The organism is Azospirillum sp. UENF 112521 (genome assembly GCF_058780665.1).
The window spans coordinates 925,172-982,842 of sequence record NZ_JBSNCI010000004.1; the positions used below are offsets into that span (position 1 = coordinate 925,172).

40 protein-coding genes (2 of these 40 running past the window's edge) are annotated in these 57,671 nt (G+C 68.7%); 17 read left to right on the forward strand and 23 right to left on the reverse strand.

The features are described from left to right. On the forward strand, nucleotides 1-170 hold the 3' portion of the coding sequence (locus tag ACWPN8_RS24615) for a hypothetical protein (protein ID WP_492242611.1). 49 nt of this gene lie to the left of the window's left edge; the window shows 170 of its 219 coding nt (coding positions 50-219); its start codon lies beyond the left edge, outside the window; it ends in the stop codon at nucleotides 168-170. A 24-nt stretch (nucleotides 171-194) separates the two neighbouring features. Here the strand turns inward: ACWPN8_RS24615 and ACWPN8_RS24620 are convergent, their stop codons facing one another. Next, on the reverse strand, nucleotides 195-599 hold the full coding sequence (locus tag ACWPN8_RS24620) for a flagellar basal body rod protein FlgC (protein ID WP_492242612.1): 405 nt from the start codon (nucleotides 597-599) through the stop codon (nucleotides 195-197). Between the two features lie 291 nt (nucleotides 600-890). On the opposite strand from ACWPN8_RS24620, the gene ACWPN8_RS24625 reads away from it, so the two are divergent. Next, nucleotides 891-1,706, forward strand: a complete 816-nt coding sequence (locus ACWPN8_RS24625) for a PP2C family protein-serine/threonine phosphatase (protein ID WP_109450175.1) — start codon at nucleotides 891-893, stop codon at nucleotides 1,704-1,706. 203 nt (nucleotides 1,707-1,909) lie between these two features. Here the strand turns inward: ACWPN8_RS24625 and ACWPN8_RS24630 are convergent, their stop codons facing one another. Beyond that, entirely contained in the window at nucleotides 1,910-3,352 is a 1,443-nt protein-coding gene (locus ACWPN8_RS24630) for a protein kinase family protein (RefSeq protein ID WP_492242613.1), read from the reverse strand. Between the two features lie 275 nt (nucleotides 3,353-3,627). Here ACWPN8_RS24630 and ACWPN8_RS24635 point away from each other — a divergent pair, with 275 nt between their 5' ends. After that, the gene (locus ACWPN8_RS24635; protein ID WP_492242614.1) at nucleotides 3,628-5,304 is read left to right on the forward strand and encodes an alpha-amylase family glycosyl hydrolase; all 1,677 of its coding nucleotides are present in this window, start codon (nucleotides 3,628-3,630) and stop codon (nucleotides 5,302-5,304) included. A gap of 187 nt (nucleotides 5,305-5,491) precedes the next feature. Beyond that, nucleotides 5,492-6,592 (forward strand): TRAP transporter substrate-binding protein, encoded by a 1,101-nt coding sequence (locus ACWPN8_RS24640; protein WP_109450171.1) that lies wholly within the window; start codon nucleotides 5,492-5,494, stop codon nucleotides 6,590-6,592. Between the two features lie 75 nt (nucleotides 6,593-6,667). Here ACWPN8_RS24640 and ACWPN8_RS24645 read toward each other — a convergent pair whose 3' ends face one another. The 4 genes from ACWPN8_RS24645 to ACWPN8_RS24660 form a co-directional block, all read right to left on the reverse strand. Next, nucleotides 6,668-8,716: a flagellin gene (locus ACWPN8_RS24645; RefSeq protein WP_492242615.1), complete on the reverse strand. Its 2,049-nt coding sequence runs from the start codon at nucleotides 8,714-8,716 to the stop codon at nucleotides 6,668-6,670. Beyond that, entirely contained in the window at nucleotides 8,713-10,122 is a 1,410-nt protein-coding gene (flgK, locus tag ACWPN8_RS24650) for a flagellar hook-associated protein FlgK (RefSeq protein ID WP_492242616.1), read from the reverse strand. The genes ACWPN8_RS24645 and flgK overlap by 4 nt, the downstream gene beginning before the upstream one ends. Nucleotides 10,123-10,266: 144 nt before the next feature. Further along, entirely contained in the window at nucleotides 10,267-12,876 is a 2,610-nt protein-coding gene (locus tag ACWPN8_RS24655) for a flagellar hook-basal body complex protein (protein WP_492242617.1), read from the reverse strand. A 210-nt stretch (nucleotides 12,877-13,086) separates the two neighbouring features. Further along, nucleotides 13,087-14,568 carry a tetratricopeptide repeat protein gene (locus tag ACWPN8_RS24660; RefSeq protein WP_492242618.1) on the reverse strand — a complete coding sequence of 494 codons (1,482 nt, stop codon included), beginning with the start codon at nucleotides 14,566-14,568 and terminating at the stop codon, nucleotides 13,087-13,089. Nucleotides 14,569-14,667: 99 nt separating this feature from the next. Between ACWPN8_RS24660 and ACWPN8_RS24665 the strand changes: the two genes are divergently transcribed. Then, on the forward strand, nucleotides 14,668-15,006 hold the full coding sequence (locus ACWPN8_RS24665) for a DUF1491 family protein (RefSeq protein ID WP_109050458.1): 339 nt from the start codon (nucleotides 14,668-14,670) through the stop codon (nucleotides 15,004-15,006). 9 nt (nucleotides 15,007-15,015) lie between these two features. Here ACWPN8_RS24665 and ACWPN8_RS24670 read toward each other — a convergent pair whose 3' ends face one another. The 8 genes from ACWPN8_RS24670 to ACWPN8_RS24705 form a co-directional block, all read right to left on the reverse strand. Beyond that, on the reverse strand, nucleotides 15,016-15,429 hold the full coding sequence (locus ACWPN8_RS24670) for a hypothetical protein (RefSeq protein ID WP_492242619.1): 414 nt from the start codon (nucleotides 15,427-15,429) through the stop codon (nucleotides 15,016-15,018). A 22-nt stretch (nucleotides 15,430-15,451) separates the two neighbouring features. Then, nucleotides 15,452-16,912: a tyrosinase family protein gene (locus tag ACWPN8_RS24675; protein WP_492242620.1), complete on the reverse strand. Its 1,461-nt coding sequence runs from the start codon at nucleotides 16,910-16,912 to the stop codon at nucleotides 15,452-15,454. Between the two features lie 324 nt (nucleotides 16,913-17,236). Then, entirely contained in the window at nucleotides 17,237-19,750 is a 2,514-nt protein-coding gene (locus ACWPN8_RS24680; RefSeq protein ID WP_492242621.1) for an ATP-binding protein, read from the reverse strand. Beyond that, complete coding sequence (locus ACWPN8_RS24685; RefSeq protein ID WP_492242622.1) at nucleotides 19,750-21,384, reverse strand: bifunctional metallophosphatase/5'-nucleotidase; 1,635 nt, start codon at nucleotides 21,382-21,384, stop codon at nucleotides 19,750-19,752. Before ACWPN8_RS24685 ends, ACWPN8_RS24680 begins: the two co-directional genes overlap by 1 nt. Before the next feature lie 81 nt (nucleotides 21,385-21,465). Beyond that, the gene (locus tag ACWPN8_RS24690) at nucleotides 21,466-22,299 is read right to left on the reverse strand and encodes a metallophosphoesterase family protein (protein WP_492242623.1); all 834 of its coding nucleotides are present in this window, start codon (nucleotides 22,297-22,299) and stop codon (nucleotides 21,466-21,468) included. 13 nt (nucleotides 22,300-22,312) lie between these two features. Continuing rightward, nucleotides 22,313-23,503 carry a carboxylate--amine ligase gene (locus tag ACWPN8_RS24695; RefSeq protein ID WP_492242624.1) on the reverse strand — a complete coding sequence of 397 codons (1,191 nt, stop codon included), beginning with the start codon at nucleotides 23,501-23,503 and terminating at the stop codon, nucleotides 22,313-22,315. Nucleotides 23,504-23,530: 27 nt separating this feature from the next. After that, nucleotides 23,531-24,787, reverse strand: a complete 1,257-nt coding sequence (locus ACWPN8_RS24700) for a GNAT family N-acetyltransferase (RefSeq protein WP_492242625.1) — start codon at nucleotides 24,785-24,787, stop codon at nucleotides 23,531-23,533. Nucleotides 24,788-24,975: 188 nt separating this feature from the next. Continuing rightward, on the reverse strand, nucleotides 24,976-25,683 hold the full coding sequence (locus tag ACWPN8_RS24705) for a glutathione binding-like protein (protein WP_377810772.1): 708 nt from the start codon (nucleotides 25,681-25,683) through the stop codon (nucleotides 24,976-24,978). A gap of 342 nt (nucleotides 25,684-26,025) precedes the next feature. On the opposite strand from ACWPN8_RS24705, the gene ACWPN8_RS24710 reads away from it, so the two are divergent. Further along, the gene (locus tag ACWPN8_RS24710) at nucleotides 26,026-26,472 is read left to right on the forward strand and encodes a PaaI family thioesterase (protein WP_492242626.1); all 447 of its coding nucleotides are present in this window, start codon (nucleotides 26,026-26,028) and stop codon (nucleotides 26,470-26,472) included. Then, nucleotides 26,469-27,251: an oxepin-CoA hydrolase, alternative type gene (locus ACWPN8_RS24715; RefSeq protein ID WP_492242679.1), complete on the forward strand. Its 783-nt coding sequence runs from the start codon at nucleotides 26,469-26,471 to the stop codon at nucleotides 27,249-27,251. The genes ACWPN8_RS24710 and ACWPN8_RS24715 overlap by 4 nt, the downstream gene beginning before the upstream one ends. 8 nt (nucleotides 27,252-27,259) lie before the next feature. On the opposite strand, the gene ACWPN8_RS24720 is transcribed toward ACWPN8_RS24715, so the two are convergent. Then, the gene (locus ACWPN8_RS24720; protein WP_109450142.1) at nucleotides 27,260-27,478 is read right to left on the reverse strand and encodes a hypothetical protein; all 219 of its coding nucleotides are present in this window, start codon (nucleotides 27,476-27,478) and stop codon (nucleotides 27,260-27,262) included. 234 nt (nucleotides 27,479-27,712) lie between these two features. Here ACWPN8_RS24720 and ACWPN8_RS24725 point away from each other — a divergent pair, with 234 nt between their 5' ends. Together ACWPN8_RS24725 and ACWPN8_RS24730 are read left to right on the forward strand one after the other, a co-directional pair. Further along, a complete protein-coding gene (locus ACWPN8_RS24725; protein WP_244592578.1) occupies nucleotides 27,713-28,153 on the forward strand; it encodes a response regulator in 441 nt (146 codons plus the stop codon). A 192-nt stretch (nucleotides 28,154-28,345) separates the two neighbouring features. Further along, complete coding sequence (locus ACWPN8_RS24730) at nucleotides 28,346-28,771, forward strand: hypothetical protein (RefSeq protein WP_492242627.1); 426 nt, start codon at nucleotides 28,346-28,348, stop codon at nucleotides 28,769-28,771. Between the two features lie 85 nt (nucleotides 28,772-28,856). On the opposite strand, the gene treY is transcribed toward ACWPN8_RS24730, so the two are convergent. The 6 genes from treY to ACWPN8_RS24760 all read right to left on the reverse strand — a co-directional run bounded on the left by treY (nucleotide 28,857) and on the right by ACWPN8_RS24760 (nucleotide 42,992). Beyond that, complete coding sequence (treY, locus tag ACWPN8_RS24735; RefSeq protein WP_492242628.1) at nucleotides 28,857-31,637, reverse strand: malto-oligosyltrehalose synthase; 2,781 nt, start codon at nucleotides 31,635-31,637, stop codon at nucleotides 28,857-28,859. A 51-nt stretch (nucleotides 31,638-31,688) separates the two neighbouring features. Next, complete coding sequence (gene treZ / locus ACWPN8_RS24740) at nucleotides 31,689-37,274, reverse strand: malto-oligosyltrehalose trehalohydrolase (protein WP_492242629.1); 5,586 nt, start codon at nucleotides 37,272-37,274, stop codon at nucleotides 31,689-31,691. Between the two features lie 155 nt (nucleotides 37,275-37,429). Continuing rightward, entirely contained in the window at nucleotides 37,430-37,738 is a 309-nt protein-coding gene (locus tag ACWPN8_RS24745) for a hypothetical protein (protein ID WP_109450133.1), read from the reverse strand. 241 nt (nucleotides 37,739-37,979) lie between these two features. Further along, complete coding sequence (locus ACWPN8_RS24750; protein WP_492242630.1) at nucleotides 37,980-39,665, reverse strand: hypothetical protein; 1,686 nt, start codon at nucleotides 39,663-39,665, stop codon at nucleotides 37,980-37,982. Between the two features lie 109 nt (nucleotides 39,666-39,774). Next, nucleotides 39,775-41,145 (reverse strand): sigma-54-dependent transcriptional regulator, encoded by a 1,371-nt coding sequence (locus ACWPN8_RS24755; protein ID WP_492242631.1) that lies wholly within the window; start codon nucleotides 41,143-41,145, stop codon nucleotides 39,775-39,777. Continuing rightward, a complete protein-coding gene (locus ACWPN8_RS24760; RefSeq protein ID WP_492242632.1) occupies nucleotides 41,142-42,992 on the reverse strand; it encodes an ATP-binding protein in 1,851 nt (616 codons plus the stop codon). Before ACWPN8_RS24760 ends, ACWPN8_RS24755 begins: the two co-directional genes overlap by 4 nt. A gap of 274 nt (nucleotides 42,993-43,266) precedes the next feature. Between ACWPN8_RS24760 and ACWPN8_RS24765 the strand changes: the two genes are divergently transcribed. From ACWPN8_RS24765 to ACWPN8_RS24775, 3 genes are all read left to right on the forward strand, one after another. Continuing rightward, nucleotides 43,267-44,598 (forward strand): dicarboxylate/amino acid:cation symporter, encoded by a 1,332-nt coding sequence (locus ACWPN8_RS24765; RefSeq protein ID WP_376959885.1) that lies wholly within the window; start codon nucleotides 43,267-43,269, stop codon nucleotides 44,596-44,598. A gap of 238 nt (nucleotides 44,599-44,836) precedes the next feature. Further along, complete coding sequence (locus ACWPN8_RS24770; protein ID WP_492242633.1) at nucleotides 44,837-47,149, forward strand: NADP-dependent malic enzyme; 2,313 nt, start codon at nucleotides 44,837-44,839, stop codon at nucleotides 47,147-47,149. A gap of 100 nt (nucleotides 47,150-47,249) precedes the next feature. Next, complete coding sequence (locus ACWPN8_RS24775; protein ID WP_492242634.1) at nucleotides 47,250-49,268, forward strand: tetratricopeptide repeat protein; 2,019 nt, start codon at nucleotides 47,250-47,252, stop codon at nucleotides 49,266-49,268. Here the strand turns inward: ACWPN8_RS24775 and ACWPN8_RS24780 are convergent. Next, nucleotides 49,232-49,429 carry a hypothetical protein gene (locus tag ACWPN8_RS24780; protein ID WP_492242681.1) on the reverse strand — a complete coding sequence of 66 codons (198 nt, stop codon included), beginning with the start codon at nucleotides 49,427-49,429 and terminating at the stop codon, nucleotides 49,232-49,234. The genes ACWPN8_RS24775 and ACWPN8_RS24780 overlap by 37 nt on opposite strands. Between ACWPN8_RS24780 and ACWPN8_RS24785 the strand changes: the two genes are divergently transcribed. The 4 genes from ACWPN8_RS24785 (at nucleotide 49,337) to pseG (ending at nucleotide 55,500) form a co-directional block, all read left to right on the forward strand. Next, on the forward strand, nucleotides 49,337-51,826 hold the full coding sequence (locus ACWPN8_RS24785) for a tetratricopeptide repeat protein (RefSeq protein WP_492242680.1): 2,490 nt from the start codon (nucleotides 49,337-49,339) through the stop codon (nucleotides 51,824-51,826). The genes ACWPN8_RS24780 and ACWPN8_RS24785 overlap by 93 nt on opposite strands. Beyond that, nucleotides 51,760-53,379 (forward strand): tetratricopeptide repeat protein, encoded by a 1,620-nt coding sequence (locus ACWPN8_RS24790; RefSeq protein WP_492242635.1) that lies wholly within the window; start codon nucleotides 51,760-51,762, stop codon nucleotides 53,377-53,379. Before ACWPN8_RS24785 ends, ACWPN8_RS24790 begins: the two co-directional genes overlap by 67 nt. Before the next feature lie 154 nt (nucleotides 53,380-53,533). Then, the gene (locus tag ACWPN8_RS24795) at nucleotides 53,534-54,259 is read left to right on the forward strand and encodes a nucleotidyltransferase family protein (RefSeq protein WP_109450123.1); all 726 of its coding nucleotides are present in this window, start codon (nucleotides 53,534-53,536) and stop codon (nucleotides 54,257-54,259) included. Between the two features lie 158 nt (nucleotides 54,260-54,417). Next, nucleotides 54,418-55,500, forward strand: coding sequence for a UDP-2,4-diacetamido-2,4,6-trideoxy-beta-L-altropyranose hydrolase (pseG, locus tag ACWPN8_RS24800; protein ID WP_492242636.1), 1,083 nt, complete (start codon nucleotides 54,418-54,420; stop codon nucleotides 55,498-55,500). A 16-nt stretch (nucleotides 55,501-55,516) separates the two neighbouring features. Here the strand turns inward: pseG and ACWPN8_RS24805 are convergent, their stop codons facing one another. Further along, a complete protein-coding gene (locus tag ACWPN8_RS24805; protein WP_109450119.1) occupies nucleotides 55,517-56,026 on the reverse strand; it encodes an RT0821/Lpp0805 family surface protein in 510 nt (169 codons plus the stop codon). 180 nt (nucleotides 56,027-56,206) lie between these two features. Between ACWPN8_RS24805 and ACWPN8_RS24810 the strand changes: the two genes are divergently transcribed. After that, nucleotides 56,207-57,671 carry the 5' portion of an acyl-CoA synthetase gene (locus tag ACWPN8_RS24810; RefSeq protein WP_492242637.1) on the forward strand. 152 nt of this gene lie beyond the right edge of the window, so the window shows 1,465 of its 1,617 coding nt (coding positions 1-1,465); it begins with the start codon at nucleotides 56,207-56,209; its stop codon lies off the right edge, out of view.

Genomic DNA, 57,671 nt, shown 5'->3' on the forward strand with positions numbered 1-57,671 from the left:
TGCAGGCACAGGGGCAGATGGCTTTCGGCGTCAAGGCGCTGAACCAGAATTCCGAACAGCAGCAAGCGACGGTCGAAACCCTGATTCAGTCGGGCAATGGCTCCGGTGGCGGCTCCGGTGGCGGCAATGTTACGCCGACCCGTGGGCAGAACCTGAACATCACGGTCTGACCTGTAGCCGGCTGACCTCGACAATCAGACTTTTGAATCGAGCAGGGACGTCTGCATCTCGTCCTGGGTACGCACGACCGCGGCATTGGCGCCATAGGCCCGGCTGGCCGCCATCTGATTGATGCGCTCGGTCGCCAGATCGACATTCGGCGCCGCGACCATGCCGTCACCGTTCGCCGCGCTGTCGTCGGGCGCATACTCCTGCAGATAGGCCGGCGTGATCGGCGTGAAGGTGGCGCGCGTGCCGGGGTTGGCATCGCTCTGCGCGACCGCGACGGGCTGATAGGCCGCACGCTTACCGTCGGCGCTACCGTCCGTGGTCGGAACGGCCCCGGTGGAGCGGACATTCGCGACGTTGGCGGCCGAGGCGTCGAGCCGCCGGGTCTGGGCGGTCAAGCCGCTGAGAGCGATGCCGATACTGCCGACCATGGCGGTCCATTCCTCGTCCGACGGCCTATCGGGAAACCTTAGCACATCGGATGCCCGACACCAGCGGAGCATCGCCGGGGCAGCGACCGCTGCAACCTCCCGGCACTTTCAATCTCCGGCCTGTACCCCCCAGTGCAATCGCCGCTGTATCTTTCACGGGGCATGCGCCATTATCGGGCAAACGGCCGCCGCTCCTTTCCATTGCCGCCGGTATCCCGCCGGTGGTTTCGGCCCTGATGGGACCGGTTCCGATCGAGCCGGCCCAGATGCGAGACGGGAGCCGCCGCCTGAATGCCGAACGCCGCCTTTGCCCTGACCGTCGCCGGCCTGACCGACGTAGGCCGCGCCCGGTCCCGCAACGAGGACGATTTCCAGGTAGGCATTGCCGGGGAATTTGCGGTCGTCTGCGATGGCATGGGCGGTCACGCCGGCGGCGACATCGCCAGCCGCAAGGCGGTCGAGGTGATATCCGGCATCCTGCGGGACCAAGCCCCGTCCGATCCGATCGCCTTGGCGAAGCGTGACGATGCCGACCGCACCCAGACCGACCCGGCGGCGACCGAACCGGCGGTACGCCATGCGCTGTCGGTTGCACGGTCCGCGGTGCTGCAGGCCAACCGGGCGATCCACGAGCTGAATCAAGCCCGCGGATTCTCGTCGGGGCGCGGCATGGGCACCACCGTTGCCGGGGTCTGGCGGATTCCCGGAACCGCCTGCATGGCGGTGTTCCATGCCGGCGACAGCCGGGTCTACCGCCTGCGCGACGGGGAGCTGCGCACCCTGACCCGCGACCACAGCCTCTATCAGATATGGCTGGACAATGGCGCGCGCGGAACCGCACCGCAACGGAACATCATCGTCCGCGCTCTCGGCACGGCGGAGGATGTGGAGCCGGAGGTCAGCGTGCAGTCGCTGATGCCGGACGATGTCGTCATGCTCTGTTCGGACGGGCTGAACGGCATGCTGCCGGACGGCGTCATCGCCCGCATCCTGCGCCAGGAATCCGATCCCGCCCTGGCCGCCGCCGCGCTGGTGGATGCCGCCAACGCGGCTGGAGGAATGGACAATGTGACGGTGGTGGTCGGACGCTTCGCCGCGACCGCCTGACCGTCCCGGCAGGATCGATCTATCGAGCCTTCCCGGTCACCCTGCCGGTCAAGGCCCGGTGGCGATGAAACGCGCATCCGCTAGCGCCGCCGGGGCATCCTCCGGCAGCGCGGCCAGCGCGTCGGCCAATGCGGCCAGATAGTCGGCTGCCGGCTCCTGCTCCGGCCGCGGGGCGGCGAAGAGAGGCTCCGCCGTAGCGATGGTCAGCAGCAGTTCGGTTCCATAGGGCGGGCCGATGGTCCAGGAACGCCCGTTCGCCGGCTTCCCGTCCTCCCCCTCTCGCCCAGCCGGCGCGATGCGCCTGCGGCAAGGGCGATGGCACTGTCCGACGGGTTGGGGAGCAGATGCACGACGACGCCGTCGATGGTGAAGTAATCGACCTGCAACCGGACCGGACGGGCCGGCGCCCGGATCTCCAGCATCAACGGATCGTCGGCATTCAGCGCCGGCCCCTCCAGCAGGCTCACCGTCAACGGCTCGGCCAAGGCCCGGTTGGTATCCAGCGCCGTGGCGACGCTGCCCAGAGGGGCACAGAACTGCGCATCCGCAGTGGCGAGGTCGAAGCCATGGTCCCAGCCGGCGGCAAGCCTCTCGACCGTTTCGCGCACCGCCGTCTCCGCCCGCTCCCCGGCGACCGTTCCCGAAACCAGCAGCTTCCCCCCGGTCGTTTCCACGCCGACCAGCACACAGGGAATGGAGCGCAGCGCCTCCGCCACCGCCGCGACCGGCGGCTGCCGGGGGGCTGCCGGAGGAGGGGCCGGGGGCAATGAAGGGGGGAGCGCAGAGGGCGGTGCCGAGGGCGGTGCAGGCGGCTGGGATGCCGGTTCGGGTTCGGGTGCTGCGTCTCCGGCCATAGCCATAGGTGGCGGCACGGACGGGGCAGGCCGGTTCAGGACCGCTGCCGCAGCCAAACCGCCCAGTACGGCAACGCCGCCGAGCAACCGGGGCCAGCGGCGGGCACGCGCCGGTGCCGCGCCGGCCGACGAAACGGACGCTCCCGTCAACGCGGTGACGGACCGGAGCAGCGCACCTGCATCCGGAAACGCTCCAGCCCCATCGTCGCGCAATGTCGCCAGCAGGGCCGACACCCCCGGCCGCTGGTCGTGCCCGGCCAAAAGCCGTTCGGTCAGCCCCACGGCGGCCGCCAGATCGCTGCGCCGGTCCACCGCCGCCGCGGCCAAGGCCGCACGGCCGAACCCGGCGACCACCGACGCCGGTCCGGCGTGCAGCACGGTGTCGACACCGAGCGCGCCATGGATCACGCCGGCCCGATGGGCTGCGGCAAGCGCATCCAGCACGCGGTCCAGAGTGGCGACGGTGTCCTCCCACTCCAGCGGTCCGTCGGCCAGCCTCGTGGCGAGCGTCGGCCCATCGGCCGGTGCGGTGGCGACGAAGGCGGTGCCGGCAAGCTCGCCGGAGGCCAGGATTGCCGGAATGGCCGGGTGGGACAGCCGCGCCGCGGCGCCCGCCATCCGCCGGAACCGCTCCAGCCCGGCGGCATCGGCGCACAGGCGGGCCAGCGGCACGGTCCACAGCGCCACCGCCTGCCCCTTGGCGTCCAGGGCGCGGTGCAGCTGCAGGTCGCCGTCCTGACGGATCAGGTCGAGCAGCCGATAACGGCCCAGCCGCTTTTCGCCTTTCGCCATGGCCATTTCAACCGCCGTCCCGTCCCGCCGCATTTCCGCCTCTCGGCCAGACCCGCCATGACCGCGCCGCTGGTATAGCCGCAGCGCCTCAATGCGGCCAAGTCCCAGGGCACCCACCCGCAAGTTTCTGCCCCGATGGCCGGTCCTGTCGAACGTCCTAGTCCTGTGACGACGAACGGTCGGTAACCTTTCGTTAGCCATGAGGCAGGAAGCTGATACCGCGAGCCGCACCTCTGCGACCCGCATGTGCACCACCCGGCGCGGAGCCTGCTGCCTTGCCCCACACTCCCTCCCTTTCCCAATCGTCCGGCCCGAACCTGTCCTGGCTGAACGGGGCGGCGCTCTACCAGATCTATCCGCTCAGCTTCCGCGACCACGGCGGCGACGGCTGGGGCGACCTCGACGGCGTGATCGAGGGGTTGGACCATGTGGCCTCGCTGGGTGTCGACGGGGTGTGGATCAGCCCCTTCTACCCGTCGCCACGCACCGACTTCGGCTATGACGTCGCCGACCACCGGGCGGTGGATCCGCGCATGGGCAATCTCGCCGTCTTCGACCGGTTGATCGAGCGCGCCCACGGGCTGGGCCTGAAGGTGCTGGTCGATCTGGTCTGCGGCCACACCTCCAACGCCCATCCCTGGTTCGTCGAAAGCCGCCGGTCGCGCGACAACGACAAGTCCGACTGGTATGTCTGGGCCGACGCCAAGCCCGACGGCACCGCGCCGAACAACTGGCTGTCGGTGTTCGGCGGCGCCGCCTGGAGTTGGGAGCCGCGGCGGCGGCAATATTACCTGCACCATTTCCTGTCCAGCCAGCCGGCGCTGAACCTGCACCACCCCGCGGCGATGGATGCACTGTGCGAGACGGCCGAATTCTGGATGGAGCGCGGGGTCGACGGCTTCCGCATCGACGCCGTCGACTTCTTCGCCCATGACCCGCAGCTGCGCTCCAACCCCGCCGCCGTCTGGCGCGGGTCCGAACCGCCGCTGAAGCCCTTCGCCTTGCAGCAGCACATCTACGACATGATGCACCCGGCCATCGGCAGCATCCTGTCCCGCCTGCGCGAGACCGTTGAGCGCTATCCCGGCCGCGTCCTTCTGGGCGAGCTGTCCAGCCAGCCCGGCGCCGGCCAGCGCATCGCCGCCTACTGCACGCCGCAGGGACTGCACGCCGCCTACACCCTGTCGCTGGCCAAGCAGCCTTTCAGCGCCAAGGGGTTCGCCCAGGCCCTGAGCGCCGCCGGACGGCCGGACTCGATCTGCTGGAGCCTGTCCAACCACGATGTGGAGCGGGCCGCCAGCCGCTGGCTGCCGGCCGGTGCCGATCCACAGGCCTTCAACGCCCTGCTGGCGATGCTGGCCGCCTCGCTGCCCGGCACCGTCTGCCTCTATCAGGGGGAGGAACTGGCCCTGCCCAACGCGGTGCTGGAGCAGCACCAGCTGCGCGACCCGTTCGGCATCACCTACTGGCCCGATTTCCAGGGACGCGACGGCAGCCGCACGCCGATGCCCTGGCGGGCCGGCGAGCCCCATGCCGGCTTCACCGTCGCCGACCCCTGGCTGCCGGTGCCCGACATCCATCGCGGCCTCGCCGTCGACCGGCAGGAACGGACGGCGGGCAGCCCGCTGGCGGTGTGGCGGGCCGCTCTCTCGCTGCGCCGCGACCTGGAGGCGCTGCGCAGTGGCGGCGTTTCCGCGGTCGAGGAGCATGGCGACCTGCTGTCCTTCGAACGCTGCATGGGCGAGCGCAGCACTGGCGACGACCGCCTGCTCGCCGTCTTCAACATGGCCGACCGGCCGGCCGAATTCGCCTTGCGCGGCCGTGGCGAGCCGGAAGCCCTGCTGGTTCCCCGCGCGCCCGGCGCCCCGGTGCCCGAGCTGACCGCCGACGGACGGACGCTGGTGATGCCGCCGCTGTCGGTCTTCCTGGGACGCTTGCGCAACCCGGCCTGAGCCTCCCCCGCATAAGCTCTTCGAGGGTGCCGGCTACACCCTCGAAAGGCAGGCATGCACATTTATGCGATGCAGGGCGCCGCATCGGATGCTTTGTTACGCTCTCGCCTAAGTCGCTGAAATTCCCTGATTCATCGCGGGTCGTGGAAATTGTCGGCAATAGCAATAATCTTGCGGAGTAGCGGGAGTGGAAAGAAGAGCGTTTCTCACCAAGGCCGGTGTCGGTGCCGTTTCGACCGTTGCCGCCTCGACCCTCGCGGCCCCGGCCATCGCGCAGAGCCAGCCGACCATCCAGTGGCGTCTGGCGTCGAGCTTCCCGAAGAGCACCGACATCCTCGTCGGCACGTCCGAGCTGATCGCCAAGCGCGTGTCGGAGGCGACCGACGGCAAGTTCCAGATCCGCGTGCATGCCGCCGGTGAGATCGTCCCCGGTCTTCAGGTGCTGGACGCCGTGCAGAACGGCACCGTCCAGTGCGGCCACACCTGCGGCTACTATTATGTCGGCAAGGATCCGACCTTCGCCTTCGACACCGCGATCCCCTTCGGCCCGAACGCCCGCCAGCAGAATGCCTGGTTCCAGTATGGCGGCGGCCAGGAGGTGATGCGCACCTTCTTCGCCAAGCACGGCATCGTGCAGTTCCCGGCCGGCAACACCGGCGCCCAGATGGGCGGCTGGTACCGCAAGGAAATCAAGTCGCTGGCCGACTTCAACGGCCTGAAGATCCGCATCGCCGGCATCACCGGCCAGATCATGGCCAAGCTGGGCGCCGCCCCGACCCAGATCGCCGGCAGCGACATCTACCCTGCGCTGGAAAAGGGCACCATCGACGCGGTCGAGTTCGTCGGCCCCTATGACGACGAGAAGCTGGGCTTCGTCCAGGTTGCCAAATACTACTATTATCCGGGCTGGTGGGAAGGCGGGCCGCAGGTCTCGCTCTACATCAACCAGAAGGAATGGGAAGCCCTGCCCAAGTCCTATCAGGCGATCATGACCGCGGCCTGCGCCGAGGCGAACGGCGCGATGACCGCCCGCTACGACGCCGAGAATGCCAAGGCGCTGAAGCGTCTGGTCGCCAAGGGCGCCTTGCTGCGCCCCTATCCGCGCGACCTGATGGAGGCCGCCCACAAGATCGCCTTCGAGCTGTACGACGACATCGCGAAGACCAACCCGGACTTCAAGGCCGTCTACGACAGCTGGAAGCCCTTCCTGGAGGAGGTGCAGCTGTGGTTCCGCGTGGCCGAGCTGCCCTACGACAACTTCACCCAGTCGGCCGGCCGCTCCAAGTGATTGGCTGCGGACTCTGACGGAAAGCAAGGGGGGTGGCCGGTCCGGCCGCCCCTTTCTTTTTCAGGCTAGTCTTTTTCAGGCCAGATAATTCAGCAGCGACAGCTTCTGGGTCTGGCCGGCAACGGTGTAGGTCGCCTGCTGGACATTCATCGCACTGCTCAGCCGGGCCGCGACCTCGGTCTGGTCGATGCCCTCGATGTTGGCGAGACGGTCGGTCAGGGTGGCGACCGAGTCCGTGTGGGCGTCCTTGTTGGTCTCCAGCGTGGCGGCGTCGGACGCGACCTTGGCGTGGACCGAGCGGATCTGGTCCGATGCCTGGGTCAGCATCTCGCGCGCCTGGGTGCTGTATTCGGTCCATTTGCCGGGGTTGGCCGCCGCCGTCCGCACCAGCTGCATCGCCTTCACCAGCGTCTGGAACGCCTGATCGTCGGCGCTGACCCCATAGGTCAGGTTCAAATTGTCGTCGATCGTCACCTGCGACTTGCGGTACGCGTCGGCATTCTTGCCCTTTGTCAGATATTCTGAATCGTAGAAGGGCAGGTCCGGCGGCTCGGCATTGGGCACGGCGGTCTGGCTGTCCTGCTCCGGCGGCAGCGTTCCGACCGAGATGGTGTTCTGCAGCGACCCGTTCGTCACCTTGGCGCTGGTCGAGAACAGCGACGAGCGGCCGGGGTGGTTGGGATCGGCATTGGCTGTGCTGGTCAGCGCGATGCCCGGACCGTTGCCGAGCGCGTCGATGGTGACCGGCGGGGCAGGGTTCAGATTGCCGAACTGCTGGCGCAGCTTGTCGGCCACCTGCCCGACATTGGTGACGCCGGCGGCATAGTCGGTGTCGCTGACCGTGTAGCTGACCTTGTAGGACTGATAGGGCGGCAGGTCGTGCGGCTCGGTCGGATTCTTCAGATAATAGTTCTGGTTATAGGGATCGTCGGGATCGCCGACCGCGACCGTGAACTCGAAGGTATCGCCGATGTCCACCGCCGCGCCGTTCAGGGTGAAGCGGTCGATCTGCGGCAGGGTGGCCGTCGGCGCCTGGGTGGTCGACGGCGCAGTCGCGGTGTTCTCCACCGTGGCGGAGTTGACGACGCGGGCGGACAGGTCGAACTTCTGCCCAGGCTGCTGGCCGACCAGGGAGATGATGCCGTTGGAGGTCGACACCGTCATCGGCAGCGGCGGGGTGGCCGCGTTGATCTGGGTGGTCAGCGTCTGGGCGACGAAGGTCAGTGTCTTCGGGTCGGACGCCTGGATCTGATAGCCGAAGGTCTTGCCGGAGACGGTCACCTCGAAATAATCGTCGGTGTTCACCACCGCGCCGTTCAGGGTGATCTTGCTGGTCTGCGTCGTCGCCGTCAGGTCGGTGACCGGCTCCGTCCCGAAGCGCGAGCCGGCGAACAGGTAGCGGTCGCCGAAGCGCTGGTTCAGCAGGGCCTGGATGTCGCGCATGGCGCCTTCGGCGCGGTCCTTGACCTGGTCGGCCTGCGGGAAGCTGACCGAGAAGCTGCTGCTCGACGCCGCCTTCAGGCTGTCGAAGGTCAGGTTCAGGATCGCGCCCTCGCCGGGGCCGCCGGAGATGTTGAAGTTGTAGCCCTTGCCGTCGTTGGGCGGGGTGGTCCCCAGGTTGATGGCGCGGGTGGTCTTGCCGCCCAGACCGTCGGTCACGGTGACGTCGAAGGTGCCGTTGGTGCCCTGCTGCGACGGGACCGCGGTGACCGTGTATTTGGCGCCGACCGTCAGCGTCGACTTGGACGCGTCGATCGACAGCTTCATCCCGTCGGGATTGGTGTTGGTCGGGGTGGTGACGCTGGCCGGGCCGGGCTGGAAGGGGAAGGTCGTGCTGGAGGTCCAGCTCGACACGATGGATTCCATCGAGGTCAGCACCTTGTCCGTCGCGGCGACGCGCGGTGCGGCGGTGTTGATGCTCTGGATGTAGTTGGTCTTCTTCGCCATCTCCGCCCTGAGGTCCAGAAGCTTCTGCACCTCCGGACCATAGGCGTTCAGATCGACCGACTTCTTCCCCGTGGTCAGCTGTTCGGACAGCTTGTTGATGTCGTTCTGGCCCCCGGACAGGTTCCGGACAAGGCTCAGATATTTCGAGTAGCTGCTGACTCCCGTTATCGAGCTCATCGGACCACCGCCTCCAGCGCATCAAACATTGCATTGGCCACTTGCATGACCCGTGCCGAAGCCTGGTAGGAGGTCTGGAGCTGCTGGAGCTGGGCGATTTCCTCGTCGATGTTCACGCCGGTCTGCGACTGGTAGCGCTCGCTGAGGAGCTGCATGGACTCCTTGTTGGAGGTGGCCGCGGTGCTGGCGGTCTTGGCCGCGGCCATCCAGGTGCCGGTGATGGCGCTGCCCATGGCGCTGTAGGTGGTGTCCTTCATCTGCAGGCCGTCTGCATTGAAGCTGCGGCCGGCGGCATTGACCGCCTTGACGATGTCGTCGATGGCGGACTGCTTGATTTTGCTGGTGTTGTCCAGGAGCTTGGCGTTGATGGTGATGGTGAAACGGTCGGTTCCAGTGAAGAACTGGTTGGCCTGTTCGCCGGCGGCGGCCGGGCTGGCATTGTCGTAGGCGTCGGCGAAGCTGGTGGGCTCGCCCGGCTTGGTCGGACCGGTGAAGGCCTTGGCGAACTCGTCCAGCTGCGAGCGCAGCTTGCGGATGATCTCCGTCGTCGGGTCGCCGCTGGCCGGGGTTGGCGGCTCGGTGGTCGAGCCGTCCTTGCGCATCTGGATCAGCGAGCCCAGCTTGCCGGTGGTCAGGTGGTTGTTGATCGAGGTGACTTGATTGCCGACCTGTAGGTTGATGTTGCCGCCGTCATAGGAAAGATTTGCCGGCTGCGCATCGACCAGCGCCAGACCCGACGGGGTGAAGATCGCCAGCCGGCCGTCCGGCCGCTCCACCGTGCGGATGCCCATATAGGTGCTCAGTTCGCGGACCAGCCCGTCGCGCTTGTCGGCGACGGTGTTGGCGGCGGCCCCCTGGCCCTGTAGCGACACCATGTCGTTGTTGATCGAATTGATCTGCTTCAGCAGGTCGTTGACCGTATCGACCGACTTGGTGATGTCGGTCTTCATGTCGCGGTCGATCTGCTCCACCCCCTCCGACACGCGGCGGATTTCGCGCGAAAAGTTTTCGGCCGCCTGGACCAGCTGGTACTGGGCGGTCTCGTCCTCCGGCGAGGTGGACAGCGTCTTGATCGCGGCCTGGAACTTGTCCGAATAGTCGTTCAGCAGCGGCGTCCCGTTGGTGGTCCGCATCAGGTCGCCCAATTGCTGCATATAGGTGGTCGTCACCTGCGATCCGCCATCGCGCGAGGTCAGGTCCATGACCTGGGCCATCAGCGCCTTGTCGACCTCCCGGCGATAGGTCGTGCTGACGACCTGGCCGCTGGCGTCCACCGACTGCTGGGCGGTATGGCGCGTGCGGTTCGGGTCGTTGGCCTGCGCGATGTTGTCCGAAACCAGCTTGACGCTGGACTGGACCGTGCGCAGCCCGGCCGTGGCACTGTTCAAGGCTGCGAAGAGGGACATGGCGGGAGACCTTTCACGGATCGGGATGGTCGGGGCGGTGCCGGGACGGCTGCCGCCCCCCATTCAAACGATCAGGGAACCGGCGATCGGAAAGCTGGCGATCGGTAGGGAAGCGATCAGGACATCAAAAGGTCAGGGCCGCGCTTAGCGCTTCAGCCCCAGCACTTCCTGAAGCATTTCGTCCGAGGTGGTGACGATCTTCGCGTTGGCGGAATAGCTCCGCTGGGTGACGATCATCTTGGTGAACTCGTCGGCGATGTCGACGTTGGAGCTTTCGACGCTGTTCGCCACCACGGCACCGGCGCCGTTCGTCTCCGGATCGTTGAAGTTCGGCTTGCCGGCCTCTTCGCTCTCGATGAAGACGCCGCCGGATTCGCGCTGCAGGGCGTTGGGGTTGTTGAAGGTGATGATCGGCACCTTCGCCACCATCTTCGACCGTCCGTTGTCGTAGTTGACCATGACGGTGCCGTTGTCGCCGAACACCACGTCCTTGAACTGCCCGCGTGGCGCGCCGTTCTGGACCAGCTGGGTGACGTTGATCTCCTCGCCGGCATATTGGGTCAGGCCGCCCGGCTTCTGGTACTTGCCGAGGTTCAGCGTGATCTGCTGCGGGCCGAAGCCGTAATCGACGGTGAAGGTGACGTTGGCGTCGGACCCGGCGGACTGGTTGGCGGCGCTGACGGCCGAGCCGGTGCCGACCAGGGCCGTGGAGATGTTGGTCAGCGTGCCGACCGTCTCCGGCGTCTTGCCGAAGGTCAGGCCGATATGGGCCGGCGTCTGGCCGGCGACGGCGCTCTGGTCCAGGGTGAACTGGGCGGCGGGGGCGTCGACGACCGTGCCGGTCGCACCGGCCGCCGTCAGCGTGTTGCCGCTGGCTGTAGCACCTGGGACGACCGAGGCGAAATACTGCATGACCTTGGCCGGCGTGTCGTACAGGCCGTAATTGGCGTTGGTGATCGTCAGCGGATAGGTCGTGGCGCCGACCGTGATGTTGTAGGTGTCGCCGATGTCGACCGTGGATCCGCTCAGCGTCACCGTGCCGGTGCCGGTCATCGTGTTGGTGTTGGTCGGGCTGGCCGCGGTCTTGGAGGTGACGGTGATGACACCGCCCTGCGCGGTAGCCGTCACCGGCAGCGAGGTGTTGGAGTTGATCTTGTTCGCCAGCGCCGCGGTGATGTCCTCCATCGTCATCTCTTCGCCGGTGGTGCTGTAGGTCACCGCCGTGCCGTTGATGCTGAGTGTGTACTGGGTGCCGATGTCGCCCGGCGTGCCGGTCAGGGTGACGGTGCGGCTCTGGCGGACGCCGGCCACGCTGGAGACCGACGGCAGCGAGCTCATCGTGTTCACCGCGGTGGAGGAGTTGGTCACGGTGGCGCTGGAGGTGACGTTGGTGTTCACCGCATTGGCCTGGATCGACAGGATGTTGCCGGCCGACGAGGCGGTAACGCTTGATCCCAGCGCCTGGTTGATCTTGCCGGCCAACTGGGAGACGACGTCGCTCACCGACGAATAGCTCTGATAGGTCGCGGCGGTCACCGTGTAGCTGATCGGCGTGCCGTTCACGTTGATGGTGAAGGAGTCGCCGACCTCGACCTGGGTCTGCGGGAACTGGAACTTGTCGATCTCACCCGCACTGGCGGTCGCCGCCGTCGAGGTCTGGTTGACGATGGTGTTGGTGGTGTTGGTGCCGGACACCACGTCCGTGTTCAGCTTGAAGGGCGTGCCGGGTTCGCGGGCGGTGACGCGGATCGTCTGGCCCGACGAGGTGGCGAGCACGGACGCCGCCGGCGAGGCGGAGTTGATCTGGTTGGCCAGCGCACCGGCCAGACCGGAGTAGGTCCGGATCGAGCCGATGTTGTCGGCGGTGATCTTCAGGCTGTAGTTGGTGCCGTCGACCTTCACCGAATAGGTGTCGCCGATGCGCAGGTTGTCCTGGCCGTTGGTGTTGTTGCCGGCGATGGTGATGACGTTGACCTGCGCCACCGCCGTCTGGCCGGCGATGTTCTGGCCGAAGGTCACGGTGGCGGGGTTGCCGGTGAAGGTGCCGTCGACCGGCTTGGTGTTGGAGCCCGGCGCGTCCAGGACCATGCGCCAGCTGCTGTCCGCCTGCTGCCGCCACTTGAAGTTGACGGTGCGCGGATTGCCCTGGCTGTCGAAGATCTGGATGCTGCTGTCGGGGACTTTCTCGCCTTCCTTAGGCGTTGCCGGAAGGTTGGCCGCCAGATCGATGGTGTTGGTCGCCACCGGCTTGTCGATCAGCGAGTTGACCTGGATCGGCGCCACTTGGTCCTTGTGCAGGACGCCCGTCACAGGATCGACCAGCCAGCCGTTCAGGGCGTAGCCGGCGCTGTTGACCAGATAGCGGCTCTTGTCCAGCTCGAAGTCGCCGGCGCGGGTGTAGAAGGCGGCCGACGAATTGACCGTGCCCGTCTGCGTCTGCACCAGCGTGCTGGAGCCCTGGGTCGCCACCTTGGTGACGCTGAAGAAGCCCTGGCCCTGGATGGCGATGTTGGTCGGGCTCTGCACCTGGGTCAGGCTGCCCTGGATGTTGTTCATGAAGACCGGTTGCGCCGTGACCCCGCCCGGCTCGTGCAGACGCTGGCTGGACTGAAGGACCATCGTCTCGAAGGCCGAATTGACACGCTTGTAGCCGATGGTCGAGCTGTTCGCGATGTTGTCCGAAATATGTCCGAGCGCCTTCGACTGGGCATTCAGGCCGAGAACGGCGGTTGTCATCGAACCGAAGATGCTCATGGCCGGGGGTCTCCGAAAGAAAGGGCAAAGGTCTTCTGCGCCCTATCTAGCAAGCGGAGTGCCAACTCCCGCTCCGGATTCAAGCCATTGAAAACACTGTATTCTTTGAACAAGCTGTATGGCGGGGCCGGAAATTGCCGCCCGGTAGGAAAGTTTCGCCTAGTGCCGCCGGGCCGGAGGGGCAGAAAGCTCCCGCCGAAGTTGCCGCCTCTACCGGGCGGTCCGGACGGCGCGGGCTGCCTGCGCCTTCAGCACGGCGGCGGCGGTGCCGAGCGTCGTGGCCCAGTCGCCGGGCCGCGGCTGTCGGAACAGGCGCAGCGACGGGTACCAAGGGCTGTCGGCCCGGTCGAGCAGCCAGCGCCAGTCCGGCACATGGGGAAGCATCAGACAGCACGGCACGCCCATCGCCCCGGCAAGATGGGCGATGGCGGTGTCCACCGTCACCAGCAGGTCGAGGTTGGCGAGAATGGCGGCGGTGTCGGCGAAGTCGCGCACCCGCTCCATCGCGTTCGGCACCCTCACGCCGGGCAGGCGGTCCAGCCCGGCGGCGGCCTCGCCGGTCTGCAGGCTGACGAAGCGCACGCCCGGCACCATCAGCAGCGGCAGCAGGGCCGCCGCCGGGATCGAGCGGTTGCGGTCGTTGCGGTGCTGGGGATTGCCGGCCCACACCAGCCCGACCCGGAGAGCCGCATCGCCCGTCGCCGCCCCATCCAGCCCGTCCAGCCGGTCGCGCCAGCGGGCAACGTCGCCGAGGTCCGGGGCAAGATAGGGCACGGCGGCCGGAATGTCCGACAGGCCGGTGCCGAAGGCCCGCGGCAGGCTCATCAGCGGGCAATGGATGTCATGCGGCGGCGGATCCTCGCCGCGCGACAGCACCTGGATCGACGATCCAAGGCAGCGGTTGAACAGGCGGTAGAGCAGCATATGGGTTTCCAGGATCACCCGCCCGCCGCCCGCCGCGGCGATCTGCGCCACCAGCGGGGCATAACGGACGAACTGGATGGCGTCGCCGAAGCCCTGGTCCATGTGCAGCAGGATGGTGGCGCCACCCGGTGGCTGTCCGGCCCAGGGCGGGGTGGCGAAGCGCTGCCAGCGATGCTCGAACCCCTGCCATCCCGCGCGCAGGTCGCCGCGCACCAGCCGTCCGACCGCGCGGGCGAGATGGGCGTCGGCACTTGAGGGCTGGCGCGCCAGCACGGCGTCGAAGCAGGCCTCCGCCTCGTCGAAACGGCGCTGGTCGCGCAGGACGGTCCCGAGATTGAGCAAGGTCGCCGCATGGCCGGGCCGAAGTCGGGCCGCACGCTCCAGCCAGCGCCGCGCGTCGGGGTAGCGCGCCAGCGCATGCAGGGAGGCGCCTTGAGCCTCGAGAGCGTCGCCGTCGGCCGGATCGAGCGCCAGGGCGCGTCGCAGAACCGGTTCCGCCCGCTCCGGCATCTCCGCCGCCCGCAGGGCCGCCCCCAGATGGCCCCAGGGTGCCGGGGCGGGCGGACGGACGCGCACCGCACGGGCGATCCATCGCACGGCGGCCGCCGGCTCGCCCGTCTGCGCCCGCAGGACGCCGGACAGGTGCAGCGTGTCGGGTTGGGCCGGGTCCGCCGCCAGAATCCTCCGGTAGGCGTCGGCCGCCGCATCGGCATGGCCGGCCATGTGGTGGTTGACGGCGGCGTTGAGAGCGTCCAGGAGTGTAGCCATGCCCTCTTCTCTACACCGGCCGGCCGGGCAGAGCGAGGGTCGAAGACCAGCGAAAATCCCAGGTCAGCGAGAGCTGACGATCAGGAGCCCGTCACGGCAATGGACGACCGCCTTCCGACGCATCTTTGGGTCTCGGCCCATATCCGCACGGCCGATTCCCAGGGCGTGGCGATGACTGTGGTCCGCAAGGGCGATCCCAGCCGCGGCACCGTGATCCTGAAGATCAACCGGCTCGACCGGACCTTCTCCGTGCTGGTCCAGACACGCGAGGCCGATGGCGAGCGGCTGTTCTGGGCGCGCGGCACCGGCGCCGACCCGGTGCCGGAGGCCGATGCCGACGCCTACATCGCCCGCCAGCTCCGCTACGACCCCGACGTCTGGGTGATCGAGGTGGAAGACCGCCAGGGCCGGCATTGGTTCGACGGGCCGGTGCGCTGACCGCCGCCATCAGGGCGGTGGGCCGATGACGGACAGCCGCAGCTCTCCGACCTCCTCGGCCGTCGGCGGACGGGGAGGGGAGCCGGAGGCGGTGATGCGCAGGCGGAGCGTCAGGCGACCGTCGCGTATGGCCCCGGCCGGCACTGGAATGGTGACCGTTCCGGCGCCCTGACCGCGCTGGGGGCCGAAAGGGGCGGCGGTTCCGATGAGCTGGCCGTCCATCGTCGTGACCTCCACCGTCTGCCCACGGGTGAGCACGCCCAGCGTGACCGCCAGGATGGCGGCCTCGCCCTGCCGCGGCGGATGCGGCAGGGCGAGCGTCGTTTCCCCATTCCCGTCCGGTCTCCCGGACTGACCGGCCGGTGCCGCGCCCGCGGGCTGGCCCGTCAGGAGGACCAGCAGCGCGAGCAGGGCGGCCGACAACCTGCCGGCCTGCCAAGCCGCCTTACAGGGTGTGGAGCGAGACCCCCTTGACCGCCGGCGCGGCGGTGGCGGAGCCGTTGGACGGGACAATGCGGACCTCCAGCGTTGCGGTTGCCGGCGCAGGCGCCTGCGCGGCCGGGCTCTGGGCCAGTGCCGCGGTGCGCGCGGGCTCGGGCAGCGGCAGGGTGAAGGTGGCATCGTCCGCCATGCCGTGCATGGCCGGACCGAAGAAGCCGATGGTGCCGCCGTAATAGGGGCTGTCCGCCGCCACCGTCGTCACGCCGGCCGGTGCGTTGATCAGCAGGTCGAAGTTCCGCGGGGCGTTGCTGCCGGCCGGGCGGGTCACCTTGACTGCCATCACCACCGGGCTGGACGGCGCCGCCGACAGCTGGACCGATCCCACGCCCTTGGCCACCGTGCCCTTGACCGGAGCAGACGGCTTGGCCGCCGCCACCTGTGCCGATTCCGCGTCGCCGAAGCCATGCCGGTACTCGTACTGGAACCGTTCGGTGCTGAGATAGTCACCGGCGCGGCCGTCGAGGACATAGCTGCCGTCGGCGCGGACGAAGAACAGGAAGGGTTCGCGGGACAGCTGCGACAGCTCCTCCTTGTCGGTCGGCAGGATCGGCAGGCCCAGCCGCTGCTGCTTGCGCGTCCACACGTCCCACAGGCGGTCCATGTTCGAATGGTGCAGGAAGAAGACGGGATCCACCGGCGACAGGAAGTTGGTCATGTTGCCGTAGGGACCCGGATCCCACGGGCCGACGCCGCCGATGTAGTTGTGGACGAGGTTGTGCGGCTGGCCTTCCAGCACCGAGAACTGGGTGTCCTTGCCCGGCATGACGTTGTGCGACGCCGTCTTGGAACTGGTGAAGCTGTGCGTCACGTCGGCGTTGTAGTAGTCCACCGGCAGCAGGCCGGTCAGCACCGTGTGGGGCGAACAGGCCTTTGCCGTCTTGTCGTCCAGCTTCGGGTTCTCGCGGGTCAGGTAGCGCGCACGGTCGGTCGCGGCGAAGGCCTGGTTGCCGGGATCGCACTTGCCGTGGCTGCAGCCGGTGACGTCGTCCCACAGCTTGTCGAAGCTGCTGTAGCCGCGAAGGTCCAGCTGCTTGCGCTGGGCCTCGTTCAGCGTGTCCCAATAGGCCTTCATCGCCGGCTTGATGTAGGCGGTGAAGGTGGTCAGATCCTTGGTGTAGGGAAGGAAGGCTTCGCTGACCGGGGTCAGGGCGCCGTCGAACATCTCGCTGGGGATCTGCGGCAGGAGCGTCCAGTCCCAATAGGGAAAGGCGAAATTCGGATTGTCGCTGTACTTGCGCACCGTCTCCTCGAAATAACCGATATAGCCGCGGTGCCAGACATAGAACCACCAGTTGCCGTGCGGGCAGTCCATGAAATGGACGAAGGCGTTGCGGAACCAGTTGTGCGGATGGTCCGGGGGCAGGGCCACCATCTTCTGCACCGCCGTGGCGTAGCTGCGCAGCATCGCCCTGCCTTCGTCGCTGGTCGCGCTGTAGCGAACGTATTTCGCCGTTGCCGCCCGCGCCGGGCCGAACGGCAGCAGGGATGCACCCGCAACAGCAGTTGCCGTTGCCAAAAAATCTCGCCGATTAAAATTCATTGCGATCAAGCTCCCGCATAACGGTAAAAACACTGGAAGCTTGTATAGGAAACCGACTGTTTGCACGTGAATTCAACCGGCACCGGCGGGCAGGCCTGGATTGGGCGGACGGTGCCATACCTGCGCATGTCCGATCGTCTGCGGACAAACGCAGGCGGGATCGGACGGATGGGAAAGCCGCCGCCGGTTCTAGGCGCCCGCGGTGACTCGGGGAAAGCGCAGGGTGAAACGGGTGCCTTCGCCGGGGCGGCTCTCGACCCCGATGGTGCCGTGCAGGCGGCCGGTCACCAGATTGTAGACGATGTGCAACCCCAGCCCGCTGCCGCCCGCCCCGCGCCGGGTGGTGAAGAAGGGATCGAAGATCTTGGGCAGCACGTCCGGTGCAATGCCGTTGCCGTCGTCGCCGACCGACAGCTCCACCATGTCGGGACCGAGCAGCCGGGCGGCGATGGCGATCCGGCCGGGCTGTTCCGGATCCAGCGCATGGACCAGCGCATTCATGATCAGGTTGGTCAGGATCTGCGACAGCGCGCCGGGATAGCCGTCCAGCTCCAGGTCGGCCGGGCAGGCGACGTCGATGGTCAGGGCCGTCCGCGCCTTGTAGGTCGGGTGAAGGCTGCGCAGCAGCTCGTCGATGTAATCGCGCAGCAGGAAGGGGCGGCGCTCGTCGCTGGACTGGTCGACAGCGACCAGCTTGAAGCTCTGCACCAGGTTGGCGGCACGGGTGCTGTTGGACAGGATCAGGCTGGCCATCTCCATCCCGTCGCTGAGGAAGCGCTGGAAGTCCGACTTCTTCAGCGCGTTCGCCGTGTGGCGGTCCGACAGCTCGCCGATCAGCGCCTGCAATTGCGAGGCGCCGGTGATGGTGATGCCGATGGGGGTGTTCACCTCATGCGCCACGCCGGCGACCAGCTGGCCGAGCGAGGCCATCTTCTCCGCCTGGATCAGGCTGGCCTGGGTCGCCTTCAGTTCGTCAAGCGCGCGTTCGGCGGCATCGCGCGACTGGCGCAGGGCATGCTCCGCCTCCACCTCGCGCGTCACGTCGACCACCACCGCCTGGATCGCCGGGCCGTCCATCCAGTCGACGCGCCGGCCGGTCAGCTCCACCCACAGCCCGGCGCCGTCGGACCGGCAGGCTCGGATGCGGCGGCGCGGCGTCGACTGCCCGTTCTCCAGCAACCGGTCGTACCCCTCGATCAGCGCCTGGCGTTCCGTCACCGCCACCACCGACAGCAGGGAGGGCAGGGCAACCACCTCCGCCACCGTCATGCCGAGCATGGCGGCGAAGCTGTCGTTGGCATAGAGCACATGGAAATCGCGATGGATGACGATGCCCTGGATCGAGCCTTCGACCAGATCGCGGAAGCGCCGCTCGTTGTCGGCCAGGGCCTGCTGGCGCCGGTCGATCTCCTCGATGAAATAGCGGATCGAGGCACCGATGTCGGTGATCTCGTCGTCGCCGTCCACCGGGACCGGAACCGGCTGATCGACCGGAACCGGCTGGTCGGCCCGACCCGGCCGGCCAGCCGGCGCCGCAATGCCGCGATGGGGGGACTGGCGGCTTCCCGACAGCCGGGCCAGCACCGCCCGGTTCATCGCCACCAGCCGCGTCGACAGGAACCGGCGGAAGAAGAAATAGACGCACACCGCCAGCAGAAGCGATGTTCCGGCCAGCACCATCACCGTGCGGGTGCGTTCGGCGATCAGCGCCGCCAGCGCATCGGTGCGCTCGGCCGACTGGTCGCGGATGGAATCGTACAGCGTGCGGGTGGAGCGTTCGACCGTCTCGACCAGGACCTGGGCCTGACCGGTCAGCGCCTGGGCGCGGTTGCGCGCCTGCAGCCTGTCAATGGCGCTCTCGAACAGCCCGCCCGGCGCCACCAGCAGGGAGAACAGCTCCTCCTGCACGGTGGACATCATCTGCCCGGTGGGGTCCGGGGCGCCGCCCGACAGGCGGGCCAGTTCGGCCAGCGTGCGTTCGGCGGACCGCGCCTCGCCCTTCAGGCGGCTGAGATGATCCAGCTGCGTGGCCCCCGCCGCCCGCGCCATCAGCGCCCCGATGCGGGCCGCCCAGGCGCCGGTGTCGGGCATGCTCTCGATCGCCGCCGCCAGCCGGCTCAGCGCGCGTGCGGCTTCGGCCTGGCGGTCGCCATATTCGATCTGGCGCGTGACCTCGGCGTTCAGGTCGGCGACCGTGGCGGCCAGGATCAGCAGGGTGGAGCGGGTCTGCTCCAGCAGGCGGACATTGCCGTCGCGCTCGCCCGCGCCGGGATCGCCCTCCTTCATCAGACCGCGCATGCGGGCGACCAGAAGCTGCATCGAATCCAGCTCCGTCACCAGCCCGTCATAGATGGACCGGCGCTGCGGCGTCGAGGCCGCGGCGGCGAGCTGCGGCAGCTGCGCTACCAGCTTCTGCAACGATCCGTGCAGTTCGGCGCTGGTGATCACTTCCGGCAGGGTGTTGGTGGACAGCGCCGCCACCTCCGCCCGGAACAGGCGGAAGGAGGACATCGACACGCCGCCGATCAGCAGCACCAGCAGCGCCATCACCGACAGGCCCAGCGTGATGCGGACGGCGATGCCGAACCGCCGCGGGCGGCCCGGCGGCGCCTGCGGCTTGCGCCGTGCCGTGCCATCCATGACCGCCGCATCGCTTGCCGGCAAGGGGGGTGACGACAAGGCGGTGGAAGAGAACCCGTCCATCACCGCCTCACCGTCATGCGGCCGTCCAGCCGGGGAACGAACTCGCCGCTGCGGGCGATCTGGTCGATCATCTGGGTGGAAACGAATTCCGTGTTGCGGTCCTCCACCAGCCGCGGTGCGCCGGCCAGGATGCCGTAACCGTCGCCCCCCGCCGCCAGGAAGCTGCTGGTCGCCAGACGGTAGCGGCCGGACAAGGCGACCGGCTTGCCGCCGACCGACAGGCTGCGCAGCCGCTGGCCGGGCGGGCGGGCGAGGTCGATCTCGGCCCGGGCATTGGACAGATGGGGAAAGCGGCCCTGCAACTGCTCCACCGCCGACACGCCGCTCTCCACCGCATCCCAGAGCTGCTGTCCGGAGACGTCCAGCACCACCCCGACATCGTGGAAGGGCAGTTCGGTGTAGATGTCGCGCCGGGTCAGCAGAGTGCCGGCCGGATACTGGCGGTCGCCACGGATGCCGCCGCCGTTGAACAGGGCCACGTCGCCGTCCAGCGCCTCGCGCAGCGTGTCGACCACCGCATTGGCGAAGGCATTCTCCCCCGTCCGCAGCGACTCCTTGCGGGTGTCGAGGGGAGCGGTGAGACGTCCCACCTCCATCCGCAGCATGGTGTCGAGCCGCGCCGCATAGGCCTTGGCCTGGATCAGCACCGCCGGGTCGGGCGCCACCGTCGCCGTATCGATCAGGCGCGGCGCCGGGGTCCAAGTCAACACCGTCTGGCCGTCCGGTCCGGCGGTCCGCTGTATCGTCAGGTCGATCGCCAGCACCCAGGCGGCCTGCGGCCCGACCGTGGCGGACAGGAACCGTCCGTCGTAATCGACGGCGAAGGGGCGGCTGCGGTCCTGGTACAGCACGATGTCGGCCGGGCGGGCGGCCAGCACGCTGCGGTGGGTGTCGCCGGCATAGCCGGTCATCGCCACCACCAGATCGACGCCCTCGGCCCGCAGGGCCGCGGCCTTGGCGGTCAGCGCCCGCACCGGGTCGCGGAATTCCGTGCGCTGGGTTCGGGTGGTCTCCCGCGTCAGCACCGGCGTCGCCGCCATCACGCCGATGCGCAAGGGGCCGGCGGTCAGCACCACCGCCGCCTCCAGACCGTCCGGCGTGCGGCCGGTGGAGCGGTCGACCGCGTTGGTGGTGACGATGGGAAAGCCGGCCTCGAAGGCGCGGGCGCTCAGCCGGTCGTCGCCATGGTGGTATTCGCGGTTCAGCGCGGCCATCGCGTCGATGGTCATGCCGTTCAGCAGGTCGATGATGTGGGCGCCCTGGTCGTAGAAGGCGAGCACCGACGGCGCCAACGTCTGTCCGCCATGCAGGACCAGCAGGTTGGGATGGGCGGCCCGCTCCTGCCGGATCGTGCCGGCCAGCCGGGCCATGCCGCCGCGCCCGGCGGTCTCGTCCAGGTCGGTGGTGCCCTGGGTGTAGAGGATCGTCAGCCGCACCGGCCCGCTGTCCGCCACGCTCGCCTTGGGGGAGGCGTCAGTCTCCTGCGCCTGGGCCGGCAGGGTCGCGGCCGGCAGAATCGTGGCGAGGCCGATGACAAGGCCCAGCGCCAGCGATGCGGTCAGGGACGACGATGTCCTGCCGGGCCGGGTCCGCACCCTGCCGGCAGCGCCGATTGAAATACCGATAATGTCCATAGCCCGGCGTCACCTTTGCCCCCGTGCCGGATTATGCTCATTTTCCAGTCTTTGTTGAAGCAAAGCCGCGTTACGGGATTGTCATATTGATGGCACATGGCGGGGAAGAGCACGTTTCAACCACCCGTAGACCCCAAGAAGTCTCAGTATTTCGATCAACTTCATCCGAATGGGTGCGGGAACTGCGGCAAAACGTGGCGCCAGCCCCGCCCTCCGGGTCTTCGCCAGGGCGGCGCGGCGGGCATAGGCGACGCGATGCAGGGTGACGCGGCGTGCGGCGGTGTCGTAACAGGCGAAGCAGGCCCGGGCGTCGGCGCCGCGCGGCTCCCCCACCGTGCCGGGGTTGATCAGGTAGAGCCCGTCCGCCCGCAACTCCGCTCCCCCATCCAGCGGCAAAGCATGCACCGCGCCGTCGCGCCATTCCCACAACCCGGCCCGGTGGGTGTGGCCGAAGGCGCAGATCCGCGCGCCCGATGGATGCGCCGCGAGCGCCCGCAGGCTCAGGGCCCGCTTCCCGTCATCGTCCAGCCGGACCAGCTCCTTGCCGACCTCCGGATGCAGCGCGCCGTGGACGGCGACCAGCGTGCCGTCCACATCGGCGGTCAGGGGCAGGCCGGCCAGGAAGGCGCGGCTGTCCTCGTCCAGCCTTGCCCCGGTCCAGGCGACGGCGCGCGCCGCCGGGCCGCTGAACCCATCGGTGCCGATCAGGCCCGCCACCGCCCGGTCGTGGTTGCCGGCGATGCAGACCGCCCCGGCCTGCCGCAGCAGGGCGATGGAGGCGGCGAAGTCGGTGTTGTAGCCGACGATGTCGCCGAGGCAGACGATGCGCTCCGCCCCCTCCGCCCGGATGGCGTCGAGCGTCGCCTGCAACGCTTCCAGATTGGCGTGGATGTCGGAGATCAGGGCGATCTTCATGGGTTGTCGGGGGTCATGGCTTCACGAGGCGGGCGGACCGGATGCCGCCGGGCATGCGGGCGAGCAGCCGGTCCAGCTTCGGCCGCAGGAAGGGCATCGGGTCGTCCGGCGTGATCGCCTTCGCCTCGCAGCGCGCCACCCAGGCCAGCCAGCGCGCCGTTGTCACGCCGCTTTCCCGCGCCGCCAGCCGGTCCTTGCTGATGTGGCACCAGCAGGCGCCGGGGCGTACCTTGGCTGGAGCAGGGCGGGGCCGGCCGGTCAGGTCCGCCTGCACCAGTGCCGGCAGGTTCACCCCCGCGACAGCCCCCAGATGGTGCCAGAGGTTGAAGCGCGGGTTGATCTCCAGCAGGTGCAGCCGGCCGTCCGGGTCGCGCTTGAAGTCGAACTTGGCGACGCCGCGCAGGCCGATCTTTGCCGCGATCTCCCGCCCAAGCGCCGCCACATCGGCGCCCTCGCCGTCGATGTCGGTGATGGTCAGCGCCGTGCTGTGGCCGTAATCGACGGGGTAGGTGCGGATCTTGCGCCCGGTGAATTCCCCGGCCACCGCACCGCTGGCGTCGATATAGACATGGTGGCTCTCGATCCGCGTCTCCGGCCCGGGGATCAACTCCTGCGCCAGCAACTCGATGCCGACCGGGATCAGGCGCGGCCACAGGGCGCGGAGCTCATCATGCCCGTCCAGCCGGATCGCCTTGCCCAGCCCCTCGATCTCGTCCCAGGGCGGACGGCGGGTCAGCGGCTTGACGATGAGGGGATAGCGCAGGTCCAGATCCGGCGCCTCGCTGCCGGGCAGGGGGTGCAGGCGTCGGGTGCGCGGCACCGGCAGGCCCAGCCGTTCCGCCATCGCCTGGAACCGGCCCTTGTCCACCAGCGTCTCCACCAGTTCGGCGTCGGCCAGCGGAAGGCGGAAGACGGAGGCCAGACGCTCGCGGTTTCGCGACACCATCAGCAGCTGGGCGTCCTCCTCCATATAGAGCACCGGCTTTTGCGACTGGGCGGCGCCGAAGCGCAGCAGGCGGTCGACCAGCGTCCTGTCATTGCCGCCTTGCCAGGGGATCACCTGCGCGGTGAAGCGGGACTGGGCGGTCGCCCCGCCCGGCGGCCCGACCACGGCACAGCGGATGCCGGCCAGCCCCAGCGGGCGCACCAGATCCATGTCGCCCAACACGCAGGCCAGCGGCCCGGCTTTCGTCCCGGTCTTCATCGCCAACTCCCCATTCAGATCCCGCACTCAAATCCCTTTGGCCGGCGCGATCCATCCGCGCAGCGACCGCTTGACCGCATCGGCCATCACCCCGCGCGCCCGGCGGACATGCGCCTCCATCCGCCGGCTGAACCGGTCGGGGCCGAGCGTCAGCCAGTTCATCGGCTGTTCGGCGTTGGAGAGCAGCGGCTTGTGTCCGGCCGGGGTCGACATGAAATCGTAGCAATCCTCGCCACGGGCCAGTGCGTCCTCGATGGCCAGCACATGGCTCAGCAGCCCCGGCTTCAGCCGGTTGTCGGCCTCGAAGGCGAAGCCGCCCTGATAGTTCAGAACGCGGTTGCGGTGGACGAAGTTGTAGAGATAGCCGACCGCCTGCCCGCCGGCGCTCACCCGGCTCAGCCGCACGGCACCCCGCGGCATCCCCTCGGCGATCAGTCTTTCGTGGAAGGGGCGGAAGGCGGCATTGGCGAAGGCGCCGGCCTGCCCACGCGCCTGCCATCCGGCCTGATGCAGCACCTCCAGCCCGGCGAAATACTCCAGCGCCTCGTCCACCGTCGTGGCGACGCGGTGTTCGAGGTCACCGCGGGCCCGGTAGAGCCGTTCGCTGCGGTTCACCGCCGCCCGTGTGTTGCGGCCCAGCCCGCCGCGAAAATCGCCGCCCGCCGCGCGCACCGTGCCGAAGTCCACCCATTGGGCGGAATCGGCAATGCGCAGTTGCAGCGTGTGGCCGGTCCGCGCCGCAACCCGCCGGGCCGCCCGCTCCGCCGCCAGGGTCAGGCCGCCCAGCACCAGCTCGTCATTGGCGCTCAACCGCTCGCCCAGCCAGTGCAGCATCGCATCCGTCACCTCGTCGGCGACACGGCGGTCGGCGAGGATGCCGTTATACTCCATGAACAGCCGATCATAGCTGCGGTCGCCGGTCTCGTGCAGCATCCAGCAGCGGCTGGGCAGCAGCCCGAACCGGCGGCGCAGGCGCGGGCAGAGCAGGGCCATCCCGACCGTCTCACCCCCCTGGCGGGCGACCAGCAGCTGCGGCTCGATCCCGTCCGGCAACTGCGCCAGCCAGGGCCCGATCCAGGTCCAGGACAGGAAGAAGGAGGGGTCGGACCGGCTTTCCAGCTCCGTCCATGCCCGTGCCAGCTCCGGCATCGACGGCAGGGGGCGCAGGGCGACCTGTATCTCGGCCGGCCGCAACTCGGCCGGCTGCATCCCGGTTGGGGTTGTGGAACCGGTCGCCCTTTGCGGAAGGGTGCCGTCGGAGTTGGTGCGTGGCCAGATGCTCATCGGCGCGGCATCTCCGGTAGATATTCTCTACCGAAAACAACACGCTGGTCAGACGAACGGTCCCGTCTACGCCGGGGCCCCTCGAATGTCTGCGCGGCGCAAACGGGTGCCGCGAAGTGGTAGGTACCTATCCGAAGTTGTCCCAATTTCCCTCTCCCTTGGGGGAGAGGGAAATTGGGACCCCGATCTCAGCGCTTCACCGTGTCGGCGGACTGGCCGAACAGGATCTTCTTGCTGTCCTCGTTCACCGTGGGCGTGCGGTTGGGATTGATCTCCTGCCCCTTTTCATAGGCGCGCACCACCGCCGGCCGCTCCTTGATCGCGGTGAACCAGCGCTTCAGGTTGGGGAAGTTGTCCAGATCCTGCTGCTGGCGTTCGTGCGGGACGATCCACGGGTAGCTCGCCATATCGGCGATGGACAGTTCGGCTCCACCCAGGAACTCGTTGTCGGCAAGGCGCTTGTCCATCACGCCATAGAGACGGCTGGTCTCCTTGACGTAGCGCTCCATGGCGTAGGGGATGCGCTCCGGCGCGTATTGGACGAAATGGTGGTTCTGGCCGGCCATCGGGCCGAGGCCGCCGACCTGCCAGAACAGCCATTCGAGAACCGTCTTGCGCCCACGCACGTCGCTGGGCAGGAACTTGCCGGTCTTCTCGGCAAGGTAGACAAGGATGGCGCCGGATTCGAACACGCTGATCGGCTCGCCGCCGTCGGCCGGGGCGTTGTCGATGATTGCCGGCATGCGGTTGTTGGGCGAGAAGGCCAGGAAGTCCGGTTTGAACTGGTCGCCGGTGGAGATGTTCACCGGCTTGAAGCTGTAGTCCAGCCCGGCTTCCTCCAGAAAGATCGTGATCTTGTGGCCGTTCGGCGTCGGCCAGAAATAGAGGTCGATCATCCCAAACCCTCCTGCGATTTATCGGCCCGACGGTCCGGGCCATGATTTCGGGAAAAAGGTTAACCGCTTCGGTCCGGCTGGCAAGCCCGCGCAGACGCGCGGCAGACCTCCAATCCCCCACACATATTTCGTTTTTCAAAATTCAGTTTCATTTTCTGACAGGCATTTTCACATCCGTCAGCGTGACCAACGATCAGACGAGGCAGCACCCCTCGATCTCCCCGACATGACGGCGGTGGACCATCCGATGATGGGCGCCTTCCCGCGCGGCGACCGGGTGGACCTGGAGCGCCTTCACGCGCTTTACTTCGCGCACGAAACGGCCGCGTGATGGGGCAGGGGATGGACGAACAAGGTATGGACGATCTGCTGAACGGGGAGCCGGAATCGGGCTTCCAGCGCTTGCTGGGCTACGCCTTGAGTCGCTGGGAGGAGGGCGAGGCGGAGCTGACGATGGCCATCGACGACCGCCACCTGAACCGGGCCGGCGTGGTGCATGGCGGGGTTCTGGTGACGCTTCTGGACACGGTTTCCGGATTCTCGGCAACATACTGTCCGTTCCCCGGCCGGGTAAGGCGGGTGGTGACGCTGTCCCTGTCGACGAGCTTCCTGGGTCAGGCGCGCACCGGTACGCTGATCGCCACCGGCCGGCTGCGCGGCGGCGGGCGCAAGATCGTCGGGATCGCGGCGGAGATCCGCCATGGCGACACCGGCGCCCTGATCGCCACGTCGGAAGGCATGTTCAAATACCGGCCGGGCGGCGAAAATCGGGAGGGAACCGAGCTATAAGCGGACAACTGACCGTCGCGCGCCAGGGCCGCGTGATGGTGCTGACGATGGACGATGCGGCCACCAAGAACGCGCTGGAGCCGGAGATGATGGCCGCCGCCCGCGACGCGCTGGTGCAGGCGGCCGGGGATCCGGGGGTGGGCGCCATCGTCCTGACCGGGGCCAACGGCACTTTCTGTTCCGGCGGCAATCTGGGCCGGCTGCTCGGCAACGCCAAGGCCGACCCGGAGATGACGCGCACCAGCCTGGAGCACTTCCATGGCTGGACCCGCGCCATGCGTGCCTGCCCCAAGCCGGTGATCGCCGCCGTCGAGGGGGCCGCCGCCGGAGCGGGATTCTCGGTGGCACTGGGCTGCGACCTGATCGTCGCGGCGGAGGATGCCGTGTTCACGCTCGCCTATGTGAAGGTCGGACTGAACCCGGACGGCGGAGCGTCGGCCTTCCTCGCCCGTGCCGCGACGCCGCAGCTGGCCGCCGAGATCATGTTTGAAGGCGGCAGGATCGGCGCGGCACGGCTGGCCCAGCTCGCCATCGTCAACCGGGTGGTGGCGCCCGGCGCCACGCTGGCCGAGGCGCTCGCCTGGGCGGAGCGGCTGGCGGACGGGCCGACGCTCGCCATCGGCCGGGCCAAGCGGCTGATCGAGAGCGGCTTCGGCGCGCCCGACGACCAGCTCGACCGCGAGGCCGCCTTCTTCGTCGAGGCCTTGCACGGGGCGGAGGCGGCGGAGGGCATCACCGCCTTCTTCGAGAAGCGTCCCCCCAATTACCCCCGCGCCTGAGCTTGTCGTCAGGCCAGCAGCGACAGGGTGGGATCGGGCGGGGTGGGTGCGGCGTTTTCCAGGGCGCGGACGATGTCCGACGGCGCCCCGGTCAGCCGCAGCGGCTCCGCCCGGCCGGCAAAATACAGATCGGTGCCGCCGTCGCCTGCGCTGCGCAGATAAGCGACGGCGATGGGGTTCACCAAAACGGTTTCCCCGGACGTGTCGGTCATCTCAACGAATGCCATTGCGTGTATCCTCTCTCGCGTCCGGGTAAAACGCTCTGCGATGGTGTATGTTTCCAACCCGGACGTTCAGTAGGGCGCCATGACCGGAAGGGAGTACCCCTTCGACCTCTTGAACGGAGCGGAACCGCGACAAACATGGGCGGTTCAGTTGATCGAAGCCGAACAGGCTTCGGAAACCGGATGGAACGGGCTATAAGCCCGCACCGTCATTCAAGGGAGCATGCCGTCTTGAAGGTGCTTGTCGTCGAGGACGATCCGCTGATCGGTCCGGCCGTGAAAGCCGTTCTGGAGAATGCGGGCTATACCGTGGTTGGACCGCTGCGCGACGCCGCCAAGGCTACGCGGGTCGGTGCCCGCGAATGTCCCGAACTGGCGCTGGTCGACGTCAATCTCGCCGGTGGGGAGAATGGCTTGGTCCTGGCCCGCCGCCTGTGGGAAGAGAATGGCATTCCGTCGCTGCTGATGACCGGGTTCGATCACCATGCCGCCGAAGCCCGCGCCTTCGCCATGGGCCTGCTGCGAAAGCCGGTGATGCCGGATGCGCTGGTCCAGGCCGTCGGCGCCGCCGGGGAAATCCTGGGTGGCCTGCGCCCGTCCTCTACGCCGGCCGCGCTGGAGATCTTCCACGGCTCCGCCGCCATGGCCGCCGGCCTGCCGAAGGCGCGCACGGCCTGACCGCTCACCGTCCTTGAGTTGTCAGGAAGCGCCCGCCCTTCGGCGGGCGTTTTCGTTTTCGCCTGCCGCGCGATCATTCCGGACCGGGCCTGTTGGTGTGATGGCAAGCGGGGACGAACCGGCCCCCCACCGACAAGTTTCCGGCCCGCCGCCGCACCGGCGTTGATGGGCCGCACAGCGAAAGGAATCCTCATGAAGAGCCTGATGATCGGCGCCGCCACCGCCCTGGCCCTGATGGCCGCCCCGGCCTTCGCCGCCGACAGCGGTTCAATCTCCGGCAGCCCGGCGGCCAACAGCGCCGGCTCAAGCACCAACTCCAACCAGACCAACCCGCCCTGTACGTCGAACAACCAGCTCGGCTGCGGCAGCATGGGCGGCGTGGACAGCAAGAGCGGCGCCACCAGCGGCTCGTCGTCCAATGGGTCTTCGATGGGCAACGGGTCGATGACCGGCTCGGGCTCTTCCAGCTCGACCAATGGCACCGGCGGCAACAGCCTGGGCAACAGCGGCTCGATGGGCACCGGCTCCGACGGCCCGGTCGGCACGCAGCAGCCGTCGGGCTCGATGGGTGGTTCCATGGGCGGTTCGTCCACCGGCACCGGCAGCACCGCCCGCTGATCCGGGCAGTACGGTAAAGAAGAAGGGCGCGCGGTCACCCGCGCGCCCTTTCCCGTTCCAGGCCGGCTCCGTTCCAGGCCGGCCGTCAGCCCTCGGCGGACAGCAGGGCCACCGGCAGATCCGCGAACAGCGTCGCCGCCATCACCGCGTCGCCGCCCTCCACCTCCACGCCGGTCAGGCGGTTGCGCCAGCCGGCGCCGCGCGGCAGCGGGATGGCGGTGTTGCCCCAATCGGGCTTCTCGCCCAACTGCCCGACCAACCGCGGCACGGCCACCACCACGGTTTCGTCCCCGATGCGGCGGGCATAGGCCACCACATGGTCGGCACGCTCGCCGGTCGCCTCCAGCGGCAGATATTCGCCGGCGCCGAAGACCTCCGGCATCTCGCCACGGACCGCCAGGGCCTGACGGGTCACCGCCAGCTTCACGGCACCGTCGGTCCAGCGTTCCAGCAGGCCGGCAACCGCGCCATGCTCCACGAGGCCCTCGACCTCCTCCAGCATCGTGCGGCGGGCGTCATAATCCACCGGCAGCCGGTTGTCCGGATCGACGAGGCTGAGGTTCCACAGCTCGCAGCCCTGATAGATGTCCGGCACGCCCGGGCTGGTCAGCTTCAGCAGGGTCTGGGCGAGGCCGTTGACCATGCCGATGCGGGCCAGGGACGCCTGGAAGGGCAGGAAGGATTCCAGGAAGGCATTCCGGCGGGTCACGTCCAGCGCATCGTGGATGAAGCTGACGACCGCCCCCTCATAGGCCTCGTTGGGTGCGGCCCAGGTCGAATGCACCTTGGCCTCGCGCATCGATTTGGTCATGGCGCCGACGATGCGCTCGGCGAAGGCGGTCATCGCCGACTGCTCGATCCGGTCGACCGAGGCACCGGTCAGCTCCGCCGGCCAGGCACCGAGCAGCAGCTGATAGAACAGATACTCGTCGTTGCGGTCGGGCGGGGCGGTGCCTTCCACATCGCCGCGGCGGGCGCGCAGAAGCCGGCTCCAGGTCTGGACCTGCCGCTCCCACTCCTCCGGCATCTCCGACAGGGCGTAGAGCCGGGCGCGGGTGTCCTCGCCGCGCTTGGTGTCGTGGGTCGTGCTGGCCAGCATGTTGCCGGGCCAGTTGCGGGCCCGGTCCTGGTTGGCGCGGTGGAAGGCCGAGACGCTGACGCCGAAATGGTCGGGATGGCCGCCGACCTCATTCAGCGCCACCAGCCGGTTGTAGCGGTAGAAGGCGGTGTCCTCCAGCCCCTTGGCCATCACCGGCCCGCTGTACTGCTGGAAGCGCATGGCGAAGCGGGTGACCTGCCGATGGCTGTAGCCGCTCTTGGGCGCGGCCACCAGATCGGTGGTCAGCAGGCGTTGCAGGAAATCATAGACCGAACTGTCCGGCCCCTGCTCGACCCGCCGCGCCTGCGAGATCGCCCAGTCGATGTCGCGGCGGTCCAGATCGCTCGGCACGCCGCCGTCGACATAGGTGCGATAGACGGGGAAGCGGGCGATGGTCTCCTTCAGCGCCTGATGCAGGATGTTGGCGGTGAAGTCGGCGGTGGCGGGGTTGGAGCGAGCGATGCGCGCCGCCTTGCGCGACAGCACGTTCAACTCGCTCGCCATCTCGCTTTCCATGATGCGGATCTTGCACTGCCGCACCACCTCCTCGAAATTGTCGCGCCGGCCGATGAAGTCGGCATAGAGACGGGTGAAGGCCTCTTCCGCCTTGGGATCGACGAACAGGCCACCCATCAGGTTGGCGTATTCGTAGCCGGTGGTGCCGTCTATCTGCCAATCCTCGCGCAGCCGCTCATGCCGGGCCAGGATCTTCTCGACCACCAGATAGAAGGGCTTGGAGGACGCGGCGACCAGCCGCTCGCAATAGCCCTTGGGGTCGATCAGCCCGTCGATGTGGTCGATGCGGATGCCGTCGAGCGTGCCGTCCTCCACCATCTTCAGCACCATGCGGTGGGCAACGTCGAACAGCTCCGGCTCGTCCATGCGCAGGCCGGCCAGTTCGTTGATGTTGAAGAAGCGGCGGTAGTTGATGTCGTCGGCGGCCACCTTGAAATAGGCGACGCGCCAGTTCTGGCGGCCGATCAGCTCGTGCAGGTGGCCCCAGCTGTCAATCTCTCCCTGATAGCCGCGGAAGACGGACAGCCGCTGGTTGATCGCGTCTGCCACATCCGGCCGGGTCGCAACCAGCGTCGCCAATTCCGCCTTCTGAACGCCGGCCCGCGCGATCTGATGGGGCCGGGCATAGGCAAGATGGGCGAATGCGTCGCCGATGCGCTCCAGATCCGGGTGATCGGTGCCCAGGATGGTGCCGTAATCCTGCGGTCGCACCGGCAGCTTGTGGCTGTCATAGGCCCAGACGGCGAAGCTTCCGGTCTCACTGTCGAAACGCAAATCCAACCCGCCCGACACCAGAACAGCGCCATACTGGTCGCCCAGGAAGGGCACCAGAAGCTTGCCCTGGAGATAGCGGTAGTCGGATTCCCATTCGATGTCGAAATACCCGGCATACGGGCTTTCCAGCCCCCACTCCAACACGTTCAACCACCATTCGTTGTCGGCGCCGCCGACCCCCATGTGGTTGGGAACGAAGTCCAGGATCTGGCCCAGCCCGTTGCGCTTCAGCGCCTCCACCAGATCGCGGAAGTCGTTCTGGTCGCCGACCTCCGGATTCAGCTCATTGTGGTTGACGATGTCGTAGCCGTGGGTGCTGCCCGGCCGCGCCTTCATATAGGGGGAGGCGTAGAGATGGCTGACGCCCAGACGGGCGATGTAGTCGGCGATGGCGGCGGTGCGGTCGAAACCGAACTCGCCATTCAGTTGGACCCGGTACGTCGCACGAGGGATGGGCTTGCCGGCGGCGGGGGCCATGGGTGTGTGCTCCTCGGAATGGGAAGGGCGGAGTGGGAAAGGACCAGGGTGTCAGGTGCGGACGGGGGCGGAGGACGGACGCGCCGCCGCCAGGATGTCGGCGACCGCCGCCGGTTCCGGCGCGTCGGCCAGTTCCTCCAGCGTCATCGACAGCTTGCGGCGCCAGTTGGGGTACTGGTCGGTGGTGCCGGGCAAATTGACCTGATCGCGCTCTCGCGTCAGGTCGTCCAGCTGCGCCACCGCCAGGGCGGCGTTGGTGCGGGCGAGGAAGGCGTGGACCGCATGGTCCAGCGCCTCGTCATAGGGGCTGTCGGCGTCGAAGCCGGCGGGCAGGGCGATCCCGGCGGTACGCAGGGCATCGACCAGGGCGCCGCGGTCGGCCGACCGGCGGACCTGCTGCTTCTCCTCCTCGTCATCGGCCGGATAAAGGCCAGTCTCGGCCTTCAGCGTGATGTCGTCGCCTTCCCACCAGCCCCGCAGCGTGGCGAGGTCATGGCTGCCGACGGTGGCGAGCGCCAGTTCCGGATACTCGTCCGGCCCCTTGAAGGCGCCGTCCTCGGTCCATTCAAAGAAGACGACGCGATAGCTCAGCACCCCGGCCTCGGTCATCCGCTCGCGGAAGCCTTCCGGCACGGTGCCGAGATCCTCGCCGACGACGAGGCAGCGGTGACGCTGGCTTTCCAGCGCCAGGATGCCCAGCAGATCCTCCATCGGATAGGCGACATAGGCGCCCTCGCCCGGCGGACGGCCGTCCGGGATCCAATAGACATGCTGCAACGCCATCGCATGGTCGATGCGCAGCGCCCCAGCATGGCGCATGTTGGCGCGGACCAGATCGATGAAGGGCTGGTATCCCGCCGCACGCAGCGCCTGGGGATGGAAGGGCGGCAGCCCCCAATCCTGGCCGGCCGGGTTGAACAGGTCGGGCGGGGCGCCGACATGGGCGGCGTCCACCACCGCCTGCGGCGTCATCCAGGTCTCCGCCCCGCTGGCATCGGCACCGACCGCGAGGTCGCGGTAGAAGCCGATGGCCATGCCGAGTTCGGCGGCCCGTTCCGCCGCCAGACGCAGCTGGTCGTCCGCCAGCCATTGCAGCCAGGCGAAATAAGCGACACGGTCGGAATGCTCCTTGGCAAACTGCTCCACCGCCGGGGCCGTCGCATCGTGGAATTCCGCCGGCCACCGGTGCCAATCCGCCTTGCCCTCGGCGGCGAAGCGTTCGCGCAGCGCCTGGAAGGTGGCGAAACGCTCCAATCCGATGCCGCCCTCTGTCCGGAAAGCGTCGAAGGCGGCGCGGCGCTCCGGCTTGGCCGAGGCCTGGAAGCTGGCGAACAGCTTTTCCAGCATCGGCAGCTTCAGCCCGGACACCGCCGTGTAATCGACGTTGGCCGTGGCGCGGGCCGCGTCCAGCGCCTGCCGGAACTCCGGCGAGGCGACCTCCTTCCGCAGATCCGCATCGTCGAGGAACTCCGCCACCGCGGTGACGTCGATGTAGAGCGGGTTCAGGAACAGCCGGCTGGCCGGGGAATAGGGGCTGGCATGCTCGGGATTGTCGAGGAACATGGCGTGCAGCGGGTTCAGCCCGATCACCGCCGCCCCGCGCGCCGCCGCGATGTCGGCCAGCGTCCGCAGGTCGCCGAAATCGCCGATGCCCCAGTCATGCCCGCTGCGCAGGGTGTAGAGCTGCGCCGACAGACCCCACAGCTTTTCCCCCACCAGCATCGGCGTCGGCAGATGGCAGCGGGGGGGCGCCAGGATCAGGCGGGTCTCCGCAATCCCATGCTCCGTCTCCACCCGCAGCGTGTGGTAGCCGGCCTGGGCCACCTTGCCCAGCGGCAGGCGCCGCTCGGCATAGGTCACGTCCCCGGCGGTGATGCAGCGGCAGCGCGGCAGGCTGCCGAAGCCGACGACGCCGCTCTGCGTCTCCCCGCCTTCCAGCGTCAGGGTGTAGCGCAGGGTGCGGGTGCCGTGGGGCAGGGTGACCGGCACGGTGACCGCCTCGCCCGCCCGGCGGACCACCGCCGACGGCAGGGCGCGGCCATACTCCTCCTCGTCGAGCCGGTCGAGATGGGCGAGTGCGGCGGCCTCATCCCCCGCCTCCACCCCCATGGCCGATAACAGGGCGCGGACGGTGTCCTCGCTGGCCGTCACGGTTTCCCCGGCGGCATTGTCGAAGGAGCGCTCCACCCCCATGCGGTCGGCCAGCCGGTCGAGTGCGGAGGCTTCCTCCAGCCACAGCACCACCGACCAGGGGCCGAGCGTGTCGCCGGTCAGCCCGGCACCCTCCGTCCACAGCACGCGGCCATTGGCCTCGGGGAAGCCGGACGCCGGGCTGTCTGCCAGATTGGCGAAGGCATGCAGGCGGCTGCCGTCGCCCAGCTTCCAGCAGACGGTCAGGCCGGTCTTGCCCGCCACGCCGTGGCTCGACGCACCGCCGGGAACGCCGTCCAGCCGCGGCACGATCTCCGCCCGCCGCAGGGCAAGCGCCCGACGATACCAGTCGAGCCAGCCGGCATGTCCCGGTGCCCCGCGGGCCTCCCAGTCCAGTTTGGCCGACTCCGCAGTCTCCGGCGCGGTGGGGTCGGGGATGCGGGCACGGGCCTCGGGGTCCTGGAATTCGGGGAACTTGGCGAACTCTTCCGCCCGGCCCTTGCGCACCGCTTCGGCCAGCTCGTCGCCGAAGTCGCAGAAGAAGGGGAAGGGCTTGGCCGATGCCCATTCCTCGCCCATGAACAGCATGGGGATGCCGGGCCCCAGCAGATAGAGGATGGTGGCGGCGCGAACGGCCTCGGGCTTGGCGATGTGGGAGATGCGCTCGCCGAAGGCGCGGTTGCCGATCTGGTCGTGGTTCTGGATGAAGGTGACGAAGGCGGTCGGCGGCAGATGGGCCGACGGCTCACCGCGCAGCTCGCCGTCGCGGTAGGCCGACGGCTCGCCCTGGAAGGAGAAGCCTTCCGCCAAGGTGCGGCCCCATTTTGCCGGATCGTGGGCATAGTCGGCGTAGTAGCCGCCATCCTCGCCGGTCGCCGCGCTGTGCAGGCAATGGTGCAGGTCGTCGTTCCACTGGGCGGAATGCCAGCGCGGGTCGCCCTCGCGGTGGCGGGCCAGGAAGCGCGCCTGGTTGGCATCGTTCTCCAGCACCAGATGGACATGGCGCTGGTTCTGGAAATGGCTGTGAACCCGCTCCGCCAGCTCTTCCAGGACATGGCGGTCGCTGTCGTCGATGATGGCATGGACGGCGTCGAGCCGCAGGCCGTCGAGGTGGAACTCTTCCAGCCAATAGAGCGCGTTGTGGACGAAGAAGTCGCGCACCGGCCCGCTGCGCTCGCCGTCGACGTTGATCGCCGCCCCCCAGGGGGTCTTGTGCCGCTCGGTGAAGAAGCTGTTGGCGAAGGCGTGGAGGTAGTTCCCCTCCGGCCCGAAATGGTTGTAGACGACGTCGAGGAAGACCATCAGCCCGCGGGCATGGGCCTCCTGCACCAGAACCTTCAGATCCTCCGGCCGGCCATAGGCGCTGTCGGGCGCGAAGGGCAGCACGCCGTCATAGCCCCAGTTGCGCGTTCCGGGGAAGTCGGCGACCGGCATCAGCTCGATGGCGGTGACGCCCAGCTCGACCAGATCGTCCAGCCGCTCGATGGCCGACAGGAAGGTGCCGCCGGGCGTGAAGGTGCCGACATGCAGCTCGTACAGCACCGTCTCGTGCCAGGGCCGGCCGGTCCAGGCGGCGTCGGTCCAGGCATGGACGCCGGGGTCGATCACCTCGGACGAGCCATGCACGTCGTCCGGCTGGAAACGCGAGGCCGGATCCGGCACCGCCAGCCCGTCCGGCAGGACGAAGCGGTAGCGGCTGCCCGCCTGCGCCCGCGCGGTGGTCAGGCTGAACCAGCCGCCGCCCTGATCCTCCATCGCCACCGGCTGCCCGCCGTCGTCGAGCGACAGCAGCACGGACGCCACCGACGGCGCCCAGATCGAGAAACGGACGGAGCCGTCGGCCTGCACCTCCGCCCCGAAGGGCATGGAATGGCTGCGCCGCCGCTCGTCCACCGGGGCGATGCGGTCACGGTCGCGGCTGGCGATCTCGGGGCCGGCATCGGCGCGGATGATGGCGGTGACGCCGGCCAGCGGGATCGCCACCCAGCCCGGCCGGTTGGCAAGCTCGTAGCCGACCTCATACAGCGCCTTTTCCAGCAGGAACAGCTTCAGCAGGGCCGGGGCCGCCTGCGGATCGCGCGGGAAGCCGGGGCAATCGCCGATGGCGGTGCGGTAGCCATCGAGGAAGGCGGCCGATGCCGCCCCCTCCCACCAGGACAGCCACGCCGTACGGGCGTCGCGCGCAGACGCGTCGAGACCGGCCGGCAACCCGTCGCGCGCCATGGCGGCGGCATAGGCGATGGACCGCAGCATCCCAGCGACATCGCGCAGGATGCAATGCTTGGCCCGCCGCTCGGCCAGCGGGCGCATCGGCTCGCCTTCGAAATCGACGATCTGCACGTCGCCGCGCGACACCAGCACCTGACCCAGGTGATAGTCGCCGTGCAGCCGCATGGCGCTGAGATCGGCGGTCGCCGGGATCAGCGCGTCGATCTGCGCCATCACCGCCGCCTCGCTGGCGGCAAGCGCGTTGGCCTGTGCCGAAATCGCCGGGTCCAGCGCCGGCCCCGCGGAACGCAGCCGTTCCAGCACGCGCTTGGCCAGGCTGCGCACGCCGCCCGCCCACTCCGTCAGCCGCTCCGCCGTCGCCGGCTCCGGCGTGAAGGCGTCGCCGCCGCCGGGGGTGGCGAGCGCCCGGTGCAGCTCGGCCGTCCGCTGCCCCAGCAGGCGGAGGAAGGCGACGCTGTCGGCATCGGCGGCCTTGGCCGCGTCACTGTCCGCGAAGCGGGCGACGCGGTCGTTGAGGTAGCCGGTGACATGCCCCCAGGCGTCCTTCGCCTCCGGCACCAGTTCCTGCATGACGCACAGCGTGGTGGAGCCGGAGCTGTTGGCCCGCTCCACCCAGCCCAGCAGGGCCGGCGTGTTGGGGAACTGCGCCACCTCGGTCAGGAATTGGCTGACCTCCAGTTCGGGATGGATGCCGGGCTCCAGCTTGCGCAGGCCCTTCAGGATGGCGCTGTCGCCGATACGGATGGAGGTGTTGGACTGCTCCGCCGTCATCCGGTGCAGCGGGGCGTCGGCGCGCAGCCGGTCGGCCATCGCCTCGCAGGCACGGGTGTGGCCGGCGGTCAGGCCGGCGGACAGCGCCGTTTCGCCGGGCACCGTGTCGCGCTTCAGGATGGCGCCCAGCAGCGCGCGGACCACGCCGTCATCGGCATAGCCGTCACGCAGCCGGCCGTGACTCTGCAAATCGTTGGAACCGGCGATGGCCGATGCATCCTCGCCGGTGCCGCGGTCGAGGATCAGGGGAAGCTGATAGAGCTGAGGATCACGCCCCGGCGGTTCGACCCGCAGCAGGCAGAGCTGGGCCTGTGCCCCGCCGGCCAGCGGCAGCGGCAGGGCATCGACGATGCGCACGACCGGCCGTCCGGCGTCCTTCGCCGCATACCAGCGGCGGGTCAGCAGATGGTCCGGCAGCAGGTCGTCCTGGAGGCGGGACAGGATTCTCGCTTTCCAGCGGGTTCGCCAGCACGGACGGCTGGGCATGTGGCTGCGGCGCAGTGGGCACGAGTGCTCCTCCCCTGTTGAGCGCTGGGTGGCACGTCGCTCAAGCAGCACGGAGGGGCAGCACGGAGCGAAGGAGTTCCCGCACCCGCAAAGCCGCTTCCACGAACGACCGCGCCCTTCTCCCAAAAGAGTTGTCAGACGGTACGCGGGTGGTGCGGCAGATGGGCGATGCGGCCGATCCGCTCGGCCACTTGAAGGGCCTCGACCACATCGTCCAGACGGCCGTCGCGCATCAGGTTGTGCGCGTAGGTGTTCAAGGCGGCGACGACGGCCCGTTCATCGGACACCCCGCGGGCCGGCTGCCCGTTCGGGTCGAGCACGGTGGCGCCCAGCGCCGCCATGGCCTCCGCGGTCAGGTTCACGGCCTCCGACAGGCCCTCTTCGTCGTCATCCGCGGCGGTCAGGATCGGTTCCAGAAGCTCCGCAAGGAGACGGGGGGTCATGGTGCTAATCCTCGGTGACATTCTCAGGCCGTCCCCTTCGACGTCGGTGCTGCACGGTCTATCGGTACAACAGCGGGAACGAAGGAAAGGTCCGTCCCACAGCACCACCCGCGGCGCCGGCCGGACGGGTGGAGACGGCACATGGGAACCGGCAGGACCGCTGGCAAGCTTGGGCGTTCGTCAACTGCCCCGATGGGGGGGGTGCAGGGCAGGCCTGCCGGGCCCTCGGGCGGCCATCCCGTCAGGTCGGGGAAACCGAGAACCAGTTGGCCGAGACCTGCCACTGCTTCACATTGTCGAGCGAAAGCGTGAAGCCGTTGCCGGTAACCCCCGATGGCGGAAGTCCGAGTTCGCCGTTGGTGAAGCTGGCCGCCACGCCCATTCCGTCCGCACGATCGGTGAAGCGCGCCATGATGTCGGACAAACTGAGCGAGGTGTGGCGGAAGCTCAGCACATCGACGCCCGGCTGGAAATCAGTGACCGTCGTCACCGTCGTTCCCGACCACAGGACATAGGAATTGCCGCCGAGCCCCGGATAGGAGGACCAGGCCTTCGGATCCTGCCAGAGCCGGCTCGGCGGAGAGCCGAGATCGATGAGGACGGTGTCGGCACCGCTGCCGCCGGTCAGGCGGTCGTTGCCGGTCCAGGCCACCAGAGTGTCGTCGCCGTCACCGCCGCTGAGCGTGTCGTTGGCCGATCCCACCCAGGTGTAGAAGCGCGCGTCGTTGTATCCGACCGCCAGCAGATAATCGTCGCCGTCGCCCCCCTCCACGACCGCACCGCCACCCATGCCGTAACCGCCATTCAGCGTGTCGTTGCCCGCACCGCCCAAAAGGCGGATCTGGGTCGTGGTGCTCCCGGCACCGATCCAGTCGTTTACGCCGCTTCCCGCGATGGTGGGAACCGACGGGTTGTTGATCGGATTGATGAAAACCCGCATCCGCTCGACGTTGACCGGCATAGAATAGTTGAAATAGCCGCTGATGCTGTCCTCGATCAGGACAAGCTCATCGGTCCCGGCATCGGCCCCCTCGGTCACCAGCACGCCGGAGGAATGGACGTAGTAAGTGTCGTTGCCGCTTCCGCCATTCAGCGTGTCGTTCTGCGCACCATACAGCGTGTCGTCGCCGGTCTCGCCGAACAGCCTGTCACTGGAGTCGCTGTAGCCGCTGTAGGCACCGACCATGGTGCTGGTGGAAATGGTGTATCCGTCGATCCCATCGAGGATGTCGTCGCCGGATCCGCCATTCAGGATCCGGACATGGCCGGGCGCTCCGTCGAAGGCGATCCAATGGTCGTTGCCGTCCAGCGCCGCCATGTCGTTCGGCATGCGGCCTTCGCGCCTGCCGAAGGCGTCGTAATGGGTGCGGGCGGTCATCCAGCCGGCATTCACCGCATCGCGGACGTCCGGATAGGCCTGGAGATACCACGTCTCGTCGAAAGCGCCCGACGGGGCAGGGGGAAGCGGTGGAGTGGGCTTCGCATAGAAGGCCACCCCCTCGTAGCGATAGCTCGACAGGCTCGCCATCACCCCGTCCCGCTCGCTTTCGGAGGCGGTGAAGAAATGACTGCCGGTCGCCGTGTCGAGGAAGCGGTAGACGGGCTGGGAGAATTGATGGTCCGGAGTTGCGGAGACGAGGAAGGCCTGCGGGTCCTCCAGACGGTAACGGTCCGCCATGTTCTGGAGGATGTAGTCCCGCTCGGTGACGCTGGCGGTGTAGAAATGCTCTCCCGTGTCCAGCCTGACGAAGCGGGCGACCGACACCGGATCGCTGGCGCCGCCCCCTTGCAGGAAGGCGACGCCCTCATAGCTCATGTCGGCCATCCCGGCGATGATGCCGTCCCGCTCGGCCGTGCTCGCCGTATAGAAATGCTCTCCCGTCCTGCGATTGAAGAAACGGAAGGCTTTTGAATTCACCCCGTCCATCGCCGCACCCGAGATTGCCGCCGATCAACCCCCGGTAGGGTGCCGCAATAACCCTTCGGCGACAATGACCATTCCGTTCGCCGAATGGGCCATAAAATGTCGCAGGCCCTCAGTCGAGGAAGTCGTCGCGGCTCAGCCCGTAGCGCTTGAGCTTGTCATAGAAGGTCTTGCGCGGGATGTTGAGTGCCTCGATGGCGGCCTTCACGCTGCCGCGGTGGCGGGCGAGTTCGGCCTGGATCAGTCCTTTCTCGTACAGATCGACCTGTTCGGCCAGCGACAGGGGGGAGGGTGCCGAGACCGCCACCGGCGCCACATCCTCCAGCCCAAGAACGAAGCGGTCGGCCGCATTGCGCAGCTCGCGGACATTGCCCGGCCAGTCCTGCCCCATCAGGCGCTGCATCTGCTCACGGCTCGGCACCCGCGGCTCGCGGTTGTAGCGGGTGGCGGCCTGGGCGACGAAATGCTGGAACAGCAGGGGAATATCGTCGCGCCGCTCACGCAGCGGCGGAATGGTCAGCACCACCACATTCAGCCGGTAATAGAGGTCGGCCCGGAATTTCCCGGCATCCGCCGCCTGCCGCAGGTCGGATTTGGTGGCGGCGACCACCCGCAGGTCGACCGGCACCTGCTCGTTCGATCCCAACGGTTCGACCACCCGTTCCTGGATCACCCGCAGCAGCTTGACCTGCAAGGCCAGCGGCATGCTCTCGATCTCGTCCAGGAACAGGGTGCCGCCGCCGGCATGCTCGATCCGGCCGACCCGGCGCTTGGCGGCGCCGGTGAAGGCGCCGGCCTCATGCCCGAACAGCTCGCTTTCAAAGATCGATTCCGGCATGGCGCCGCAGTTCAGCGCGACGAAGGGGTTCTTGCGCCGGCCGCTGGCGGCGTGCAGCGCGCGGGCGACCATCTCCTTGCCGGTGCCGGTCTCGCCGAACACCAGAACGTCGGCGTCGGTGTCGGCGACCGCGGCGATGGTGGTGCGCAGCCGCTCGATGCCCGGCGTGCGGCCGACGATGCTCTCCGCCGGGTCGACGCCCCCGGCGATCTGCGCCCGCAGCCGGCGGTTCTCCATCACCAGCCGGCGCTTCTCCACCGCGCGCCGCGCCACCTCGGTCAGCCGGTCGGACGGGAAGGGCTTCTCCAGGAAATCATAGGCGCCGTTGCGCATCGCCTCCACCGCCATCGGCACGTCGCCGTGGCCGGTGATCAGGATGACCGGCAGGTCGGGATCGATCTCCTGCACCCGCGCCAGCAGGGCCAGCCCGTCCATCTGCGGCATGCGCACATCGGTGACGAGGCATCCCGGCCAGTCGCGGCCGACATGGCGCAGGGCACGCTCCGCCCCGTCGCAGGCCGTCACCTCGAACCCCGCCAGCTCCAGCGCCTGCTGCCCGGCCAGCCGCACCGCGCGCTCGTCATCGACGAAGATCACGCTGCCGACGGCCACCGTGCCGGCGACCTCGGGAATGGACCGGCTCATTGACTCTGCTCCTTGGGAGGCTGCTCCGCGGCGGTCAGCCGCAGGGTGAAGACGGCGCCATGGCCGGGCTTCCCGGTGCGGTTGGCGGCGGTCAGGCTGCCGCCGAAATCCTCGACGATGCCATGGCTGATCGACAGCCCGAGCCCCAGCCCCTCGCCGGCTTCCTTGGTGGTGAAGAAAGGGACGAACAGGCGGGGCAGGTCGGCCTCGGCGATGCCGCTGCCGGTGTCGGCGACACTCAGCAGGGCCTCCCCCTCGGCCGCGACCAGCCCGATGCGCAGGCGGCGCACCGGACAGCCGCGCATGGCGTCGGCGGCATTGCCGATCAGATTGACCAGAACCTGCTGGAGCCGCACATCCTCAGCCACCACCCGGACCGGCTGGTCGGGCAGATCGGCCTCGACGACGATGTCGTCGCGCCGCAGCTTGGCCTCCAGCAGGGCCAGCGCCTGGGTCACCGCGCCCTGCACCGACACAGACCCCAGCGTGCCGGAGGCGCGGCGGGCGAACCCCTTCAACTGGCGGGTGATGGCGGCCATGCGGTCGGTAAGCTCGGCGATCTCCGCCAGATTGTCGCGCACCGAGTCCAGCCGCCCGCGTTCCAGCAGCACCACCGCGTTGTCGGCGAAGCTGCGCATGGCGGCCAGTGGCTGGTTGATCTCATGGGCGATGCCGGCCGACATCTGGCCGAGCGCCGCCAGCTTGGCCGCCTGGGTCAACTCGTTCTCCGCCGCGCGCAGGTCGGCGGTGGCGGCGGCGACCCGGCGCTCCAGCTCCGCCCGCGATTCCTCCTGCAGGGCGATCCGCTCCACCAGGGCGACCCGGCGCAGCGCCACGGCATAGGCGGCGAGCGCCGCCATCGCCACCGACGCCGCGGCCAGCAGACCGGCGACCCAGGCATGGGCAGTCACCGGGTCCAGGCTGGTCAGGCTGTGCAGGGTCCAGTCGCCGCCGGGCATGGCGACCGAGGTCAGCAGATAGCGTCTCTGCCCGTCCTTCTCCTCCAGGGCGATGCGGTCGGCAGCACCGCCGAAGGCCCAGGGCAGCACGTCCAGCCCCTCGCTGGTGCCTTCCGGGATGATCGGCAGGCTGATCGGCAGGCGGCGGGGCAGGGCGTGATAGCGCCAGGACGGCACGTTGGTGATGAAGACCACCCCGTCGCGGTCGGTCACCAGCAGCCTCTCCTGCCCCGGCGTCCAGGCCGCTTCCAGCCGGTCGAAGCCCAGCTTCAGCACCACCGCCCCCACTGTGCGGTTTTCCGCCACCACCCGGTTCGCGGTGTAGAAGCCCGGCACCAGCGACGTCGTGCCCAGCGCGAAATGGTGGCCCTCGCCCTGGTCCATCGCCATACGGAAATAGGGCCGGTAGGAGAAATTCTCGCCTACGAAGCTGGCCGGACTGTTCCAGTTGCTGGCGGCCACCGTCGTTCCCTTGGCGTCCATCACATAGAGCGCCAGCGCATCCAGCGCGCGGGCGATGTCCTGGAGCTTGCGGTTCAGCCGGTCGACGGCATCCGGCGTCGGGTTGGCCAGCAGAGCGCGCACCTCCGCATCCTGCGCCAGGGCGAGCGGTACGGCGGCATGCCGCTCCAGCTCCGCCCGCAGATTGGCGTTGTAGAGCGCCAGCTGCGCCCGGGCGCTCTCCCGCAGATCCTCCTGCGCCAGCGACGAGGCCCAGCCCGCCGCAAGCCCGGCCGCCACCGGCACGCCCAGCAGCAGGGCGGCCAGCAGCAGCCGGCGCGGCCGTTCCAGCGCCCGCGCCACCAGCTGCGCCGCCGGCGAGAGCGTCACGGCCGGGGTGGGGATGGTGGTTGAATTTGTCGCCTGTTCGCCCGGATGGATAAGCAACGCGGCCCCTGATCATGCTGCGCCGCAACAATGATGCCGCAGCGCTGTGAAGTGTGTGGATTTTCGCACATCGCCGGACCCCGTGTCGTGCGGATTCTCGCCCTCGCCATTTCGCCAAATGCTTGATGTTGCTGGATTCAGCAATTGGCCCATCGCTTGCTTTCATAGGCAATCAGTTGGGGGCCGCCCGCCCAGCCGGCGCCGAATGCCGGACGAAAGAACGGGCACCCCGCCAGGAACGCCGTTCTGAGGAACGCCACGAGGAGAGAGCAGCATGAGCGCAGACGCGACCGCCGGCCACCGGGGTGCAATGAACCAGGGCACGGTGAAAAAGCCCTTCTACACCAACCTGACCTTCCAAGTTCTGACCGCCATCAGCATCGGCATCCTGCTGGGGCACTTCTACCCGTCCATCGCGGTGGAGATGAAGCCGCTGGGCGATCTGTTCATCAAGATGGTCAAGATGGTCATCGGCCCGATCGTCTTCCTGACGGTGGTGACCGGCATCTCCTCCATCGGCAACCTGAAGAAGGTCGGCAAGGTCGGCGGCAAGGCCCTGCTGTATTTCGAGGTGGTGACCACCTTCGCGCTCGGCATCGGCCTGATCGTCGTCAACCTCGTCCGCCCCGGCGCCGGCATGAACATCGTCCCCGGCCAGCTGAAGGCCGACGCGGTGCAGAAATACGCCACCTCCGCCAAGGAACACGGCTTCATGGACTTCGTCGTCGGCATCGTTCCCGACAACGTGGTCGGCGCCTTCGTCCAGGGCGACATGCTGCAGATCCTGTTCTTCGCGGTGGTGTTCGGCGTCGCACTGTCCGCCATGGGCCAGAAGGGCAAGGTCGTCGAGGACATCTTCGACAAGATCAGCCATGCGCTGTTCGGCGTGATCGGCATCCTGATGCGCGTCGCCCCGGTCGGTGCCTTCGGCGCCATGTCCTTCACCATCGGCAAGTACGGCATCTCGTCGCTGACCGCTCTCGGCCAGTTGATGGCCTCGGTCTACCTCACCATGGCGATCTTCATCTTCGTCGTGCTGGGCAGCATCGCCAAGGCCTACGGCTTCAGCATCTGGAACTTCATCCGCTACATCCGCCAGGAGCTGCTGATCGTCCTCGGCACCTCGTCCTCCGAATCCGTGCTGCCGCGGATGATGGAGAAGATGCAGAAGTTCGGCTGCTCCAAGCATGTCGTCGGCCTCGTCATCCCGACCGGCTACTCCTTCAACCTGGACGGCACCTCGATCTACCTGTCGATGGCCGCGATCTTCATCGCCCAGGCCTTCAACGTCGACCTGACGATCTGGCAGCAGCTCTACATCCTGGTCATCCTGATGCTGACCTCCAAGGGTGCGGCGGCGGTCACCGGCGGCGGCTTCGTGACGCTGGCCGCCACCCTGTCGGCCACCGGCGTCCTGCCGATCGAAGGTCTGGCGCTGCTGCTGGGTGTCGACCGCTTCATGTCGGAAGCCCGTGCGCTGACCAACCTGATCGGCAACGGCGTGGCCACCGTGGTCGTCGCCAAGATGGAAGGCGAGTTCGACGAGAGCAAGGCGGTCGCCGAATACCAGCAGCACTTCAAGGAGCCGGCCCTGGCCCGTCTGTGAGCAGCTGCACAAGACGCGCGGCAAGCATGCGCGGGCCGGTTTTGGAAATTCCAAAGATGATCCATCCGGCCCGGCAAAGGTTCCTGTAAGATCAGGGGGACGCTTCGATTTGGTTCGAATCGTCCCTTTCTGTATTCCCAGTGGTTGGCGCATCAGTCCGAATGGGCTATAACCGCCATCCAGGTGAAGTGAACCCAAAGAATTAACTGAAATCTCGTTAACCGGAGGAAGAGACCCGATGTCCGGCGATTTTGAGGCGATGGCGCTCGAGTATCACCGCAACCCGCGGCCCGGCAAGCTGGCAGTCGTCGCGACCAAGCCCATGGCCAACCAGCGCGATCTTGCACTGGCCTATTCGCCGGGCGTGGCCCATGCCTGCACCGCCATTGCCGAGGATCCGTCGAAGGCGGCGGAGCTGACGGCGCGCGCCAATCTGGTTGCCGTCGTCACCAACGGCACCGCGGTGCTGGGGCTGGGCAACATCGGACCGCTGGCCGCCAAGCCGGTGATGGAAGGCAAGGCCGTCCTCTTCAAGAAGTTCGCCGGCATCGACTGCTTCGACATCGAGCTGAACGAGCTGGACGTCGATGGTCTGGTCGATACCATCGTCCGGCTGGAGCCGACCTTCGGCGCCATCAACCTGGAAGACATCGCCGCCCCGGCCTGCTTCGAGATCGAGCGCCGCTGCCGCGAGCGCATGAAGATCCCGGTGTTCCACGACGACCAGCACGGCACCGCCATCGTGGTGGGTGCGGCCGTGCTGAACGGGCTGGCCCTGGTCGGCAAGGACATCTCGAAAGTCAAGGTCGTCTCCACCGGCGGCGGGGCCGCCGGCATCGCGTGTCTGGACCTGATGCTGTCGCTGGGGGTTCGCCGCGAGAATGTCTGGCTGGTCGACCGCATCGGCGTGGTCCACAAGGGCCGCAACGAGGAGATGAACGAGTACAAGGACGCCTACGCGCACAATACCGAGGCGCGCACGCTGTCCGACGTCATCGACGGCGCCGACATCTTCCTCGGCCTGTCGGGTGCGAAGGTGCTGAAGCCGGAGCTGCTGGCCCGCATGGCCGACAAGCCGCTGATCCTGGCGCTCGCCAATCCGGAGCCGGAGATCATGCCGGATCTGGCCCGCGAGGCCCGTCCGGACGCCATCATCGCCACCGGCCGCTCCGACTTCCCCAATCAGGTCAACAACGTCCTGTGCTTCCCCTTCATCTTCCGCGGTGCGCTGGACGTCGGCGCCACCACGGTGAACGAGGCGATGAAGATCGCGGCGACACACGCGATGGCCAACCTCGCCCGCGCCGAACCGTCGGACGTGGTGGCTGCGGCCTATGTCGGTGAATCGCTGCGCTTCGGCCCCGACTACATCCTGCCCAAGCCCTTCGACCCGCGCCTGATCGTCGAAGTCTCCTCGGCCGTCGCCAAGGCCGCGATGGATTCGGGCGTCGCCACCCGGCCGATCGCCGATTTCCGCGCCTATCAGGACCAGCTGAACCAGTACGTCATCCGGTCCGGCCTGTTCATGAAGCCGGTCATCACCAAGGCCAAGACCGCGCCCAAGCGCGTCGTCTATGCCGAGGGCGAGGATCCGCGCGTGATCCGCTGCGCCCAGGTGGTGGTTGACGACGGCATCGCGCATCCGGTGCTGATCGGCCGCCGCGAGGTGATCGAGCGCGTCATTGCCGAGATGGGCCTGCGCCTGAAGATCGGCCAGGACGTGGAGGTCATCGAGATCATCCGCGACCCGCGCTATCACAACTTCACCGAACATTACCGCAAGCTGATGGGCCGCCGCGGCGTCTCGCCCAGCCATGCCGCCAACGTGGTCCGTACCCAGCCCACCGTCTTCGGCGCCCTGATGGTCCGCCGCGGCGAAGCCGACGCGCTGGTCTGCGGCACCACCGGCCGCTTCAACGAGCATTGGGCGCACATCTGCGGCCTGATCGGCTTGCGCGACGGCGTGAAGGTCGCCGCGACGATGAACGCGCTGATCTCGCAGAAGGGCGTCCACTTCATCACCGACACCTACGTCAACCCCGACCCGACCGCCGAGCAGGTGGCCGAGATCGCCCGGCTGGCGGCGGACGAGGTGAAGCGCTTCGGCATCGAGCCGAAGGTGGCCCTGCTCTCCCACTCCAACTTCGGCAGCGCCGACACCCCGTCCGCCCGCAAGATGCGCGCGGCGGTGGAGCTGGCGTCCGAGCAGATGCCGGATGTCGAGATCGACGGCGAGATGCATGCCGACGCCGCCCTGGCCCCGGCCATCCGCAAGGAAGTGCTGCCCGACAGCCGGCTGAAGGGAGAGGCGAACCTGCTGGTCATGCCGACCCTGGACGCCGCCAACATCGCCTTCAACATGATGAAGATCCTGGGCGAGGCGCAGAATGTCGGTCCGATCCTGCTGGGCGTCCAGCGGCCGGTCCACATCGTCACCCCGTCGGTCACCACCCGCGGCCTGGTCAACATGACCGCCGTCGCCGTGGTCGATGCCCAGCTTGCCGACCCGGTCAACGCCGCTCCCACCCCGCCTGTCGGCGTGGGGGCGTAACTCAAGGGAGGGCTGGGGGCGCGGTGACTGCCGCGCCCCCATTCCACCGCACTGGAATCGTGCTATCCCTTACCCGTAGCCAACAGGAACGGCACGGGGCATGAGTAACCAGCGCATTTCCGGGCAGCGCAAATCCGGCAACACCGCTGCGGCAAGCGCCGCAGCGCTGGTCGCGCAGGCCGTGCCGCTGCACCAGTCCGGCCGTTTGGCAGAAGCCGATGCGCTTTACCGCCAAGCGCTCGCCGCCCAGCCACGCCAACCGGACGCCCTGCACCTGCTGGGCATGATCGCCTGCCAGACCGGCCGCTTCACCGATGCCGCCGACCTGATCGGGCAGGCGGTATCAGCCAGACGCGACGTTCCCGATTACCACGCCAACCTCGCCTACGCCCTCCAGGCGCTCGGCCGCCCCGCCGAGGCGGAACGCGCCGCCCGCAACGCCCTGCGCCTGCGCCGCCCGTTTCCGGAGGCGGCGAACACGCTGGGCAACGCGCTGAATGCCCAGGGCAAGGCGGCAGACGCTGCCGACGCCTATCGTGCCGCCCTGCACGCCCGTCCCGATTATGCGGAAGCAGAGGGCAACCTCGGCACCGTGCTGCGCAGTCTCGGCCGCTCGGCGGAGGCGGAGCCGCTGCTGCGCCATGCAGTGGCTGCCAACCCCTCCCTGCATGAAGCGCGCGCCGCACTCGGCCTTGTCCTGCTCGATCTGGGACGGAGCGAGGAAGGGGAGGCGGCCTTGCGTGCTGTGCTGGCCCACCGGCCGGATCATGCGCCGGCCGCCCTCGCCCTGGCGGGATCGCTGCAACGCCGCGGTGTCGATTCTCTGTCGGCCCACCGCCGCCATCTGATGCTGGAGCCGGCGGATGCCGAGGGCTGGAACGCCCATGGCCTTGCCTTCCAATCTGCCGACCGGAACGCCCCGGCCGGCGAGGCCTTCGCCCGCGCCCTGCGGCTCGACCCGACAATGGCGGAGGCGATGACCAATCTCGGCACCATCCGCCGCCTGCAAGGACGGATCTTGGAGTCCGCCGATCTGCAACGCCGGGCGCTGGATCTGCGGCCGGGTTATGCCGCCGCCCACACCAATCTTGCGCTCGCCCTTCAGGATCTCGGTGACGAAACAGCTGCCGAGCAGGCGTTCACCCACGCCCTGGAGGCCGATCCGGCGCAGGCGCTTGCCCGCTTCAACCGGGCCATCCTGCGCCTGCGCCAGGGTCGGCTGGCCGAGGGGTGGAAAGACTACGCCGTCCGCTTCGAGTCCGGCCGACTGAAGCCGAAGCGCCCTTTTAACGTCCCGGAATGGGACGGTGGCGACCTCGCCGGACGCCGTCTGCTGTTGTGGGCCGAACAGGGGCTGGGCGACGAGTTGATGTTCGGCGCCCTGCTGCCGGAGGCACTGGCACGCTTTCCCGGCACCATCGTCGAATGCGAACCGCGGCTGGTCCCGCTGTTCCAGCGCTCTTTCCCCGGCACCACCGTGCGGGAACCGACGCGACGGCCGGCCGACGCCGACTGCCATCTGGGCTTCGGCTCCTTGCCACGCCTGCTTTGGCGGACCGCTCCCGTCCCACCGCCGCCCGCCGGCTGGCTGAAGCCTGACCCGATGCGGACCGCGGCATGGCGGTCGCGTCTGGACGCTCTCGGACCCGGCCTGAAAATCGGCATCGCCTGGACCAGCCAGCGCCTCACCACCGAACGCCGCCACTCCTACACGGAGCTGGAGGATTGGGCGCCCCTGCTGCGCCTGCGCGGCTTGCATGCCGTCAGCCTGCAATATGACGGGCGGGAAGCGGAGATCGCCGCCATCGAGGAGCGCCTGGGCGTGTGCCTCCACCGTTGGCCCGACCTTGACCTGATCGCCGATCTGGAGGGCACCGCCGCCCTGATGGCGAACCTCGACCTTGTGGTCACCGTGGCGTCGTCCGCCGGGGAGATGGCGGCAGCGCTCGGCACTCCGGTTTGGCGTTTGGGCCGCCGCGACTGGACCCAGCTCGGCACCGCGGTTCGCCCCTGGTTTCCCTGCATGCGCTGCATCCAGCCCAATGCCGGCGATGGCGTCAAAGACGCCATACAAAAGGCAGTTCAGCTGCTTACCAGACTTTCCTCAGGTGAACTGTGAATCCTGCCGACTGGTTTGCCGAGGCACTGCGCCATCATCAGCAAGGAGCGCTGGACGCTGCGGAGCCCCTGTATCGGCGGGTTTTGCAAGCCGAACCGCTCCATGCCGACGCCCTGCATCTGCTCGGCGTTCTCAACCATCAGCGCAAAGACAACCTTCAAGCCGTTGATCTGATTTCCAAAGCCGTCGATCTAGTCCCCGGAGTGGCGGATTATCACGCCAATCTCGGAATCGTCTTGCAGCGTCTGGACAGGCTTGCCGAGGCCGAGGCAGCACAGCGCCGGGCATTGGAGCGCGATCCCGGCCATGTCGGCGCCCATTTCAATCTCGGGCTTGTGCTGGCGGCACAAGGCCGGATGGCGGAGGCGGCGGACCGCTATGCGGAGGCGGCACGGCTGTCGCCCGACCTGGCCGACGCCCATCTCAATCTCGGCGCCGCCCTGCAAAGTCTCGGAAAAGCGGACGAAGCGTTGGCGTCCCACATCCGCGCCGCGGATCTGCTGCCGGGAGATCCCCGCCCCTGGACCAACCGCGCCGTCAGCCTGCGCCAGCTCGGCCGGTTGGACGAGGCTGTCGAGGCCTTGCGGATGGCCTCGGCCTTCGGCGGAGGGGCCGCCGACGCCTCCGCCTTGTCCGCCTTGGCGGCCGCACTCCACGCCGCGGGGCGGATGGAGGACGCGGCGGAACGCTACGCCGATGCCCTGCGGCTCGACCCCAGAGATCCTTTCTGTCTCAATGGCTTAGGACTTTGCCTTAAGGCTCTTGGTCAGCTGGAGGACGCCGCGACCTGCTTCGACGCAGTAACCGCCATCCAGCCCGACCATGCCGATGCGCTGGACAATCTCGGCAGCGTCCGCGCCGCTCAGGGCCGCCCAGCCGAGGCGGAGACCTTGCACCGGCAGGCAGTCCATCACCGGCCGGACTTCGCCGGCGCCTGGAACAATCTGGGCAATGCCCGCCACGCCGCCGGCCGCACCGCCGATGCCTGGAGGGCGTGGCATGCGGCCTTGGCGCTGGACCCGGTGCTGGCGGAAACCCACACGAACCTCGGCAACGCCCTGCGCAGCGCCGAGCGCTTCGCCGAGGCAGAACGGTCCCAGCGCCGCGCCATCCGCCTCGCTCCGCTGGAGGCGCCGTCCCGTAACAATCTGGGCCATCTGCGCCAGGGCCGGCACGACTATGCCGGTGCCGCCGGCTGCTACCGCAGCGCCCTGGCGCTCGACCCTGCCTATGGCGAGGCATGGAGCAATCTGGGGCTGGCCCGCCAGCGGCTGGGCGACAGCGGTGAGGCGGAGCGCTGCTACGACCGCGCGCTGACCCTGCGGCCGGACCTGTCGCTGTCCCACTTCAACAAGGGCCTGTTGCGGCTGGAAGCCGGCGATCTCGACCGGGGCTGGCCCGGCTATGGCTGGCGATTCGGATCGGGTCAGGTCGGACAGGGGCGCCAGCCCCATGCCCCGGCCTGGCGTGGCGAGGATCTGACCGGCCGTCGCCTGATGATCTGGGGGGAGCAGGGGGTGGGCGACACCATCCTGTTCTCCGCCCTTTGCCCGGAGCTTGCCGGACGGGCCGTCTCCACCATTCTGGAAATCGACCGCCGTCTGGTCCCGCTGTTCGCCCGCTCCTTTCCCACCCTGAGGGTGCGGGCGGAGGCGCTGGACGGGCAGGGGCGGGAAGCGATGGCGATCCCGGACTATGACCGCCACGTGCCGATGGGGTCCTTGCCCCGTGTTCTCCGCCGCCGGCTGGCCGATTTTCCAGCGCGACCGTCCTGGCTGGTGCCCGATGCCGGGCTGGTGGAGCGGTGGCGCGAGCGGCTGGCGGCCCTCGGTCCGGGGCTGCGCATCGGCATCGGTTGGCGCAGCCAGATGATGACCTCCGAACGCAGCGCCGCCTATCTGGCGCTGGACGCTTGGGCGCCGCTGTTCGCGCTGCCCGGAATCCACTGGGTGCTGCTGCAATATGGCGAGGTGGAGGAGGAGGTCCTTCGGGCCGAGAAACGCTTCGGCATCCGCCTGCACCGCTGGGACGACCTCGACCGCAAGGACGATTTCGACGGCGTCGCCGCCCTGATCGCCGGGCTGGACCTCGTCATCTCGCCCGCCATGTCGATCGGCGAACTGGCTGGAGCGCTGGGCACCCCGGTCTGGCGCTTCGGCACCCGCGACTGGACGCAGTTGGGAGCCGGCGTGCGCCCATGGTATCCGTCGATGCGGCTGTTCCAGCCCCGCCCCGGCGAGCCGCTGTCGGCGACGATGGCCGACATGGCGCGTGTGTTGAAGTCACTCTCCCCCAAACGGATACCCTCTCCCCCCCGGGGAGAGGGCTGGGTGAGGGGGCCGCACAGCACGGATTCTCGGGAAAACAACGCGCCGCGTCCCCTTCACCCCGACCCTCTCCCCGGGGGGAGAGGGGGATTACCCTGGAAGGCGAGAGTCTCGCAAAACAGGCTGTCGCTCTGCACCGGCAAGGCCGGTTTGCGAAGGCCGAAATGCTGCACCGGCAGGCCGTCGCCTTGCTTCCGACCCAGCCGGCCGCCTGGACCAACGGCGGCCTGACCCTGCTCCGGCTCGGGCGGGTCAAGGCAGCCATCCGCTGGCACCGGCTTGCGGTGGCGTTGAACCCGGCCTTTGCCGAGGCGCTGGGCAATCTCGGCGTGGCGCTCCAGGCCGATGCCGCCGCGCCCGAGGCCGCCACGCTGCACCGCCGCACCGTCCGGCTGCGGCCGATGCAGGCGGAAAGCTGGGGCAACCTCGCCGCCGCACTGCTCGCCGCCCGCCGCTTCGCCGAGGCGGCAAACGCCTGCACCCGTGCGGCGGCCCTGGCGCCCTCCCTTGCCGGGGTGCTGACCACGGCCGGCGCGGCTGCGAAGGGACTGGGCCGCTTCGCCGAGGCCGCCCGCCAGTCCCACCGGTCGCTTCGCCTCGTCCCGGCATCGCCCAAGGGCTGGTCGAACCTGGGCATGGCGTTGGCCGGGCTCGGGCGCTGGGACGAGGCGCTATCTGCCCACCGCCACGCGATGGCGCTCGCCCCCGACCTGCCGGATGTGCTGGTCAACCACGGCCACACGCTGCTGATGCGGGGAGAGCGCCGGCTCGCCGCCCTGTTGGCCGACCGCACGCTGAGGCTGGCCCCCGGCCGGGCCGAGGCGCGGATGAACCGGGCCCTGCTGCGGCTGGCCGATGGCGATCTGGACGGCGGCTGGGCGGACTATGCCCACCGCTTCGCCACCGGCGACGCCGTGTCCCGCCGCGTCGGCATCCCCGAATGGCAGGGCGAACCGCTGGCCGGCCGCCGCATCCTGGTGTGGGGAGAGCAGGGTCTGGGCGACGAGATCCTGTTCGGCACGGCGCTGCCCGATCTGCTCGGTCAGGCGGGGAGGGTCATCGTCGAATGCGACCCGCGCCTCGTCGGGCTTTTCGCCCGCGCCCTGCCGGCGGCGGAGGTCCGGGCGCCCAGCGCGGATCCGCGGGATGCCGATTGCCACGCGCCGCTGGGCAGCGTCGCGGCACGGCTGCGGCCGGACGTGAGTCGATTCCGTGCGACCGGTCCGCTCCTCACCGCCGACCCCGGGCTGGCGGTGGATTGGCGCGAAAGGCTGGCAGCACTCGGCCCGGGCTTGCGGGTCGGCATCTGCTGGCGCAGCAGCCGGATGACGGCGGACCGGGCCGGCGCCTACAGCCGGATCGCACAATGGTCACCGATCTTCGGCATCCCCGGCATCGCCTTCGTCAGCCTGCAATATGACGGTCACGAGGCTGAGCGGGAGGAGGCCCTGCACCGCTTCGGCACCGTGCTGCATCACTGGCCCGATTTGGACCAGCACAACGATCTGGACGGGGTGGCGGCACTCATGTCAGGTCTGGATCTGGTCATATCCGCGCCGACCGCGGTGGGGGAACTGGCCGCGGCACTCGGCGTGCCGGTCTGGCGGATCGCCGGGGCCGGGGACTGGTCGGCCCTGGGAACGGCGGTGCGGCCCTGGTTCCCGACGATGTCGCTGATCGGCCGGTCCGGCGACCATGACGCCGCTCTTGCGGCAGCGGCGCGGCGCCTGCGCCGACTGGCTGAAGACCGCTCCCGGTCGGGGTGTCCATCGGAGAGTGGATGATTCGGCGCAATTCCGCATTGCGATTCCCGAGCGCCCCCTTTATCGACTATGGCCGCCGGGTCCCGCGCAGGGTGGATGACCCGGCGCCCGCTCCGTCGTAAGCTGCTCCGGCAAGCCGAGTGACGACAGCGGGACTTCAGCGAAAGGACGGTCGGTGCGGTCTGAGGACGCTCTTGCCAACATAGACGTCGCGGTGCTCGCCGGCGGGCTCGGCACGCGCATCCGGGGCGTTTTGGGTGATACGCCGAAGGTCCTGGCCCCGATTGCGGGCCGCGCCTTCCTCGGTCACCTCCTCGATTATCTGTCCACCTACGGGTCGCGCCGCGTGGTGCTGTGCCTGGGCCATCTGGCCGACCGGGTGACGGCCTGGCTCGCCCGCGGGGATTCGGCCGGCACCATCGACGTGGTCTGCCAGATCGAACCGCGCCCGCTCGGCACCGCAGGCGCGCTCGGCTATGTCCGCAAGGAGTTGCGCAGCAGCACCATCCTGGTGGTGAACGGCGACACCTTCCTCGACGCCGACCTGCGGGCCTTCATCGCCTCGCACCGGCTGTCGGGCGCCGAGGCGTCGATGCTCTGCGTGACGGTTGAGGACGCGTCCCGCTTCGTGCGGGTGGAGATCGGTCCCGACAGCCGCGTCCGCCGCTTCCTGGACAAGGCGCCCGGGGCGGGCACCATCAATGCGGGGGTCTATCTGTTCTCCGCCGCTTTCCTCGACCGCTTCGTCGCGGCGGGTGCGGTGTCGCTGGAACGCGACGTGCTGGAAAAGCTGCCGGCCGGCACGCTGAACGCCCATGTCGCCAAGGCCCGCTTCCTCGACATCGGCACGCCGGAAAGCCTCGCCACCGCCGCCAGCGTCATTGCCGGCCGGGAGTCCTGAGGGGAGACTGCCGGCGCGCCGTGCCGGGGGCCGCAATTTACCCCCGCACGCCCCCGGTCTGTCGCTGGACAGGCGCAAAGTGCCGCGCCAAGATGCTGGCCACCCCGATCCCGCGTGCCGTGGTAGGACAGCCACGCCGTCTCTTACGGACCCGCGCCATGGCCGTCATCCTCATCCGTGCCGACGCCTCGCCGACCATCGGCACCGGCCATGTCATGCGCTGTCTCGCCGTGGCGGAGGCTCTGCGCGACCAGGGGCACGAGGCGCTGTTCGCCGCCGTGGAATCCACGCCCGCCATCGACCGCCGCCTGACTTCCGACGGGTTCCGCCATGTCTCCATCGCCGGCCCGGTGGGGGAGGCGGCGGATCTGGCCGCCACCCGCTCGCTGCTGCGGCGGGAACATGGCAGCGCGGTGATGCTCGACGGCTACCGCTTCGGCGAGGCCTACCGTGCCGGGCTTCAGGCGGCGGGTGCACGGGTGCTGGCCTGGGACGATCTGGGCGACGGCACGCCGCTGCACGCCGACCTCGTCGTCAATGCGGCACCGCAGGCCGCCGCCCTTCCCTATGACGCGATGGCGCCCGGCGCCGTCCTGCTGCTCGGCCCCGGCTATGCCCCGCTGCGGCGGGAGGTGCGGCTGGCGGCGCAGGCGCCACGGCCAGGCATCACCGACCGGCCGGTGCTGCTGGTGACCTTCGGCGGCTCCGACCCGCTGGGATTGACCGGCCCGGTCCTGGAAGCGTTGGCGAAGCGGCGGCCGGACGGCTGCCGGATCGTCGCCGTCGTCGGCGGCAGCAACCCGCGCGCGGCGGAACTGGCCGGGCTTGCCGGCGATGGGCTTGCCGTGGAGATCGACTGCCCGCGCATGGGCGCGCTGATGGCGGAAAGCGGGCTGGCGGTGTCGGCGGGCGGCGGCACCATGGGCGAGTTGGCCGCACTGGCGGTGCCGACCCTGCTGGTGGTCACCGCCGACAATCAGGCGATGGCGAGCAATGACGCTGCGGAACTGGGCTGGAGCAGCGCCTTGGACGCCCGTGGACACCAACCGGCCGAGGCAGCCGGGATCATCGCCGAGCGAGCGCTCGCTCTATGGGCCGATGCGGGGTTGCGACAGCGGATGCAGGACGCAGCAGCGTCACTGCCGCTGGATGGCGAGGGAGCGGTGCGCATCGCCTGCGCCCTCACCGGCCCCGCCCCCAAATCGGGCAGCGCCGCCCAGCGTCGGGCGGCGCTCGCCTGAGTTTGCGGACGATACGTCAGCTGACCACGCGCCAGGTGCCGTCCGCCTGCTGGCAGGCAGTGCCGAAGCCCTGCTGGGTACGGCCCTGGACGACGATGGTCGTCTGGTATTCACGGCAGAGCTGGCCCTGCGGCCCGGTTCCATCACGCACCGGGGTGTAGGCGCCGTAATTGCCGGTTTCCGGGTTGTTCCAGCGCACAGTGCTGCCGGTCGGCGCGCTGTAGGCGTTGACCGCCGCCTGCTGGGCATAATTCTGGTCGGCACGGTCGAGCGAGGCGCCGGCCGCATTGCCCAGCGCCGCACCCAGCAGCGTGCCGACGCCCACCGCCACCAGCTTGCCGCTGCCGCCGCCGAAGCGCGAGCCTGCCAGACCGCCGACCACGCCGCCCAGCACGGTGCCGGCCGTCTGCTTGTTGGCGCTGACACCGCCATAGGAGTCGCCGTAGCCGGGCTGGGCGCAGCCGGCAAGCGGGGCCGCGAGCAAGCTGGCGGACAGCGCGGCGGCGAGGAAGGGGCTGGCTTTCATGGTGGCTCTCGTCCTGTTGGGTCCTGTTGGGATCGGCACGAAGCCGTCCGTTCCTGACGCCATCAACATGGCTGACCCGCATCTTATTCCCGATGCGTGACGCGGTGCCTCGGTTGCTCCTATGATCGACCCAACGGTTCCACAAAGGAATCGACGACAAGCCCTTGGGAGGGAACGAACATGCTGCCCAACGCGGACAGCTGGGACGGGGTGTCCCGCGCCTTCGCCTGGCGCGTACCCGACCGCTACAACATCGGCGTCGACGTCTGCGACCGCTGGGCGGAGGCGGAGCCCGACCGCATCGCCCTGATCAACAGGCGGCGCGACGGCGGGGTCGAGGAATACCGCTTCTCCGACATCCGCGCCCTGTCCAACCGCTTCGCCAACGCTTTGGCGGCGCAAGGCGTGGCGCGCGGCGACCGGGTCGGCATCCTGCTGCCCCAGGCGCCGGAGACCGCCATCAGCCATGTCGCGGTCTACAAGCTGGGCGGCATCGCCGTGCCGCTGTTCTCGCTGTTCGGGGTGGAGGCGCTGGAATACCGGCTGGCCAATTGCGGCGCCCGTGCCGTCGTCACCGATGCCGTGGGCGCAGCCAAGATCGCCCAGATCCGCGACCGCCTGCCGGAGTTGCGCGCCGTCTTCCGCATCGACGGGTCGGGGCCGGGCTGCCTCGACTGGCACGGGCTGTGCGACGCGGCGTCCGACAGCTTCACCCCGGCCGACACCGGCCCGGACGATCCGGCGCTGATCATCTACACCTCCGGCACCACCGGCCAGCCGAAGGGGGCGTTGCATGCGCACCGGGTGCTGCTGGGCCATCTGCCGGGCGTGGAGATGTCGCACGACCTGTTCCCGCAGCCGGGCGACCGCATCTGGACGCCGGCCGACTGGGCGTGGATCGGCGGGCTGCTCGATGTCCTGCTGCCGGCCTGGCACCATGGCGTGACGGTGGTGTCCCACCGCTTCGAGAAGTTCGATGCCGAGGCCGCCTTCGCCCTGCTGGCCGAATTCAAGGTGCGCAACGCCTTCCTGCCGCCGACCGCGCTGAAGATGATGCGGGCGGTGAAGAACCCGCGGGCGCGCCACGCCATCGACATGAGGTCGGTCGCCAGCGGCGGCGAGACGCTGGGCGCCGGGCTGCTCGACTGGGGGCGCGAGACCTTCGGCGTGACGATCAACGAGTTCTATGGCCAGACCGAGTGCAACATGATCGTCTCCTCGGCCGCCACGCTGATGGCGCCGAAGCCCGGCATCATGGGCCGTCCGGTCCCCGGCCATGACGTGGCGGTAATCGACGGCGAGGGCAACCGGCTGGCACCGGGACAGCTCGGCCTGATCGCGGTGCACCGCCCGGATCCGGTGATGTTCCTCGGCTATTGGAACAACCCCGACGCCACCGCGGCCAAATTCATCGGTAACTGGCTGGTCACCGGCGACCAGGGCGAGTTGGACGGGGACGGCTACATCCGCTTCGTCGGACGCGACGACGACGTCATCACCTCGGCCGGCTACCGCATCGGCCCCGGCGAGATCGAGGATTGCCTGATCGGCCACCCCGCCGTCCGCATGGCGGCGGTGGTCGGCGTGCCCGACCCGCTGCGCACGGAGATCGTCAAGGCCTTCGTCGTCCTGCACGAGGGTGTGA

Bases quoted from the DNA above. Each gene is read 5' to 3' on its own strand.
- ACWPN8_RS24805 (WP_109450119.1), bottom strand. From the start codon at position 56,026: ATGAAAGCCAGCCCCTTCCTCGCCGCCGCGCTGTCCGCCAGCTTGCTC.
- ACWPN8_RS24790 (WP_492242635.1), top strand. From the start codon at position 51,760: ATGCTGCACCGGCAGGCCGTCGCCTTGCTTCCGACCCAGCCGGCCGCC.
- ACWPN8_RS24705 (WP_377810772.1), bottom strand. From the start codon at position 25,683: ATGATCGACCTCTATTTCTGGCCGACGCCGAACGGCCACAAGATCACG.
- ACWPN8_RS24770 (WP_492242633.1), top strand. From the start codon at position 44,837: ATGTCCGGCGATTTTGAGGCGATGGCGCTCGAGTATCACCGCAACCCG.
- ACWPN8_RS24645 (WP_492242615.1), bottom strand. From the start codon at position 8,716: ATGAGCTCGATAACGGGAGTCAGCAGCTACTCGAAATATCTGAGCCTT.
- ACWPN8_RS24690 (WP_492242623.1), bottom strand. From the start codon at position 22,299: ATGAAGATCGCCCTGATCTCCGACATCCACGCCAATCTGGAAGCGTTG.
- ACWPN8_RS24710 (WP_492242626.1), top strand. From the start codon at position 26,026: ATGGACGAACAAGGTATGGACGATCTGCTGAACGGGGAGCCGGAATCG.
- ACWPN8_RS24655 (WP_492242617.1), bottom strand. From the start codon at position 12,876: ATGAGCATCTTCGGTTCGATGACAACCGCCGTTCTCGGCCTGAATGCC.
- ACWPN8_RS24700 (WP_492242625.1), bottom strand. From the start codon at position 24,787: ATGAGCATCTGGCCACGCACCAACTCCGACGGCACCCTTCCGCAAAGG.
- ACWPN8_RS24675 (WP_492242620.1), bottom strand. From the start codon at position 16,912: ATGCTGCGCAGCTACGCCACGGCGGTGCAGAAGATGGTGGCCCTGCCC.
- ACWPN8_RS24775 (WP_492242634.1), top strand. From the start codon at position 47,250: ATGAGTAACCAGCGCATTTCCGGGCAGCGCAAATCCGGCAACACCGCT.
- ACWPN8_RS24680 (WP_492242621.1), bottom strand. From the start codon at position 19,750: ATGGACGGGTTCTCTTCCACCGCCTTGTCGTCACCCCCCTTGCCGGCA.
- ACWPN8_RS24625 (WP_109450175.1), top strand. From the start codon at position 891: ATGCCGAACGCCGCCTTTGCCCTGACCGTCGCCGGCCTGACCGACGTA.
- ACWPN8_RS24720 (WP_109450142.1), bottom strand. From the start codon at position 27,478: ATGGCATTCGTTGAGATGACCGACACGTCCGGGGAAACCGTTTTGGTG.
- ACWPN8_RS24620 (WP_492242612.1), bottom strand. From the start codon at position 599: ATGGTCGGCAGTATCGGCATCGCTCTCAGCGGCTTGACCGCCCAGACC.
- treY (WP_492242628.1), bottom strand. From the start codon at position 31,637: ATGGCCCCCGCCGCCGGCAAGCCCATCCCTCGTGCGACGTACCGGGTC.
- pseG (WP_492242636.1), top strand. From the start codon at position 54,418: ATGGCCGTCATCCTCATCCGTGCCGACGCCTCGCCGACCATCGGCACC.
- ACWPN8_RS24695 (WP_492242624.1), bottom strand. From the start codon at position 23,503: ATGAAGACCGGGACGAAAGCCGGGCCGCTGGCCTGCGTGTTGGGCGAC.
- ACWPN8_RS24685 (WP_492242622.1), bottom strand. From the start codon at position 21,384: ATGGACATTATCGGTATTTCAATCGGCGCTGCCGGCAGGGTGCGGACC.
- ACWPN8_RS24755 (WP_492242631.1), bottom strand. From the start codon at position 41,145: ATGAGCCGGTCCATTCCCGAGGTCGCCGGCACGGTGGCCGTCGGCAGC.
- ACWPN8_RS24630 (WP_492242613.1), bottom strand. From the start codon at position 3,352: ATGGCGAAAGGCGAAAAGCGGCTGGGCCGTTATCGGCTGCTCGACCTG.
- ACWPN8_RS24665 (WP_109050458.1), top strand. From the start codon at position 14,668: ATGGACGACCGCCTTCCGACGCATCTTTGGGTCTCGGCCCATATCCGC.
- treZ (WP_492242629.1), bottom strand. From the start codon at position 37,274: ATGCCCAGCCGTCCGTGCTGGCGAACCCGCTGGAAAGCGAGAATCCTG.
- ACWPN8_RS24765 (WP_376959885.1), top strand. From the start codon at position 43,267: ATGAGCGCAGACGCGACCGCCGGCCACCGGGGTGCAATGAACCAGGGC.
- ACWPN8_RS24745 (WP_109450133.1), bottom strand. From the start codon at position 37,738: ATGACCCCCCGTCTCCTTGCGGAGCTTCTGGAACCGATCCTGACCGCC.
- ACWPN8_RS24750 (WP_492242630.1), bottom strand. From the start codon at position 39,665: ATGGACGGGGTGAATTCAAAAGCCTTCCGTTTCTTCAATCGCAGGACG.
- ACWPN8_RS24730 (WP_492242627.1), top strand. From the start codon at position 28,346: ATGAAGAGCCTGATGATCGGCGCCGCCACCGCCCTGGCCCTGATGGCC.
- ACWPN8_RS24660 (WP_492242618.1), bottom strand. From the start codon at position 14,568: ATGGCTACACTCCTGGACGCTCTCAACGCCGCCGTCAACCACCACATG.
- flgK (WP_492242616.1), bottom strand. From the start codon at position 10,122: ATGTCCCTCTTCGCAGCCTTGAACAGTGCCACGGCCGGGCTGCGCACG.